We start from the raw sequence: 55,046 nt of genomic DNA, 5'->3' as shown, positions 1-55,046 counted from the left end.
CGGTCTGTACTGCGTCAACAGTCAGAATCGAGCCTTGTCCCTCCTCCTCCCTTCAAGTCCTACCATACAAGCGAGCTCGCTCGCGATGAGGCCGGCGAAGGCACCGACCGAATCCAGGCTGAAACCAGCTATCAGCCCTTGAACACTTCATCCAGCAGGTTATGCATCGACGTGAACGCCCGTGCGGCAATCTTCGCGTCATACATCATCATGCCCGGCACCTTGGCGTGCGGGTCGGTGAACGAGTGGAACGCACCGCCGTAGCTCAGCAATTGCCAGTCCACACCGGCCGCGTTCATTTCATCTTCGAACGCTGGCAACTGCTCCTTCGGCACCAGTGGATCGGAGGCACCGTGCAGCACCAGCACCTTGCCCTTGATGTTTTTCGCATCGGCCGGATCCGGCGTGTCCAGCGTGCCGTGGAACGATATCGCGGCCTTTACCGGCGCGCCGGTACGGGCAAACTCCAGGGCGCAGCAACTGCCGAAGCAGAAGCCGAAAGTGGCCAGTTTTGAAGTATCGACAGCCACTTCACCCTGGCTTTTCAGCTGTTCGAACGCCACCTGCATGCGCTTGCGCAGCAATGGGCGGTCATTCTTCAACGGCATCATGGCCGCGCCAGCCTCGTCATTGTTCGTCGGTCGAACCGATTGGCCGTAAAGGTCTGCAATCAACACCACATAACCCTTGTCAGCTACCGACTTGGCGATCTCCTCGGCACCGGCGCTGACGCCCATCCAGTTCGGCGCCATCAACAAGCCCGGGCGCGGGTCTTTGTGGTCGGCATCGAAGGCCAGACGGCTTTCGTAAGCCTGACCGTCAATCTGATAGGCAACGGAACGTACAGTGATTTGGCTCATTTCTGACTCCTGATGTTTTAGCACCGAAATGAAAAAACCCGCCGAAGCGGGTTTTTCTACAACACCGTCAGGCCGATAGCTCGACCAACAGCTTGTTCAGACGGCGTACATAGGCCGCCGGATCTTTCAAGCTGTCGCCGGCCGCCAGGGCCGCCTGATCGAAGAGGATGTGCGACAGGTCGCCGAAGCGCTCATCGCTCTGCTCGTTGTCGAGCTTCTCGATCAGCGGGTGAGCCGGGTTGAATTCGAAGATCGGCTTCGAATCTGGCACTTTCTGGCCGCTGGCTTCCAGAATCTGGCGCATCTGCAAGCCCAGGTCCTGCTCGCCGATGGCGAGGATCGCCGGAGAGTCGGTCAGGCGGTGGGAAACCCGCACTTCGGCAACGGACTCGCCCAATGCAGTCTTCAAACGCTCGACCAGACCTTCTTTGGACTTGGCGACTTCTTCCGCGGCCTTCTTGTCCTCTTCCGAGTCCAGGTTGCCCAGGTCCAGGTCACCGCGCGCCACGTCGACAAAGCTCTTGCCGTCGAAGTCGCTGAGGTAGCTCATCAGCCACTCGTCGATGCGGTCGGTCAACAGCAGCACTTCGATGCCTTTCTTGCGGAAGACTTCCAGGTGCGGGCTGTTTTTGACCTGCGCGTAGGTTTCGCCGGTCAGGTAGTAGATCTTGTCCTGACCTTCCTTGGCGCGCGCCAGGTACTCGGCCAGGCCGACAACCTGTTCGCCATCGTCGCCACTGGTCGATGCGAAACGCAGCAGACCGGCGATTTTTTCCTTATTGGCGAAATCTTCTGCCGGGCCTTCTTTCATGACCTGACCGAAGTTTTTCCAGAAGCCCTTGTATTGCTCTGGCTCGTTCTTCGCCAGTTTTTCCAGCATGTCCAGAACACGCTTGGTCAGCGCCGACTTCATGGAATCGATGATCGGGTCTTTCTGCAGGATTTCCCTCGACACGTTCAGCGACAGGTCATTGGAGTCGACCACGCCCTTGATGAAGCGCAGGTACAGCGGCAGGAAGGACTCGGCCTGATCCATGACGAATACGCGCTGCACATACAGCTTCAGACCTTTCGGCGCTTCACGCTGGTACAGGTCAAATGGCGCACGGCTCGGCACGTACAGCAATGAGCTGTATTCGAGCTTGCCTTCGACCTTGTTGTGGCTCCAGCTCAGCGGATTTTCGAAATCGTGAGCGATGTGCTTGTAGAACTCCTGGTATTCCTCGTCCTTGATCTCGGTACGCGGACGGGTCCACAGGGCGCTGGCGCGGTTGACGGTTTCCCACTCGACGGCTGGCTTCTCTTCGCCTTCAGCGGCTGCCACTTCTTTCGGCAACTCGATCGGCAAGGCGATATGGTCGGAGTACTTCTTGATGATATTGCGCAGACGCCAGCCATCGGCGAACTCGTCTTCACCGGACTTCAGGTGCAGGACGATGCGGGTACCGCGCTCGGCCTTGTCGATGGTCGCGACTTCGAAATTGCCTTCGCCCCTTGACGACCAGTGCACGCCTTCGCTGGCGGCGCTGCCGGCACGACGGCTGAACACGTCGACTTTGTCGGCGACGATGAAGGCAGAGTAGAAACCGACACCGAACTGGCCGATCAGGTGCGAGTCTTTCTTCTGGTCGCCGGTCAGGTGCTTCATGAAATCGGCGGTACCGGACTTGGCGATGGTGCCCAGGTGGGTGATCGCATCTTCGCGGCTCATGCCGATACCGTTGTCTTCGAGGGTGACGGTTTTAGCGTCCTTGTCGAAGCTCACGCGGATTTTCAGTTCGGCACCACCTTCCAGCAGCTCTGGCTTGGCCAGGGCTTCGAAACGTAACTTGTCGACAGCGTCAGAGGCGTTCGAGATCAATTCGCGAAGGAAAATTTCCTTGTTGGAATACAGCGAATGGATCATGAGATGCAGCAGCTGCTTCACCTCGGTCTGGAAGCCCAGGGTTTCCTTTTGAGTTTCCACACTCATGGTCATCAAACTCCAATCAGATGGCATAAGCCGCGACCTTGAGGGTCGTCGGCGGGTTGTCCTCAGAGTTTGGGGCTGAGTTCAGGATTTCAAGGGCTCTTCGAGTTTGAAATGTGCACGGGCCGTGGCAATGGGCTCGGCTTCGGTGCTTTGCCAGGCGGTAATCGCCACATTGGCGACCCGGCGACCCTGGCGCCAAACCTGACATCGGGCCCAGGTATCGCGAAACTGCCCGGCTCGCAGGTAATCCAGGGAGAAGTCGATGATCTTCGGCACCCCGGGCGTTCCGGTAAACACCAACAGGTGCAGCGCCGCGGCCAATTCCATGAAACCGGCGATCACACCGCCATGAATCGCCGGCAACAAGGGGTTACCGATGTTGTCCTTGTTCGCTGGCAGCTTGAACAGCAACTCATCTCCCACCCGGGAACATTCGACGCCGATCAGCCGGGCATAGGGAATCAAATCCAGCAACGAGGCGTAATCGCCCTGTTCATGGGCCTTTTGCAATTGTTCTTTCAGCGACTCACTCATTGCGCCCCCCGGCAACCACGCCACCAAAGCCCTTGGTGCCTTTGATGCCCTTGCCCATGCGCATGAAAGTGCCCATCACATGGGCAACGGGTTGCCCCGGGTCATCCTGATAGGCGAAGCCACGGGCAAAAATCACGTCGGTGGTGACCCGATAGCACTGGGCAAAGCCGTAGACATCCTTATGTGGTTCGGCGGCGTGCATGTAGTCGATGCGCAGGTCCAGGGTCGGGCAGACTTCAAATTCCGGGAGCACGCAGAGGGTCGCCATGCCACAGGCGGTGTCCATCAGCGAAGTCAGTGCTCCGCCATGAATCACGCCGGTTTCGGGATTGCCGACGATCTGCGGGCTGTACGGCAGCACAATCGTCAGCCCTTCACTGCTGGCGCTGTGAACGCTTAGTCCAAGTACCTGGCAATGTCGCAGCGCCGACAGAAAGCGCTTTGCACGCTCAAAAACGGGATTTTCAGTCATTTGATAAAAGCTCTTGTTTATGTCTGTACAGTCCAGTGGCGACCCGGGTAAAAGTTCCGCACTAGAACAAACTTATATATCTTAAAAAATTAAGGAACTTAACCCTGATGCGTGGGCTCTTAATGCCAGTAGATGCTTTTCATCAGGAGAAACACCCCATGCGTAAGACTTTAGCTATTGCCTTGATGTTGACCGCTTCCCTCGGTCTCGCGGCCTGCGATAAAAAATCCGAGGACAAAGCTCAAGATGCTGCCAAACATGCTGAGCAAGCTCAGCAAGACATGAGCAAAGCTCAGGATAAAGTGAACGACGCGGCGAAAGAAAACGCCGAAGCCGCCAAAGATCAGGCTGAATCGAACGCAGAAGCGGCAAAAGAGGCTGCTCCAGCCGCTCCGGCTGCTCCGGAAGCGCCTAAGAACTAATACGGTTTTTAGCGTGACAAAAGAAAACCCGCCAAGTGCGGGTTTTCTTTTGCCTTGATAAAAGTGGTTAGAGCAAAATCGTTCGAAAAGTCGGACTAATCATCAGCAACAGCGAACAGATAAATCCCACCAGCCAAACCAGACTGCGTTGCCAGGCCAGGTCCTTCCAGTAGCACACCAGGTAGATAACCCGCGTGATCACGAAGATGATCGCCAGGCAGTCGATCAGCCAACCCACCGTCTGCGTGGTATGCGCCATCAACACACCCACCGCGAATAATATGAAGGCTTCGAAACTGTTCTGATGCGCCGCCAGTGCCCGGGCACCCAGGCCTGTGAGTTGCATCTGCTGTTGGCGCGGCAGGTGGTTGTCGTAGCCGCCCTGCTCTTTCATGGCCCTGGTCACTGGCATGCGCGCCAGGAAAACCAACACAGCACTGATAAACACGCACCAGAATGGAATACTCATCAAGCAGCCTCTTTGATTACCTCCGGCAACGGCGCCTCTGTAGGGGTATAGACCATCACGTCGAGTACGTCGGAATGAAACTCGCGACGGTACAAGACAAATACAACGCCGGCACTCATCAACATGAACAGCCACGGGCTGACAAACCAGGCCAGCATGGTCATGCCGAAATAGTAGGAACGCAGTCCGAAGTTGAACTGGTTGGCGGCCATGGAGATGACGCGGGCGGCGCGTGAAGCGAACGCCTTGCGCTCCTGCTCCGACACATGACGCTCGCCAACCATCGGCGCCGAGCCCACCAGTACCGCCGCAAAGTTGTATTGGCGCATGCACCAGCTGAACGTGAAAAACGCATAGACAAACACCAGTGCCAGGCACAGCAACTTGATTTCCGACATGCCCTGGGATGCCTGCTGCACCATCGGAATATCCGCCAGCAAGGATACCGCCCGTTCCGAAGCCCCCAATACCGTGAGAATACCGGCCAGGATAATCAATGTACTGGAGGCGAAGAACGACGCATTGCGCTCCAGATTGCCGATCACGCTGGCATCGGCGATGCGGTTGTCGCGCAGCAACATGCGGCGCATCCAGTCTTCACGATACAGATGCAGCACACTGGCCAGGCACGCTGTGTCACGGCCTTTCCATGTGGCATAGCGGGTGTACCCCCCCCAGCAGATAACGAACCAGACGGCGGCAAGAATGTGGATCAGGTTGGCTTGGATGAACGACATGCAGATCCTTGTGATGTGTTTGCGGTGTACATAAACCCTGTAGGAGCGAGCTTGCTCGCGAAGAACCTGAGAGCAACGCGTTTATCCAGAAATCACGCGCTATAGTTCACGACCTTCGCGAGCAAGCTCGCTCCTACAAGGGCCATGGCAGTATTTCGACGTTAGCGCAGAAGAAAAGACACCGCATCACCCCATAAAAAAATGCCCCGTATCGATTGATACGGGGCATTTCTGTTTTGTTCACAGGCCCGCTTGTGACGGGCCGGTAAAGCTTAAGCCAGCGCTTCTTCGCGCTTGCCCAGCATGCGGTCGCAGACCACGGCGACCACTAGCGTCATCACCGACGGCACCAACCACGCCAGGCCCTGCTCGCTTAGCGGCAGGTGGGCCATTTGTGTCGGCATCCAATCCGCCAGGCCGGCCCCTTTCAGGGCATCGATCAGGCCGAAGATGAACGACACCAGCATCACCGGGCCGAGGATACGACCCTGCTCATGCCAGAAGTCCTTGCAGAAGCTCAACGCCACCAGAACGATACACGGCGGATAGATCGCGGTCAGTACCGGGATCGAGAATGCAATCAGCTTGGTCAGGCCCAGGTTGGACACCAGCAGCGAAAACGCAGCCAGGATGATCACCAGCGTCTTGTAAGACAACGGCACCACACGGCTGAAGTACTCGGCGCAGGCACAGGTCAGGCCGACCGCCGTCACCAGGCACGCCAGGGAAATCAGCACGGCAAGGAAACCACTGCCCAGCGAACCGAAGGTGTGCTGCACGTAAGCGTGCAATACCGCCGCGCCATTGGTAGCGCCAGCGGCCACTTCATGGCTGCCCGAACCGAGACGGAACAGGCTGACATACACCAGCGCCAGACCTACGCCAGCGATGAGCCCGGCGATGATCGCATAACGGGTGATCAGTGCTGGTGACTCGACGCCGCGGGAACGGATGGCGTTGACGATGACGATGCCGAACACCAGGGCGCCCAGGGTATCCATGGTCAGGTAACCATTGATGAAGCCTTGGGAAAACGGCGCTGCAACGTATTCAGGGGTTGCATGGCCAATGTCACCGGCCGGCAAAGCGAATGCTGCAATGCCCAGCACGGCCAGGGCGATGATCTTCAGCGGCGCGAGGAAGCGCCCTACGGTATCCAGCAAACGGCCCGGATACAGCGAGATGAAGAACACCAGCAGGAAGTAAACCGAGCTGTAGAGGAACAGTGCCAGCGGGCTCTCGCCGGTCAGGGGGGCCAGGCCCACCTCGAAGGACACCGTCGCGGTACGTGGCGTCGCGAACAGCGGGCCAACAGCGAGGTAGCAAGCCGCTGCCAGCAAGCCACCAGCCACTTTACCGATCGGGCTGCTCAAGGCATCCATTGCTCCGCCGACCTTGGCCAGCGCCACAACAGTGATCACCGGCAGACCAACTGCCGTGACCAGGAAACCCAGCGCCGCCATCCAGACATTGGGCCCGGACTGTAAACCGACGATAGGTGGGAAGATGATGTTGCCAGCCCCGACGAACAGGGCAAACGTCATAAAACCAAGTGCCAGGATGTCCTGGCCTTTCAACACTTTCATTAAGGAAATACCACACTACTGAATCGGAATTTAGAGAGGGATTTCCCTATGGGTGAGGGAAATGCTGTCAGTCCGTATAAGACCGACCCTTTTAGCGCGTTGCCGCCTTGTGGGCCGCAAACGCAAAAATGGCGCATAGACTAACGAATTTGACCGATAAACGCACTGTTAGAGGGCGAGCTATCCGATATACGACATCTTTGTGTCGCGTTTTTGCATGTTGATAGATGTCGCCTGTAAGTCCGCCATCGCGAGCAAGCTCGTTCCCACAGTTGACCGCGTTCCAATGTGGGAGCGAGCTTGCTCGCGATGGCGTCCGCACCGACAACGCAAATCCCGGAAACGACAAAGGCCACCCGAAGGTGGCCTTTGTTTGGTAAAGCGTCAGCTAAGCGCGAGGCTTACTTGACAGCCCAACCGGTCAGCTCGGCCAGGGCCTTGCCGATGTCTGCCAGCGAACGCACGGTTTTAACGCCTGCGTCTTGCAGAGCAGCGAATTTCTCGTCTGCAGTGCCTTTGCCGCCAGAGATGATTGCGCCAGCATGGCCCATGCGCTTGCCCGGAGGAGCAGTCACACCAGCGATGTAGGAAACAACCGGCTTGGTCACGTGTGCCTTGATGTAGGCAGCCGCTTCTTCTTCAGCCGAACCGCCGATCTCACCGATCATCACGATCGCTTCGGTCTTCGGGTCTTCCTGGAACAGCTTCAGGATGTCGATGAAGTTCGAACCCGGGATCGGGTCACCACCGATGCCGACGCAAGTCGACTGACCGAAACCGGCGTCAGTAGTCTGCTTCACAGCTTCGTAGGTCAGGGTGCCGGAACGGGAAACGATACCGACCTTGCCTGGCAAGTGAATGTGACCTGGCATGATGCCGATCTTGCATTCGCCTGGGGTGATCACGCCTGGGCAGTTAGGGCCGATCAGGACTACGCCCAGCTCGTCGCACTTAACTTTAGCGTCCAGCATGTCCAGGGTAGGAATGCCTTCGGTGATGCACACGATCAGCTTGATGCCGCCGAAAGCAGCTTCCAGGATCGAATCTTTGCAGAAAGGAGCCGGAACGTAGATCACGCTGGCGGTGGCGCCAGTGGCAGCTACAGCGTCTTTGACGGTGTTGAACACTGGCAGACCCAGGTGCTCGGTGCCGCCTTTGCCTGGAGTTACACCACCAACCATCTTGGTGCCGTACTCGATGGCTTGCTGGGTGTGGAAACTACCTTGCGAACCGGTAATACCCTGGCAGATAACTTTGGTGTCTTTATTGATCAGGACGCTCATTATTTGCCCTCCGCAGCTTTGACAACTTGTTGAGCAGCGTCGGTCAGGCTGGTAGCAGCGATGATGTTCAAACCGCTTTCTGCCAGTACTTTAGCGCCCAGCTCAGCGTTGTTGCCTTCAAGGCGAACAACAACCGGGATTTTCACGCCGACTTCTTTCACTGCACCGATGATGCCTTCGGCAATCATGTCGCAACGAACGATGCCGCCGAAGATGTTGACCAGTACTGCAGCGACGTTGGTGTCGGACAGGATGATCTTGAACGCTTCGGTAACGCGTTCCTTGGTAGCACCGCCGCCCACGTCGAGGAAGTTGGCTGGTTTGCCGCCATGCAGGTTGACGATGTCCATGGTACCCATGGCCAGGCCAGCACCGTTGACCATGCAACCGATGTTGCCTTCCAGCGCTACGTAGTTCAGTTCGAACTTGGCAGCGTGCGCTTCGCGCGGATCGTCTTGCGACGGATCGTGGAAAGTTTTCAGCTTAGGCTGACGGTACATGGCGTTGGCGTCGATGTTGATCTTGGCGTCCAGGCAGTGCAGATCGCCGTCAGCCTTGATCACCAGCGGGTTCACTTCCAGCAGGGCCAGGTCGTGATCCTTGAACAGCTTGGCCAGACCAACGAAGATCTTGGCGAACTGGGCAACTTGCTTGCCTTCCAGACCCAACTGGAATGCCAGCTCGCGACCCTGGAATGGCTGAGCGCCAACCAGTGGATCGATAGTGGCTTTCAGAATTTTTTCTGGAGTGTCGTGAGCGATTTTCTCGATGTCCACGCCACCTTCGGTGGAAGCCATGAACACGATACGACGGCTCGAACGGTCAACGACAGCGCCCAGGTACAGCTCTTTAGCGATATCAGTGCACGATTCAACCAGGATCTTGGTGACTGGCTGACCATTGGCGTCAGTCTGGTAAGTCACCAGACGCTTGCCCAGCCACTGCTGTGCGAAGGCTTTGGCGTCTTCTTTGCTGCGAACCAGCTTTACGCCGCCCGCTTTACCGCGACCACCGGCGTGGACCTGGGCTTTGACAACCCACTCGCTGCCGCCGATTTTGTCGCAAGCTTCTGCTGCTGCTTCCGGGGTGTCTACCGCGTAACCGGTGGAAACTGGCAGGCCGTACTCAGCGAACAGCTGCTTACCCTGATACTCGTGAAGATTCATGCTTATTACCGTCTTCGTTAGGTACTGCGCATTCGGTGCTGCACTCATTCAAGTGCCGCACCACCTGTGACTGCTGCTTGCATAGCCTTTCCGGATACCCGGTGCAGCTATGCAAGACTGCGTCCAGCGGATATTCCGCGGTGAGTCTTGCATGCAAGGCTCACGACGGGCCATTCCGCCGTGGTTTCTTATTGTCTTAACGCTTCTTGCGGTTGGCGATGTGGATGGCGCCGCCATTCACAGCCAAAGCAGCTTCGTGCAAGGCTTCAGACAGGGTCGGATGGGAGAAAACCATCATGCCCAGGTCTTCAGCGCTGGTGCCGAATTCCATACCGATCGCGCCCTGCTGAACCAGTTCCGCAGCGCTTGGGCCAATCACGTGGACGCCCAATACGCGGTCTGTCTTGGCATCTGCGATGACCTTGACGAAACCACCGGTGTCGTTGGCAGCCATGGCACGGCCGGAGGCTGCGAACGGGAAGGTGCCGACGTTAACTTCAACGCCTTCAGCTTTCAAGGCCTGCTCGGTTTTACCGACCCACGCGATTTCCGGGTGAGTATAAATAACCGAAGGGATCAGATCATAGTTCATCTGGGCCTTGTGGCCCTTGATGCGCTCGACAACCATGATGCCCTCTTCCGAGGCCTTGTGCGCCAGCATCATGCCGCGAACCACGTCGCCGATGGCGTAAACGCCCGGTACGGTGGTGGCGCAGTGATCGTCAACGTGCACGAAACCGCGCTCGTCCAGGGTCACGCCGCAGTCGGCAGCCAGCAGATCAGTGGTCACCGGACGGCGACCAACGGCTACGATCAGCTTGTCGAAAGTGATGTTCTGTTCGCCCTTGGCATCGGTGTAGTTCACTACGACTTCGTCGCCGTTTACTTTGGAACCGGTGACGCGAGCGCCCAGCTTGATGTCCAGACCCTGTTTGGTCAGGGTTTTCAGCGCTTCCTTGGAAACAGCGGTGTCCGCTGCCATCAGGAAGGTATCCAGGGCTTCCAGGACGGTCACTTCTGCACCCAGACGCGACCAGACCGAACCCAGTTCCAGACCGATCACGCCAGCGCCGATCACGCCCAGACGCTTGGGTACGGATTGGAATTCCAGAGCGCCAGTCGAATCGACGATCACATTCTGGTCAACCGGAGCTGGCGGAATGTCGATCGGACGCGAACCTGGAGCCAGGATGACGTTTTCGGCTTCGATGACTTCTACCGAGCCATCAGGCTTGGTGACTTCAACTTTCTTGCCGGCCAGCAGCTTGCCGTGACCCTGGATCGAGGTCACACCGTTGGCTTTGAACAGGGTCGCAACGCCAGAGGTCAGGCCTTTGACGATGTTGGCCTTACGGCCGACCATCGCAGGCACGTCCATGGTCACGCCAGCGTGATTGATACCGTGGATCGCGAAACCGTCCTGGGCTTCGTGGAATTTCCACGAACTGTCCAGCAGGGCCTTGGATGGAATGCAGCCGACGTTCAGGCAGGTACCGCCCAGAGCCAGTTTGCCTTCCTTGTCGGTGTACTTCTCGATGCAGGCCGTCGAAAGACCAAGCTGAGCGGCCTTGATGGCAGCCACATAGCCGCCAGGGCCAGCGCCGATCACTACTACGTCAAATTTCTGCGACATTCAAAAAATCCTCTTTAGCGAAAAGCTTCAAGCCGCGAGCGGCAAGCCAGGCTGCGGGTTTTCCGACAGCCCGGGCTTGCAGCTCATGGCTGCTTCTATCAGATATCCAGCAACAGACGAGCCGGATCTTCCAGCAGGTTCTTGATGGTCACCAGGAAGGTCACAGCTTCTTTGCCATCGATCAGACGGTGATCGTAGGACAGTGCCAGGTACATCATCGGACGGATAACGACCTGGCCGTTGATGGCCATCGGACGCTGGATGATGTTGTGCATGCCCAGGATGGCTGCTTGTGGCGGGTTGACGATCGGGGTCGACATCATCGAACCGAAAGTACCACCGTTGGTGATGGTGAAAGTACCACCGGTCATTTCGTCCATCGACAGTTTGCCGTCACGGGCTTTCTTGCCGAAGGTGGCGATGCCGCCTTCGATTTCAGCCAGGCTCATCAGTTCGGCGTTACGCAGAACCGGTACAACCAGGCCGCGATCGCTGGAAACTGCAACGCCGACGTCAGCGTAGCCGTGGTAAACGATGTCGCCGCCGTCGATCGACGCGTTGACAGCCGGGAAGCGTTTCAGCGCTTCGGTAGCTGCTTTTACGAAGAACGACATGAAGCCCAGGCGTACGCCGTTGTGGGACTTCTCGAACAGGTCCTTGTACTTCGAACGCAGCGCCATGACTTCGGTCATGTCGACTTCGTTGAAAGTGGTCAGCATCGCCATGTTCGATTGAGCTTCAACCAGACGCTTGGCCACGGTGGCACGTACGCGGGTCATCGGTACGCGCTTCTCGACGCGATCGCCCGCAGCGAATACCGGAGCAGCAGCGGCAGGTGCAGCAGCCTTGGCAGGCGCGGCAGCCGGAGCGGCTTTCTTGGCTTCGACAGCGGCAACCACGTCTTCCTTGGTTACACGACCATCTTTGCCGGTGCCTTTGACGGAAGCCAGGTTGATGCCGTTTTCTTCGGCCAGCTTGCGAGCAGCTGGAGCCGCGATAGCGTCTTCGTCAGCGCCGGCAGCTGGAGCAGCGGCCGGAGCAGCAGCGGCAGCCGGAGCGGCGGTAGCAGCGCCGCCTTCAACGATGGAGCCCAGAACTTCGTCAGACAGAACGGTTTCGCCTTCGTTCTTGACGATTGCGCCCAGCACGCCGTCAGCGGTAGCCAGCACTTCCAGTACGACTTTGTCGGTTTCGATGTCGACGATCAGTTCGTCGCGCTTGACCGCGTCGCCCGGTTGTTTGTGCCAGGTGGCAACGGTGCCATCGGCAACCGATTCCGGGAAAGTGGGGGCTTTGATCTCGATAGCCATTGTCTGTGGTTCCTTAAATTCGGTTTCAGGTGCGCGAAGGCGTTAAACAGTAAAGGCGTCTTGCAGCAGTTGTTCCTGCTGTTCGGCGTGCATCGATGCGTAACCGCATGCAGGTGCAGCAGAAGCCTCACGGCCCGCGTACTCGAGTACGAGAGACTTGTTGAGGTTGCTGATGCTACGACGCATGTGGTGTTGGCTGCAGTACCACGCACCCTGGTTCATCGGCTCTTCCTGACACCAGACGGCATGCTTGACGTTGGTATAAGGAGCCAGGACTTCTTTCAAGTCGTCCTCAGGGAATGGGTACAGCTGCTCGATACGCACGACAGCGATGTCGTCACGACCTTCGGCACGGCGTTTTTCCAGCAGGTCGTAGTAGACCTTGCCGCTACACAGAACAACGCGCTCGACCTTTTTCGGGTCTTGGGCATCGATTTCCGGGATAACGGTCTGGAACGAACCTTCGGCCAGATCTTCCAGCGTCGAGATGGCCAGCTTGTGGCGCAACAGCGACTTCGGAGTCAGGACTACCAGTGGCTTGCGCAGCGGGCGGATCACCTGACGGCGCAGCAAGTGGTAGATCTGAGCCGGCGTCGTCGGCATGCACACCTGAATGTTGTGCTCGGCGCACAACTGCAGGTAACGCTCCAGACGAGCCGAGGAGTGCTCCGGACCCTGACCTTCATAACCGTGCGGCAGCAGCATGGTCAGACCGCACAAGCGGCCCCACTTGTGCTCGCCACTGGTGATGAACTGGTCGATAACTACCTGGGCGCCGTTGGCGAAGTCGCCGAACTGGGCTTCCCAGATAACCAGGGCATTCGGCGTGGTGGTCGAGTAACCATACTCGAACGCCAATACCGCTTCTTCGGACAGGAACGAGTCGTACAGGTCGAAGCGTGGCTGACCGTCGTACAGGTTCTGCAGCGGGATGTAGGTGCCCGCATCCTTCTGGTTGTGCAGGACAGCATGGCGGTGCGAGAACGTGCCACGGCCGATGTCCTGGCCAGTCATGCGAATCGGGTGACCTTCGAACGCCAGGGTCGCGTACGCCATGGTTTCGGCGTAACCCCAGTTGATCGGCAGGCCGCCGGCTTGCATCTTCTGGCGGTCTTCGTAGATCTTGGCAACCTGGCGCTGAACCACGAAGCCTTCCGGGATTTCCAGCAGCTTGGCGGACAGTTCCTGCAAGGTCTTGAGGTCGAAGCGAGTGTCGTGACGCGCGGTCCAGGCGTGGCCCAGATACGGACGCCAGTCCACGAACAACTCTTTGTTCGGCTCTTTGACCAGGCTTTTGACCACGTGCAGACCGTTGTCCAGCGCGTTGCGGTACTCGTCTACTTTCGCCTTGACACGCTCAGCATCCAGCACACCGGCCTGAGTCAGACGATCGGCATACAGCTCACGGGTGGTGCGCTGCTTGGTGATCTGCTGATACATCAGAGGCTGGGTGCCACTTGGCTCGTCGGCCTCGTTGTGGCCGCGACGACGGTAGCAGACCAGGTCGATCACCACGTCACGCTTGAACTGCATGCGGTAGTCGATGGCCAGCTGGGTCACGAACAATACGGCTTCAGGATCATCACCATTCACATGGAGGATCGGCGCCTGGATCATTTTCGCAACGTCGGTCGCGTACTCGGTGGAACGCGAGTCCAGCGGGTTGCTGATGGTGAAACCGACCTGGTTGTTGATCACGATGTGCACGGTACCGCCGGTCTTGAAACCGCGGGTCTGCGACATCTGGAAGGTTTCCATGACCACGCCTTGACCGGCGAATGCAGCGTCACCGTGGATGGAGATCGGCAGAACCTTCTCACCGGTCGGGTCGTTGCGACGATCCTGACGGGCGCGAACCGAACCCTCGACCACCGGGGAAACGATTTCCAGGTGGGACGGGTTGAACGCCATGGCCAGGTGAACTTCACCGCCGGTGGTCATCACGTTGGACGAGAAGCCCTGGTGGTATTTCACGTCACCGGAACCCAGCTCGACCTTCTTTTTGCCTTCGAACTCGTCGAACAGCTCGCGCGGGTTCTTGCCGAAGGTGTTGACCAGCACGTTCAGACGGCCACGGTGGGCCATGCCGATGACGATTTCCTTGGTGCCGTAGGAACCGGAACGCTGGATCAACTCGTCGAGCATCGGAATCAGGCTTTCGCCGCCTTCCAGACCGAAACGCTTGGTACCCGGGTACTTGGTGCCCAGGTATTTTTCCAGGCCTTCGCCGGCGGTCACGCGCTCAAGCAGGTGGCTCTTGATGTCGGCGGAGTACGTCGGACGACCGCGCACGCTTTCCAGACGCTGCTGGAACCACTGGCGCTGCTCGGAATCGGTGATGTGCGTGAATTCAGCGCCGATGGTGCGGCAATATGTCTGCTGCAACGCTTCGTGAATTTCGCGTAGGCTCGCTTCCTCTTTGCCGATGAACAGGTCGCCGGCACGGAAGGTCGTATCAAGATCGGCATTGGTCAAGCCGTAATGATTGATCGACAGGTCTGCAGGTGCAGGACGCTGCCACAGCCCCAGCGGGTCAAGCTGGGCTGCCTGGTGGCCACGCATACGGTAGGCCTGGATCAATCGCAGCACTTCAACTTGCTTCTTCTCGTGCTCACTGCTCACGCTGCCGGCGGAAACCGGTTGGGCGCGGCGCTGGTTCTTTGCCAGCAAGACGAAATGATCGCGAATTGTGGAGTGCGAAACATCGGTGGCAGGGTTGCCGTCAGCAGGCAACTTCTGGAAGTAGGTGCGCCACTCTTCTGGCACAGCGTTAGGGTCGTGCAGGTAGAGCTCGTAAAGCTCTTCCACATAGGCAGCGTTACTACCGGATAGGTAGGCGCTGTTCCACATGCGCTGCATCACGCTTTCTTGCATGCTTGGTCACCCTCGGTTAGGGGAACACCATCGGTGTCGACACCGAGCAAACTTGCAGAAGTCCGAATGCAGCGACCAAAACAAGCCACTAGGATCACACTGATAGTCCGGGTACCAGCCCGGATGCCCCTGCTTGTCTCATTTCTTCAAAATAAGAGCTGCAGCCTTTTAAGCTGCTGCCCAGGTTAAAACTACGGCGCCGGTTGAAGCCTGCGCCGTAGCATCTACGGGTACAGCGGGTACAGCAGCTGAATCACACGCCGCTTGAGAGCAACATGTTACGGATGTGACCGATGGCCTTAGTCGGGTTCAGGCCTTTCGGACATACGTTGACGCAGTTCATGATCCCGCGGCAGCGGAATACGCTGAACGGGTCATCCAGCGAAGCCAGACGCTCGGACGTCTTGGTGTCACGGCTGTCTGCCAGGAAGCGGTACGCTTGCAGCAGGGCAGCTGGACCCAGGAACTTGTCCGGGTTCCACCAGAAGGACGGACAGGAAGTCGAGCAGCAAGCGCACAGGATGCACTCGTACAGACCGTCCAGCTTTTCACGCTCTTCAGGGGACTGCAGGCGCTCGATGGCCGGAGCCGGCGTGTCGTTCTGCAGGTATGGCTTAACCTTTTCGTATTGCTTGTAGAAGATGCTCATATCGACGACCAGGTCACGGATAACCGGCAAACCTGGCAGAGGACGAACGATCAACTTGTTACCCTTTACGACAGCAGACAGCGGCGTGACGCACGCCAGGCCGTTTTTGCCGTTGATGTTCATGCCGTCGGAACCGCAAACACCTTCACGGCAAGAGCGACGATAGGAGAAACCCTCGTCCTGCTCTTTGATCAGGGCCAGCACGTCCAGCACCATCAGGTCTTTACCACCGGTATCAACCTGGAATTCCTGCATGAACGGCGCGGCGTCCTGATCAGGGTTGTAACGATAAACGCTGACTTGCAACATGGCGGCCACCCTTAATAAGTCCGAATCTTAGGTTCAAAAGTCGGAACAGTCTTCGGCGAGAAGTTCACGGCACGCTTGGCCACGCGCTTGTCACCCGGGAAGTAAAGGGTGTGGCACAGCCAGTTTTCGTCGTCACGATCTTCGAAGTCTTCACGGGCGTGAGCACCACGGGACTCTTTACGTACTTCTGCAGCGATGGCGGTGGCTTCGGCCACTTCCAGCAGGTTCTGCAGTTCCAGGGCTTCGATACGTGCAGTGTTGAACGCCTGCGACTTATCGTTGATCTTCACGTTGGCGATGCGCTTGCGCAGGTCAGCCAGCTGGGCAATACCCTTCTGCATGTATTCGCCGGTACGGAATACACCGAAGTAGTTCTGCATGCAGTTTTGCAGCTCGCGACGCAGGGTTGCCACGTCTTCGCCTTCGGTACGCTCGTTCAGGGCGGACAGGCGCGCCAGGGCAGCCTGGATGTCGGCGTCGGTGGCTTCGTCGTATTCGATACCGTCGGTCAGCGCCTTTTCCAGGTGCAGGCCGGCAGCACGGCCGAATACCACCAGGTCGAGCAGCGAGTTGCCGCCCAGACGGTTGGCACCGTGAACCGATACGCAAGCCACTTCACCTACAGCGAACAGACCAGGAATGATCTCGTCCACGCCTTCGGCGTTCTGGGTGATTGCCTGGCCATGAATGTTGGTGGCAACGCCGCCCATCATATAGTGGCAGGTCGGAACAACCGGAACCGGAGCAACAACCGGGTCAACGTGCGCGAAAGTCTTCGACAGTTCGCAGATGCCTGGCAGACGGCTGTGCAGCACTTCTTCGCCCAGGTGGTCGAGCTTGAGCATCACGTGGTCGCCGTTCGGACCGCAACCGTTGCCGGCGATGATCTCTTTAACCATCGAACGGGCAACAACGTCACGACCGGCAAGGTCTTTGGCGTTCGGAGCATAACGCTCCATGAAACGCTCGCCGTGCTTGTTGATCAGGTATCCACCCTCACCACGGCAACCTTCTGTAACCAGTACACCAGCGCCGGCGATACCGGTCGGGTGGAACTGCCACATTTCGATGTCTTGTACCGGTACGCCAGCACGCAGCGCCATGCCAACGCCGTCACCGGTGTTGATCAGGGCGTTGGTGGTCGAAGCGTAGATACGACCTGCACCACCGGTAGCCAGTACGGTGGCCTTGGCGCGGATGTAGGTGGTTTCGCCGGTTTCGATGCAGATGGCGATCACGCCGACGAACTCGCCTTCGCCGTTCTTCACCAGATCGACAGCGTAGTACTCGTTCAGGAACACGGTACCGGCTTTCAGGTTGCCCTGATAAAGGGTGTGCAGCAGAGCGTGACCGGTACGGTCGGACGCAGCGCAAGTACGCGCAGCCTGGCCGCCTTTACCGTAGTCCTTGGACTGACCGCCGAATGGACGCTGGTAGATACGACCTTGCTCGGTACGCGAGAATGGCATACCCATGTGGTCCAGCTCGTAAACGGCAGCCGGACCTTCCTGACACATGTATTCGATAGCGTCCTGGTCACCGATGTAGTCGGAACCCTTGACGGTATCGTACATGTGCCAGCGCCAGTCATCGTTCGGGTCAGCGGACGCGATCGCGCAGGTGATGCCGCCCTGTGCGGATACAGTGTGCGAACGGGTCGGAAAAACCTTGGTGATCACGGCAGTCTTGTGACCGCCCTGTGCCAATTGCAGCGCTGCGCGCATGCCGGCACCGCCACCACCAATAATGATGGCGTCGAAAGAAATCGTTGGAATGTTAGCCATGAATCAGATACCCCAGAGAATCTGCACGCCCCAGACGAAGTAAGCGAACATCGCAACGCCGCAGACTGCCTGGAAAAGGAAACGTATAGCGGTCGCGGACTTGCCGAACGCCATTGGCGTCAGGTAGTCGGTCGCGATGGTCCACATGCCGACCCAGGCGTGAGCGCCGAGGGCAACGAGGGCCAGGAGGCTGAAAATACGCATTCCGTTATGGGCGAACAGTTCATGCCACTGGGCGTACTCGAGGCCAGGGTTGGCCACAATGTATCCGATCAGGAAGATGAAGTAAGCCGCGAGAACGACCGCAGACACACGTTGCGCCATCCAGTCATAGAGGCCCGAACGCGACAGGTTCGTGACGTTAGTTACCATATCCAAACTCCTGCCAGAACGATTACCACCACGGAAACGGCGATAACGATTTTCGAGCCCAGCTTGCCGCCTTCCAGCGTCTCACCGATGCCCATGTCCATGATCAAATGGCGCACACCGGCTACCAAGTGATAAAGCAGAGCGGACAGGATGCCCCATGTCACTAGCTTGGCTAGCGGACTGGTCAGACACGCTTTCACCTGACCGAAGCCTTCCTCGGAGCTCAGCGACTTGTCCAATGCGTAAAGCATGATGGCAAGGCACACGAAGAGGATGACACCGGAGATTCGGTGAAGGATGGACGTGTAAGCAGTGACTGGGAGTTTGATGGTCCTTAGGTCTAGGTTTACAGGTCGTTGGCTTTTCACGGCTTTTTTTTCACACTGAAGAGCCCCTAACAATCAGGGCAAAGTTGTTGGGGAGTGCACTGGTCAGGTAACCACCACCCAGGGATGCGACCCCCAATGAAAGCAAGCCCAAAAGCCCTTGGCGGTCGGTGGCCGAGTATAGACAGTTAGGCTACTAATGACAACGCAAACACCTAACCCAAACAGCTGATTGCGCAACTGACATAAAAGGCGTAAATGGCAGCCAATTTCGAGAAAAAAGTCCGGTTAAAGCCTTCTGGAGCAAGACTTTAGGCAAATTGACATTAGAATTTATCTCACTATAGTGGTGCGGGCCCTGCGTGGGGGGTCTGTCTGATGATTTCAAGCATAAATAGGAGGCCACATGGCTGACAAAAAAGCGCAGTTGATCATCGAGGGCGCAGCCCCCGTCGAGCTGCCCATTTTAACCGGCACCGTTGGTCCCGATGTTATCGATGTTCGGGGCCTGACGGCCACGGGCCGTTTCACCTTTGACCCAGGCTTCATGTCGACCGCTTCGTGCGAGTCGAAGATCACCTATATCGACGGCGACAACGGCATTCTGCTGCACCGCGGCTACCCGATCGAACAGCTGGCTGAAAAGTCGGACTACCTGGAAACCTGCTATCTGCTGCTTAACGGCGAACTGCCGACCGCAGAACAGAAGGCCCAGTTCGTCAGCACCGTGAAGAACCACACCATGGTTCACGAGCAGCTGAAGACCTTCTTCAACGGCTTCCGTCGCGACGCCCACCCGATGGCCGTCATGTGCGGCGTAGTCGGCGCCCTCTCGGCGTTCTACCACGACTCCCTGGACATCAATAACCCGCAGCATCGCGAAATCTCCGCGATCCGCCTGGTTGCCAAGATGCCGACCCTGGCCGCGATGGTTTACAAGTACTCCATGGGCCAACCCATGATGTACCCGCGCAACGATCTGTCGTACGCGGAAAACTTCCTGCACATGATGTTCAACACCCCGTGCGAGATCAAACCGATCAGCCCGGTACTTGCCAAGGCCATGGACCGGATCTTCATCCTCCATGCCGACCACGAGCAGAACGCCTCGACGTCCACCGTGCGCCTGGCGGGTTCTTCGGGCGCCAACCCGTTCGCCTGTATCGCCGCCGGTATCGCTGCACTGTGGGGCCCTGCCCACGGAGGTGCGAACGAAGCCGTACTGACCATGCTCGATGAAATCGGCGATGTCTCGAACATCGACAAGTACATCGCCAAGGCCAAGGACAAGAACGATCCGTTCAAACTGATGGGCTTCGGTCACCGCGTTTACAAAAACCGCGACCCGCGCGCCACGGTCATGAAGCAGACCTGCGACGAAGTATTGAAGGAACTGGGCATCCAGAACGATCCGCAACTCGAACTGGCCATGCGCCTGGAAGAGATCGCCCTGACCGACCCGTACTTCATCGAACGCTCGCTGTACCCGAACGTCGATTTCTACTCGGGGATCATCCTCAAGGCGATTGGCATTCCAACCAGCATGTTCACCGTGATCTTCGCCCTGGCGCGGACCGTCGGCTGGATCTCCCACTGGAAAGAGATGCTCTCCAGCCCGTACAAGATCGGCCGTCCGCGCCAGTTGTACACCGGCTACGAGTCGCGTGACATCACCAAGCTGGAAGACCGCAAGTAAGATCCGTCTTGCTTTAGCGTGTTGAGTTGTACCGGGAACGGCCTCTGCTTTTTATATAAAGAGCAGGAGGCCGTTTTTGTTTGTGCGCTTTTTTGATGGTGTACATATCCGTTTCTGCGGTTACGGCCGCTATTGGGTCCGCCCTTACGGCGGGCCACTTGGAAAAGCGCCAAGTAACCAAACGCTCTTGCCCCTGACATTCGGCGCCTCGCCTAGGCTCGGCATGCCCTCGCTCCGATCCTGCTCGGTGGGCCCGCCGCCATCGGCCATCCATGGTCGGGTTGCCCACTGCGCAGAACCTCCACTCGGCCTCACGAGGGGGCGTACACCGCAACAGCGTCCGAGGCGGCCTACCGGCCTGTTTGTTGGGTGCACTTGAAAGAAATTGGTCGGCTGGCCGACCTATTCGCAATTGAACGCGTTCCCTGTAGGAGCGAGCTCGCGATGGACGTCAACAATAACGCGTGCTGTCTGATTGATCGTGTTGTCCACACGTTTTTCGCGAGCAAGCTCGCTCCTACAGGGCCGAGCGTTAGCTCGCCTGCAGCTCTTGATCTTGATCCACCCGCCCCCTCGGCAGGCTGAGTGGAGGTGTTTATCCGGGGATTGGCGCGCAGCGCCGTTCGACGCAGTCGAACTCATTACATGTAGGTCGAAGCGAAGCCGACCGGAGGGCAATGCCCCCGGATGAATGCCGGAGCGAAGGAATGGATATGTACACCCTCAAAAAACACTCCAACTAACACAAAGTCTTCGCGAGCAGGCTCGCTCCTACAGTAAAACGGGCAAATCCAAAAAACCGGGTCGATTACCGCCCAATAAAAAATGCCCCGGTCTCTCGACCGGGGCATTTCCATTCAACACAACTTAAACAGTCAAACCCAAACGCTTAGTGCGAAACAGCACCACTTGCACCCAGGCCAGTCTGCGAACGAACAAACTGCGGGAAGAACAACGCCCGCTCATTATCCGCAGCAGCCGACTTGTCAGTGATCGAGAAGAACCAGATCCCGACAAAGGCAATCATCATTGAGAACAGCGCCGGGTACTCATACGGGAAGATGGCTTTCTCGTGATGCAGGATCTGCACCCAGATGGTCGGACCAAGCACCATCAGGCCCACGGCACTGACCAGCCCCATCCAGCCACCGATCATCGCACCGCGAGTGGTCAGCTTTTTCCAGTACATGGAAAGCAACAGTACCGGGAAGTTGCAGCTTGCCGCGATAGAGAACGCCAGGCCCACCATGAACGCAATGTTCTGGCTCTCGAACAGGATACCAAGACCAATTGCCAGCACCGCCAAGGCGATTGTGGTGATTTTCGAGACGCGAATCTCGTCCTTCTCGTTGGCCTTGCCCTTCTTGATCACGCTGGCATAAAGGTCGTGGGATACCGCCGAAGCACCGGCCAGAGTCAGGCCGGCAACCACTGCCAGAATGGTCGCAAACGCTACTGCCGAGATGAAACCCAGGAAGATACTGCCGCCAACCGCGTTGGCCAGGTGTACCGCCGCCATGTTGTTACCGCCCAGCAAGGCGCCAGCAGCGTCTTTGAAAGCCGGGTTGGTGCTGACCAGCAGAATCGCGCCAAAGCCGATGATGAAGGTCAGGATGTAGAAGTAGCCAATGAAACCGGTTGCGTACAGCACGCTCTTGCGAGCTTCCTTGGCGTCACTCACGGTGAAGAAGCGCATCAGGATGTGTGGCAGGCCAGCGGTACCGAACATCAGCGCCAGACCGAGGGAGAACGCCGAGATCGGATCTTTCACCAGGCCGCCTGGGCTCATGATCGCATCAGCTTTCGGATGGACCTTGATCGCCTCGGAGAACAGCATGTTGAAGTCGAAGTTGACGTGCTTCATCACCATCAGCGCCATGAAGGAAGCGCCGGACAGCAGCAGAACAGCCTTGATGATTTGCACCCAGGTGGTCGCCAGCATGCCGCCGAACAACACGTAAAGGCACATCAGAATACCGACCAGGATCACCGCAACGTGGTAATCGAGACCGAACAGCAGTTGGATCAGCTTGCCGGCACCGACCATTTGCGCGATCAGATAGAACGCCACCACCACCAGCGAACCGCAAGCGGACAGCGAGCGGATCTGGGTTTGCCCCAGGCGATAGGACGCCACGTCGGCAAAGGTGTATTTGCCCAGGTTACGCAGACGCTCGGCGATCAGGAACAGAATGATCGGCCAGCCCACCAGGAAGCCGATCGAGTAGATCAGGCCGTCGTAGCCAGAGGTGAACACCAGCGCGGAAATACCCAGGAAGGACGCAGCCGACATGTAGTCACCGGCAATCGCCAGACCGTTCTGGAAACCGGTGATCTTGCCGCCAGCGGCGTAGTAGTCGGCTGCCGAATTATTACGCTTGGAAGCCCAGTAGGTGATGCACAAGGTGGCACCGACAAAGGCGACAAACATCACGATCGCGGACACGTTAAGCGGTTGCTTCTGCACGGCACCGGTCAGGGCGTCAGCCGCCCAGGCGCCAGGTGCGAAAGCTGCGATGCTCAAAAGAGCCATTAGACGGCGGATCATTGCTGAGCCTCCTTGAGAATCGCATTGTTCAGGTCGTCGAACTCGCCGTTGGCGCGTCGCACGTAGATACCGGTCAGGATGAAAGCCGAAACAATCAGCCCGATACCGATCGGTATGCCCCAGGTAATCGAGGACTCAGGGCTGATTTTCGCCCCCAGCACCTGCGGCCCGTAGGCAATCAGAAGGATGAATCCGGAGTAAAGCCCTAGCATGATCGCCGAAAGAATCCAGGCGAATCGTTCCCTCTTGCTAACCAGCTCCTTGAAGCGCGGGCTGTTTTGAATCGAGAGGTAAATGCTGTCGTTCATTGTTTTTATCCTCGCAGCACAGATTTAGTTGGAACGGTATCCACTCTATGCGGCTGCGGGGCAGGTTCCAGACGACCTTAGTCTTAGAACCCCATGGGGGTTTTCGCCAAATTTCAGTACGCCATACACAAGTGTGGGAGCGGGCTTGCTCGCGAAGAGGCCATAACATTCAACATTATTGTTGACTGTTACACCGCTTTCGCGAGCAAGCCCGCTCCCACAATTTAAAGCGAGGTGCCTGTTATTTGGTCCAGTCAGCCACACGCTCAGGGTGTTTGGCGATCCAATCCTTCGCCGCGGCTTCAGGTTTGGCACCATCCTGAATCGCCAACATCACCTGACCGATTTCATCCTTGGATTCCCACTGGAAATTCTTCAGGAACTTGGCCACTTCCGGCGCCTTGGCTTCCAGGCCCTTGCTGCCGATGCTGTTCACGGTTTCAGCCGCGCCGTATACGCCTTTCGGGTCTTCGAGGAAGCGCAGTTTCCACTTGGCGAACATCCAGTGCGGTACCCAGCCGGTGACCGCGATGGATTCGTTCTTCTTCTCGGCACGGGTCAGCTCGGCGATCATGCCGGCGCCAGAACTGGCTTTGAGTTGATAACCTGTCAGGTCGTAGTCCTTGATCGCCTGATCGGTCTTGAGCATCACGCCTGAACCGGCGTCGATGCCGACAATGCGGTTCTTGAAGGTGTCATCAGTCTTGAGGTCCTCGATGGACTTGGCCTTGACGTACTCCGGCACGATCAGGCCGATTTTCGCGTCCTTGAAGTTCGGGCCGTAGTCGACAACCTGATCCTTGTTCTTCGCCCAGTACTCACCATGAGTCACCGGCAGCCAGGCTGACAGCATGGCGTCGAGTTTACCGGTGGCCACGCCCTGCCACATGATCCCGGTAGCGACGGCTTGCAGCTTCACGTCATAACCGAGTTTCTGCCGGATCACTTCAGCCGCCACGTTGGTCGTGGCGACACTGTCCGACCAGCCATCGACATAACCAAGCGTCACGTCCTTGCCGGCGGCGCTTGCCACGGTCGAACTGATCGCCAGCACCAAAGCCGCACCTGCGCCCAAGAGTCGTCGCATCTTCATCGTTACTTCCCCGAAAGTGCTGCGCTCGACGGATGCCGAGTCGCTTAAACGTATTGTTATGGTGCACAGCGCCCCCATCACGCCCACCGCAAACTCGTTCAAACATCAGCGGAGTACTGACACTTGCGATAATCAACCTGACGCTCATGGCGACCTGCTCTGCCAGCGACCTCAAGGCATCGAGAAACGACATCAGAAAGCCATTAATCTTCAGCGCAACAAACACCCCTGCCAACCCGCTCGAACTTTGCATGTCAAAATCATGCAGGCCACCAAGCACGCGGCAAATGCAGGTAACATGCGCCGCTTTGCTCCCACACGGCCTGACCATGTCCGCGACCTCTCGCTTCCCTTTTGCTGCTTATCTATTCGCTTGCCTGCTCGGGCTGTTTGCCCTTGGCGGCTTCTGGTACGGCCTCGGCAAACCGGTGATCCTGCCGGACGTCGCCAGTGCGACGCACAAGCTGCAATGCGCCTCCTATACCCCGTTCGACAAGGATCAATCGCCGTTTGACGTGCCATTCAACTTGCGCCCCGAGCGCATGGATGCCGACCTCGCGCTGCTGTCCAAAAGCTTCGAATGCATCCGCACCTATTCCATGACCGGCCTGGAAGCCCTGCCAGATCTGGCGCGCAAGCATGGCTTGAAGCTGATGATCGGCGCCTGGGTCAACAGCAACCCGGTGGACACCGAGAAAGAAGTCGACCTGCTGATCGTCTCGGCCAATGCCAACCCGGATGTGGTGAGCGCAGTGATCGTCGGCAACGAAACCCTGCTGCGCAAGGAAGTCACTGGCGCGCAATTGGCGAAACTGATCAACAAGGTCAAGAGCCAGGTCAAACAGCCTGTCACCTACGCCGACGTCTGGGAGTTCTGGCTCAAGCATCCGGAAATTGCCCCCGCCGTGGATTTCCTGACCATTCACTTGCTGCCCTACTGGGAAGATGATCCGTCGAACATCGACGCTGCCCTGCAACATGTGGCCGATGTACGCCAGGTGTTCGGCAACAAGTTCGCGCCCAAGGATGTGCTGATCGGCGAAACTGGCTGGCCAAGCGAAGGTCGCCAGCGCGAAACGGCTTTGCCGAGCCGGGTCAACGAAGCCAAGTTCATTCGCGGCTTTGTCGCCATGGCCGAGCAACAGGGTTGGCACTACAACCTGATCGAAGCCTTCGACCAGCCCTGGAAACGCGCCAGTGAAGGTGCGGTGGGTGGTTACTGGGGGCTGTTCGATGCCGATCGCCAGGACAAGGGCGTGCTGGCGGGCCCCGTGACAAACGTACCGTACTGGTCGCAATGGCTGGCGGTGGGCGGCTTGATTTTCATCGGTACCTTGCTGCTCGGTGGTCGGGTCCGCTCGACGCGGTCGGCATTGGTACTACCCCTGCTCGGTGCCTTGGCTGCGTGTTCGATTGGCGCCTGGGGCGACCTGGCACGGGTGACCACGCGTTTCACCAGTGAATGGCTATGGGTCGGGTTGCTGACTGCCCTGAATATGCTGGTGTTGGCTCATGCCGCGCTGACATTGAGCCCTCGCAGCGGTTGGCGTGGGCAAGCTTTCAACCTGCTTGAGCGCCGGGCTGGTTGGCTGGTTGCAACGACAGGTTTCGCGGCAGCCGTGATGATGCTGGAACTGGTGCTCGATCCGCGTTATCGCAGCTTCCCGAGTGTCGCGTTCATCGTGCCGGCACTGGTCTATCTGTGCCGCCCGGTGAACGTGCCGCGCCGCGAGATTGCGTTGCTGACCTTCATCATCGGTGCCGGCATTGCACCGCAGTTGTACCGTGAAGGTTTGCAGAACCAGCAGGCCTGGGGTTGGGCGCTGGTGAGTGTGTTGATGGTGGCTGCGTTGTGGCGCTGCTTGCGGGTTCGCAAGGTTTAACTCTTTAGCGACCTGACTGACCTCATCGCGAGCAAGCTCGCTCCCACATTTGATCTTTATCGCACGCAAACATTGTGTTCACTGAAGATCTACTGTGGGAGCGAGCTTGCTCGCGAAGACGGACTTTTAAGCGCCGCGAGAAGCCCTGACCAACCGCAACCCCGCAATCACCACCGAAAACACCGCCAGCGTGGTGTTGTACAACGCCAGTGCCGGAAAACCGAACACCAGCGCCAGCACCGCCAGCCACCAGCCTGCCCGCCCCGGCACGACAAAGCCGATGATCGCCGCGCCCAGCGCAGCCCAGCCCAGCACCCCGAAATGAATCATCAGCCCCAGGTTCGAACGTATCAGGCATTCCCAACGACTCGCTTCATCCACGCAAATGCCGACCCACTGCGCATCCTCCATGAAGCCATAGCGCGCGCCATAACTGGCGGCCAGCCATAAAGGCAGCAAAACAAGCAGCAGAATCACGGGCAAGCGGCGAGACATGAAACACTCCAATTGGCGAAAAGCGGCGGCCAGCTTAATCGCCCTTAAGCGTTTCGCAAGCGATAACAACTGTTAACTGGTCTTTCAATCGCTGCAAAGTGTATCGTCCAGCTACTATTACCTCGAAATTAAGCCTGTTTGGTGCCGAGGGTTGGCACTTTGGCGCAAATCCGGTGGTCATAGCCTGCGAAATTCATTCGGCACCTTCCTCTAAGGGATTTAGTCATGCTCCGTTCCTTGCGCTTCGCTGCCCTGTTTGGCGGCCTTATATTGGGTGCGTCCGCACTGGCGGCCGATATTGACGCCGCCAGCTATGGCTACCCCCTGACCAACCCGTTCGAGGCGACCATCGCGACCACACCGCCGGACCTGCGTCCGGAGTTACCCCTGGACGAAGACATCGATCAGACGGTGCGCAGTGTCACCTTGCGTCCGGAACGGGCGTTCGAGTTGCCGAACAACTTCTGGGCGGTCAAGACGCTCGACTACCGCATTGCCACACAGGATCACGCGGCACCGCTGATGTTCCTGATAGCCGGCACCGGCGCGCGCTATGACAGCACCCTGAACGAATACCTGAAGAAGCTCTATTACAAAGCCGGCTACCACGTAGTGCAGTTGTCATCGCCCACCAGCTATGACTTCATGAGCGCCGCATCACGTTTCGCCACGCCGGGTGTTTCCAAGGAAGACGCCGAAGATCTGTACCGGGTGATGCAGGCCGTACGGGCACAGAACCCGAAAATGCCGATCACCGACTACTACCTGACCGGGTATAGCCTAGGTGCACTGGATGCCGCTTTCGTCTCTCACCTGGACGAAACCCGCCGCAGCTTCAACTTCAAGAAAGTCCTGCTGCTCAACCCGCCGGTCAACCTCTACACTTCGATCACCAACCTCGACAAGCTGGTCCAGACCGAGGTCAAGGGCATCAACACCAGCACCACATTCTATGAACTGGTACTGGACAAGCTGACCCGCTACTTCCAGCAGAAGGGCTACATCGACCTCAATGACGCCCTGCTCTACGACTTCCAGCAGTCCAAGCAGCACCTGACCAACGAACAGATGGCCATGCTGATCGGCACTTCGTTCCGCTTTTCGGCGGCCGATATCGCCTTCACTTCGGACCTGGTCAACCGTCGCGGCCTGATCACCCCACCCAAGTTCCCGATCACCGAGGGCACCAGCCTCACGCCATTCCTCAAGCGTGCACTGCAATGCGACTTCGACTGCTACATCACCGAACAAGTGATCCCGATGTGGCGCGCCCGCACCGACGGCGGCAGCCTGCTGCAACTGATTGACCAGGTGAGCCTGTATGCACTGAAGGACTACCTGCACGAAAGCCCGAAAATCGCGGTCATGCACAACGCCGATGACGTAATCCTCGGCCCCGGCGACCTGGGCTTCCTGCGCAAGACCTTTGGTGATCGCCTGACCGTTTACCCGTATGGCGGCCATTGCGGCAACATTAACTACCGCGTCAACAGCGACGCCATGCTGGAGTTTTTCCGTGGCTAAATATCTCCTGCTTTTCGCAGCGTTACTCTGTGCAGGCGTCGCCAATGCCGACAACAGCAAAGCCAATGCCCCCGTGGTCGTCGACAGCGATGGTTTCAAAGAGCCGCTGAGCAAACTCAAATTCAACCCGGGCCTGGATCAGCGCGAGTTCGAGCGTTCGACGCTCAATGCGCTGGCCGTCTACGATCCACTGGAAGAGTGGAACCGGCGCGTCTATCACTTCAACTACCGCTTCGACCAATGGGTGTTCCTGCCGGTGGTCAATGGTTACCGCTACGTTACCCCGAGCTTCCTGCGCACCGGCGTCAGCAACTTCTTCAACAACCTCGGCGACGTGCCGAACCTGATGAACAGCCTGCTGCAACTCAAGGGCCAGCGCTCGCTGGAAACCACCGGGCGACTGCTGCTCAACACCACCATCGGCATCGCCGGCCTGTGGGACCCGGCCACCGCCATGGGCCTGCCGCGTCAGAGCGAAGACTTCGGCCAGACTTTAGGCTTCTACGGCGTGCCGGGCGGCGCTTATTTCGTCCTGCCGATCCTCGGTCCGTCAAACCTGCGTGACACCGGCGGCCTGCTGGTGGATTACTCGGCCGAGAACGCGATCAACTTCCTCAACGTGGCCGAAGTCAGCTCCAACCATCCGGAAGTCGTGATCCTGCGCGGCATCGACAAGCGCCACCAGACCAGCTTCCGCTATGGTCAGATGAACTCGCCATTCGAGTACGAGAAAGTGCGTTACGTGTACACCGAAGCACGCAAGTTGCAGGTTGCCGAGTAAGCCCGGCAACCGAAAAACACTGTGGGAGCGGGCTTGCTCGCGAAGAGGTCGTGTCAGTCACCCAATAGGTTATCTGACACACCGCTTTCGCGAGCAAGCCCGCTCCCACATTTGCTTTGTGTTGCTTTCAGCCTTTCAGCGCCTTCCAGATTTTGCTGACAGCCATCACGCCAACCAATACCACCGCCCCCGCCACGATCCCCGCCACGCCATTGAGCAACACAGGCACGATAAATCCGCCGGAACCCGCCGCAGCACCGACACTTTCGATCCAGTGATGCACCACCGGCACACCGTGCGTGAGAATTCCGCCGCCCACCAGAAACATCGCCGCCGTGCCGATCACCGACAGGCTCTTCATCATGTACGGTGCCGCACGCAGAATCGCACCGCCGATGCTTTTCGCCATCTGCCCGGGTTTTTGGGTCAACCACAGGCCAAGGTCGTCGAGCTTGACGATACCCGCCACCAAACCGTAAACGCCGACCGTCATGACAATGGCAATGCCCGAAAGCACGATGATTTGCTGGGTCAATGGAGCGCCAGCCACGGTGCCGAGGGTGATGGCGATGATTTCCGCCGAAAGAATGAAATCGGTGCGGATCGCGCCTTTGATCTTGTCCTTCTCGAACGCCACCAGGTCGATGGCAGGGTCAGCCACGGCCTCGACTAACTGCGCATGTTCGGCGGCGTCTTCAGCCTTGCTGTGCAGGAACTTGTGGGCGAGCTTCTCAAACCCTTCAAAGCACAGATAGGCACCGCCGACCATCAACAGCGGCGTGACCAGCCACGGAATGAACGCACTGATCGCCAGCGCCGACGGCACCAGGATCAGTTTATTGACAAACGAACCCTTGGCGACCGCCCAGACCACCGGGATTTCCCGTTCGGCACGCACGCCACTGACTTGCTGAGCGTTGAGCGCCAGATCGTCACCGAGTACGCCGGCCGTTTTCTTGGCGGCCATTTGGGTCATCAGGGACACGTCATCCAGCACGGTCGCGATGTCGTCGATCAGCACCAACAAACTGCTTCCTGCCATGAGTCAGGTTTCCTTCTGCAATGAATGCGCAGCAGCATAGCGCGACATAAGAGCCTACGGTGCATTCTTGAGCGCCGCGCGAGGCCGGTGATACCATGCGCAACCGCCAGAACAGGCAAGGAATCACCCGGTTTATGAGCACTATCCGCGAGCGCAACAAACAACTGATCCTGCGTGCCGCCAGTGAGGAATTCGCCGATAAAGGCTTCGCTGCGACCAAAACCAGCGACATCGCAGCCAAGGCGGGATTGCCAAAGCCCAACGTCTACTACTACTTCAAGTCCAAGGAAAACCTCTACCGCGAGGTTCTGGAAAGCATCATCGAGCCCATCCTGCAGGCCTCGACACCGTTCAATCCGGACGGCGAGCCCGGTGAAGTGCTCAGCGGCTACATTCGCTCGAAAATCCGCATCTCCCGCGACCTGCCTTTCGCCTCCAAGGTGTTCGCCAGCGAAATCATGCACGGCGCCCCCCACCTGAGCACCGATCTGGTCGAACAGCTCAATGGCCAGGCCAAACACAACATCGAGTGCATCCAGACCTGGATCGACCGCGGGCAAATCGCCCCCATCGATCCCAACCACCTGATGTTCAGCATCTGGGCCGCGACCCAGACCTACGCCGACTTCGACTGGCAAATCACCGCCATCACCGGCAAGGCGAAGCTGGATGAAGTGGACTATGAAGCGGCGGCGCAGACGATTATCCGGTTGGTGCTCAAAGGGTGTGAGCCCGAGCGGTAGACTGCGGCGCGGCCGATGCGTAGGCGGTGTGATGCTGACAGCTCAGGTATTCCTTGCCCTCTCTCATGTTGAAGTCATGAAAGGCTATAGACCTTTAGCTGGATATGTCTGGGAGATCGCCTTCGCGAGCAAGCCCGCTCCCACACTTGATCGCTGACGTTCACAAAATTTGCGTACGCAAAAAATCCAATGTGGGAGCGGGCTTGCTCGCGAAAGCGGTAGTTCAGTCAGCGCAGATCAAGCCGCCACCCCCGCATCCGCCACCAACCCCAACGCCTCGATGGCATTGATCGCGCACTGCTCGTCGACATCCGACAGATCGCCGCTGATCCCCACCGCCCCCAGCATGTTCCCATCCTGATCGCGAACCAGCACACCACCCGGTGCCGGCACGACGCTGCCCTGCCCCAGGCTGTTCAACGCGGCGATAAACGCCGGGCGTTGCTGGGCGTCCAGTGCCAGCAGGCGCGACCCCTTGCCCAGCGCGATGGCGCCCCAGGCTTTGCCGATGGCGACGTGCGGGCGCAGCAGGCTGGCGCCGTCTTCGCGTTGCAGGGTGATCAGATGCCCGCCGGCATCCAGTACCGCAATGGTCAAGGGTGCCGCAGAGATTGCACGCCCGGCGGTGATGGCCTCGTTGACCAGGTTGACTGCGACTTTCAAGGTTAAAGCGCTCATGGTGCCGTCCTCATTTTGTTTTTCGGAAAGTCGGTGGACTGCGCCGTTGTGCCGCAGCCCGATGCAACAAATAGAACACAATGAATTATTTTTTTGTATACAATAATCATCGAAAGGCGCCACATGCGACGAAAAGCCACAGCAGAACGGGCTTCCGACGAATGAAACAAGCGCTTGAGAAAATGGATTGACCTGCGCCGTCCGCCGTGAATACACTCTGCGCAAAGCCACTTGTATACAATTACAAAACGTAAAGAGGCACAAAACCATGAGCAAAATGAGAGCAATCGAAGCCGCCGTTCTGGTGATGCGCCGTGAAGGGGTCGATACCGCTTTTGGCATCCCGGGTGCCGCCATCAACCCGCTGTACTCCGCCCTGCAAAAGGTCGGCGGCATCGATCACGTACTCGCTCGCCACGTTGAAGGCGCCTCGCACATGGCCGAGGGCTACACCCGCACCAAGGCCGGCAACATCGGCGTGTGCATCGGCACTTCCGGCCCTGCCGGCACCGACATGGTCACCGGGCTCTACAGCGCCTCGGCCGACTCGATTCCAATCCTCTGCATTACCGGCCAGGCACCCCGCGCCCGTATGCACAAGGAAGACTTCCAGGCCGTCGATATCACCACCATCGTCAAGCCAGTCACCAAGTGGTCGACCACCGTCATGGAACCGGGCCAGGTGCCCTATGCATTCCAAAAAGCTTTCTATGAAATGCGCTCCGGCCGTCCAGGCCCGGTGCTGATCGACCTGCCGTTTGACGTGCAGATGGCCGAAATCGAATTCGACATCGACGCCTACCAGCCATTGCCATTGGCCAAACCGAGCGCTACCCGCGTCCAGGTTGAAAAGGCCCTGGCCATGCTGGATCAGGCCGAACGTCCATTGTTGGTGGCCGGTGGCGGCATCATCAATGCCGACGCCGCCGACCTTCTGGTGGAGTTCGCCGAGCTGACCGGTATTCCGGTGATCCCGACCCTGATGGGCTGGGGCGCCATCCCGGACGATCACCCGCTGATGGTGGGCATGGTTGGTTTGCAGACTTCGCACCGCTACGGCAACGCCACCATGCTCAAGTCCGACGTGGTTCTGGGCGTAGGCAACCGCTGGGCCAACCGTCACACCGGTTCCGTTGACGTGTACACCGAAGGCCGCAAGTTCATTCACGTTGATATCGAACCGACCCAGATCGGCCGCGTGTTCACCCCGGACCTGGGCATCGTTTCCGACGCTGCCGCCGCGCTGACCGTGTTCATCGAAGTCGCTCGCGAATGGCAAGCCGCTGGCAAACTGAAGAACCGCAGCGCCTGGCTGCAAGACTGCCAGCAGCGCAAAGCCAGCCTGCAGCGCAAGACTCACTTCGACAACGTGCCAGTCAAGCCGCAACGCGTTTACGAAGAAATGAACCAGGTGTTCGGCAAAGACACCTGCTACGTCAGCACCATCGGTCTGTCGCAGATTGCCGGCGCGCAGTTCCTGCACGTCTACAAGCCGCGTCACTGGATCAACTGCGGTCAGGCAGGCCCGTTGGGCTGGACCATTCCGGCAGCGCTGGGCGTGGTCAAGGCCGATCCGAACCGTAAAGTCGTAGCCCTTTCGGGGGACTATGACTTCCAGTTCATGATCGAAGAACTGGCGGTCGGCGCTCAGTTCAAACTGCCTTACATCCACGTCGTGGTGAACAACTCGTACCTGGGTCTGATCCGTCAGGCACAGCGCGGTTTCGACATGGACTACTGCGTGCAGCTGTCCTTCGACAACCTCAACGCCCCTGAACTCAACGGCTACGGTGTCGACCACGTCGCGGTGGCCGAAGGCCTCGGCTGCAAGGCGCTGCGTGTGTTCGAACCGGCTCAGATCCAGCCTGCCCTGCGCAAGGCTCAGGAACTGATCGAAGAGTTCAAGGTTCCAGTGATCGTCGAGATTATCCTGGAGCGCGTGACCAACATTTCCATGGGTACCGAGATCAACGCCGTCAACGAATTCGAAGACCTGGCGCTGGTCGGCGACGACGCACCGACTGCGATTTCGTTGCTTGATTGATCACCACCCCTGTGGGAGCGAGCTTGCTCGCGATGAGTCCGGCACATTCAACATCTATGTTGACTGACACACCGCCATCGCGAGCAAGCTCGCTCCTACAAGGGGCCTACACACATTTACAGGAGACCACCATGCCGCGTTTCGCAGCCAACCTGTCCATGCTGTTCACCGAACAGGACTTCCTTGCCCGTTTCGAAGCGGCCGCCAAAGCCGGCTTCAGTGGTGTCGAATACCTGTTCCCGTACGACTTCAGCTCTGCCGAAATCAAGGCCCAGCTCGACGCCAACGGCCTGACCCAAGTGCTGTTCAATCTGCCGGCCGGTGACTGGGCCAAGGGCGAACGTGGTATCGCGTGCCTGCCGGATCGGGTTGAAGAGTTCCGTGCCGGTGTCGACCTGGCCATCGCTTATGCGAAGGTGCTGGGCAACACCCAGGTCAACTGCCTGGCCGGTATTCGTCCGCAGGGCCTCGACGATGCCACCGTGGAGAAAACCTTCGTCGCCAACCTCAAGTACGCGGCCGACAAGCTGCAAGCGGCGGGCATCAAACTGGTGATGGAAGCGATCAACACCCGTGACATTCCAGGTTTCTACCTGAACAACACGGCGCAAGCCCTGTCGATTCGCGAGCAGGTCGGCAGCGCCAACCTGTTCCTGCAATACGACATCTATCACATGCAAATCATGGAAGGCGATCTGGCCCGCACCCTGCAATCGCACCTAGGCGAGATCAACCACGTGCAGCTCGCGGACAACCCGGGGCGCAACGAACCAGGCACCGGTGAAATCAACTACCGCTTCCTGTTCGAACACCTGGACCGCATCGGTTACCAGGGCTGGGTCGGTTGCGAATACAAGCCGTTGACCACCACTGAAGCGGGCCTGGGCTGGTTGAAAACCCATAACGCGATTTAACACATATCCCTGTAGGAGCGAGCCTGCTCGCGAAGAACGATCAGGCGCCGCGATTACTCAGGCAGTACGCGTTTTCGTTGAGTTTTTTCGCGAGCAAGCTCGCTCCTACAAAAGACAAAAACAAGAGGATTTTCTCATGGCTAAAATCGGATTTATCGGCACCGGCATCATGGGCCACCCAATGGCATTGAACCTGCAGAAAGCCGGTCACAGCCTGTTCCTGTCGGCCCACCACGACCCTGCGCCTGCCGACCTGATCGCCGCAGGCGCCGTCGCTCTGGCGAACCCGAAGGAAGTGGCCCAGGAAGCCGAGTTCATCATCGTCATGGTGCCAGATACCCCGCAGGTCGACGACGTGCTGTTCCGCGCCGACGGCGTTGCCGCTGGTGTTGGCAAAGGCAAAGTGGTGATCGACATGAGCTCGATCTCGCCGACCGCCACCAAGGCTTTCGCAGCAAAGATCAACGAAAAAGGCGCGCAATACCTCGACGCCCCGGTCTCCGGCGGTGAAGTCGGCGCCAAGGCTGCGACCCTGAGCATCATGGTCGGCGGCGATGCCGACGCCTTCGAGCGCGCCCTGCCACTGTTCCAGGCCATGGGCAAAAACATCACCCTGGTCGGTGGCAATGGCGACGGTCAAACCGCCAAGGTGGCCAACCAGATCATCGTGGCCCTGAACATCCAGGCCGTGGCCGAAGCCCTGCTGTTCGCTTCGAAAAACGGTGCCGATCCGGCCAAGGTGCGTGAAGCACTGATGGGCGGTTTCGCGTCCTCCAAAATCCTCGAAGTGCATGGCGAGCGCATGATCAAGGGCACCTTCGATCCAGGCTTCCGCATCAGCCTGCACCAGAAGGACCTGAACCTGGCCCTGCAAGGCGCCAAGGAGCTGAACATCAACCTGCCGAACACCGCCAACACCCAGCAAGTGTTCAGCACCTGCGCGGCCATCGGTGGCAGCAACTGGGATCACTCGGCGCTGATCAAGGGCCTGGAACACATGGCTAACTTCTCGATTCGCGACAAGAAGTAAGCCCCCTGCCCGAAACTGCATCAAACCTGTGGGAGCGAGCTTGCTCGCGATGAGGCCCTGACTATCAACATCCATGTTGACTGACACACCGCTATCGCGAGCAAGCTCGCTCCCACAGGAACCCGAGTTGCCCTTCAAATAACAAGAATTCCGGGAGCCCGCCATGTCGGTCGATCCGCAACAATTGCTGCGCGAGCTGTTTGCCACAGCCATCGATGCGGCGCATCCGCAACAAGTCCTCGAAGCCCATTTGCCAACCGACCGCAGCGGCCGCGTGATCGTCATTGGCGCCGGCAAAGCCGCAGCCGCCATGGCCCAGGTGGTCGAGCGCTGCTGGCAGGGTGAAGTGTCCGGCCTGGTGGTGACCCGCTACGGTCACGGCGCACCTTGCGAAAAAATCGAAGTGGTCGAAGCCGCACATCCGGTACCGGACGCTGCTGGTCTGGCGGTGGCCAAGCGTGTGCTGGAACTGGTCAGCAACCTGAACGAATCCGACCGCGTGATCTTCCTGCTTTCCGGTGGCGGCTCTGCACTGCTGGCACTGCCGGCCGAAGGCATCACCCTGGCCGACAAGCAGTCAATCAACAAAGCCCTGCTCAAGTCCGGCGCCACCATCGGCGAGATGAACTGCGTGCGCAAGCACCTCTCGGCGATCAAGGGCGGGCGTCTGGGCAAAGCCTGCTGGCCTGCCACGGTTTATACCTATGCGATTTCCGATGTGCCGGGCGACCTCGCCACGGTCATCGCCTCCGGCCCTACCGTGGCCGACCCGAGCACGTCGGCCGAAGCGCTGGCGATCCTCAAACGCTACGCCATCGAGGTTCCGGCTTCGGTGCGCACCTGGCTGCAAAGCCCCGAATCGGAAACCGTCAAACCCGGCGACCCGAGCCTGGCACGCAGTCATTTCCAGTTGATCGCCCGCCCGCAGCAATCCCTTGAAGCGGCGGCGGTGAAATGCCGTCAGGCCGGGTTCAGTCCGCTGATCCTCGGCGACCTTGAAGGCGAATCCCGCGAGGTGGCGAAAGTCCACGCTGGCATCGCACGGCAGATCGTCCTGCACGGTCAGCCACTGGCGGCGCCCTGCGTGATTCTCTCGGGCGGTGAAACCACCGTGACCGTGCGCGGCAATGGCCGTGGCGGTCGCAATGCCGAGTTCCTGCTCAGCCTGACCGACAGCCTCAAGGGCCTGCCCGGTGTCTACGCACTGGCCGGTGACACCGACGGCATCGACGGTTCCGAAGACAACGCCGGCGCGATCATGACTCCGGACAGCTACGCCCGCGCCGCGGCAAAGGGCCTGAGCGCCAGTGACGAGTTGGACAACAACAACGGTTACGGCTACTTCGAGGCGCTGGACGCCCTGATCGTCACCGAGCCAACCCGTACCAACGTCAACGACTTCCGCGCCATTCTGATCCTTGAGAGCACTAAACATGACGCCTGATAAAAAGGTCAAAATCCTCGCCACGCTCGGCCCGGCCATCGACGGCATCGATGCCATCCGTGAACTGGTGCTGGCCGGGGTCAACATCTTCCGCCTGAACTTCAGCCATGGCGATCATGCTGACCACGCCCAGCGTTTCCAGTGGATTCGTGAAGTCGAGCGTCAACTCAATTATCCATTGGGCATCCTGATGGACCTGCAAGGCCCGAAACTGCGGGTCGGCAAGTTCGCCGAAGGTAAGGTGCAGCTGGTTCGCGGCCAGGCCTTGCGCCTGGACCTCGATGCCACGCCGGGCGATGAGCGCCGGGTCAACCTGCCCCACCCGGAAATTATCGCCGCGCTGGAGCCGGGCATGGACCTGCTGCTGGACGATGGCAAGTTGCGTCTGCGAGTGGTGACCAAGTACGCCGACGCCATCGACACCACCGTGCTCAATGGCGGCGAACTGTCGGACCGCAAAGGCGTGAACGTGCCACAAGCGGTGCTCGACCTGAGCCCGCTGACCGCCAAGGATCGCCGCGACTTGGCCTTCGGTCTGGAGTTGGGTGTGGACTGGGTGGCGCTGTCGTTCGTGCAACGTCCCGATGACATCCGCGAAGCCCGTACCCTGATCGGCGACAAGGCGTTCCTGATGGCCAAGATCGAGAAGCCCTCGGCCGTCGAGCAACTGCGCGAGATAGCCGAATTGAGCGACGCGATCATGGTCGCCCGGGGTGACCTGGGTGTGGAAGTGCCGGCTGAAAGCGTGCCGCAGATCCAGAAGAACATTATCAGCACCTGCCGCCAGCTCGGCAAACCGGTGGTAGTCGCCACTCAGATGTTGGAGTCGATGCGCTTCTCACCCGCGCCAACCCGCGCCGAAGTCACCGATGTGGCCAACGCCGTGGCCGAAGGTGCGGACGCGGTGATGCTGTCGGCGGAAACCGCATCCGGCGAATACCCGCTCGAAGCCGTGCAGATGATGAGCAAGATCATCCGCCAGGTGGAAAACGGGCCGGACTATCAGACTCAACTCGACGTCAGCCGGCCGAAAGCCGAGGCGACTGTTTCCGATGCAATCAGCTGCGCCATTCGCCGTATCAGCAACGTGCTGCCGGTGGCGGTGCTGGTCAACTACAGCGAGTCCGGTGCGTCGAGCCTGCGTGCGGCGCGGGAGCGGCCGACGGTGCCAATCCTCAACCTGACACCGAACCTGCAGACCGCCCGTCGCCTGAGCGTGGCGTGGGGTGTGCACTCAGTGGTCAACGACCGCCTGCGTCAGGTCGATGAAGTCTGCTCGACGGCACTGGAGATTGCCCAGGCCCAAGGCATGGCGCAGCGTGGCGACACGTTATTGATCACCGCCGGTGTGCCCTTTGGGCAGCCTGGGTCGACTAACTCTCTGCGTATCGAGACATTGATCTAGCGCCCATACCGGCCTCATCGCGAGCAAGCTCGCTCCCACAGTTGATTTGTGTACGGCACAAATACAATGACTGAGCAAAGACTCAATGGGGGAGCGAACCTGCTCGCGATGCAGGCAACCCGGTCCCACTGACTTTCAGACCTGCCATGCCTGCCAACCATTTCAACACCCACTGCCCCGACTGGGCCGAAGCGTTGCTCAACGGCTTCAGCCAGATCTTTCTCCAGCGCAATCCGCTGTGCGGCCTGCTGTGCCTGCTGGCCATTGTGTTCACGGCGCCCGCCTTGCTCGGCGGCGCTTTGCTCGGCGGTGTCGCCGGGCTGCTGACCGCGCAACGTCGCAACTATGCCAAGGCTGATCGTCAGGCCGGGCTGTTCAGCTACAACGGCGTTCTGCTCGGTCTGTTGCTGAGCCTGTATTTCCCCTGGTCGGCGATGATGCCGCTGCTGATTCTGGCCGCCGGAGGCCTGAGCGCGATGGTCACCCAACAGTGGCTCAAGCGCGTCCGGTTCAGCCAATATCTGCCGGCTTACACCGCGCCCTTCGTTGGGCTGGGCTGGTTGCTGCTGTGCTTCGCCACGCCCTCGACAGAGCCGCACTTGATCGAAGTCAGCACCCTGAACATGCTCGCAGCGCCACTCAAAGGCCTCGGCCAGGTGATGTTCCTCGGTCATCCGCTGGCCGGAGCGATGATTGCCGCCGGTTTGCTGATCGCTGATCGCCGCGCGTTCTGCTGGGCGTTGCTGGCCTCAGTCGCGGGCATGGGCTGGAGCCTGCTGCACCACGACTTCTATACCGCACTGCTCGGCCTCGGTGGCTATAACGCCGTGCTGGCCGCCCTCGCCTTCAGCTCCCAGCGTCGCCAACAGTGGCTGCCGCTGGTTGGCATCGGCCTGGCGCTGTTGCTGACGCCGCTGTTTGCCGCCATCGGTCTGCCCACGCTGACCGCGCCGTTCATTCTTGCCGGCTGGCTGATTCGCAGTGTTATTCAAATGCTCGGCAAAGCCACAGTCGACAGCGCGCCTTGCGCTCCTGGGGAGAATCAACCTAGGCTGCGCTGATTTGCGGCCAAGGCGATGTGCATGATCAGCAACGACACGTGGCGTAATCGCCTGTACGTGATTATTTTCCAGACCGACACCGTCGCCGGGCGACGCTTCGACACAAGCCTGCTGCTGATCATCTTCGCCAGCCTGGTAGTCGTGATTCTGGACAGCATCGATGACGTCCACCAAAACTACGCCAGCCTGCTGGCGTACATCGAGTGGGGCTTCACGGTGATCTTCCTCGGCGAGTACATCCTGCGCCTGTACTGCTCGCCCAAGCCCCTGCGCTACGCCTTCAGTTTCTATGGGCTGGTGGACTTGCTGGCCATCGTGCCCGGCATCCTCGCGCTCTACTACAGCGATGCCCAGTACCTGCTGATCATCCGGGTGATCCGGATGCTGCGGATCTTCCGCGTGCTCAAGCTCGGCCCATACCTCAAGCAAGCTCATTACCTGCTCGATGCCCTGCGTGGCAGCAAGCAGAAGATCCTTGTGTTCCTGCTCAGCGTCTGCACCCTGGTGACGGTGTTCGGCACCCTGATGTATGTGGTCGAAGGCCCGCAACATGGCTTCACCAGCATTCCCAAGGGTATTTACTGGGCTATCGTGACGTTGACCACCGTCGGTTACGGCGACATCGTGCCCAAGACCGCACTGGGCCAGGTCATCTCGTCGATGGTGATGATCACCGGTTACTCGATCATCGCCGTGCCTACCGGGATCTTCACCGCCGAACTGGCCACGGCCATGCGTGGCGGCCAGTTGCAGCACCACTGCCCGGTGTGCGCCAAGGACAGTCATGAGCCGGAGGCGTCGTTCTGCTCCCGTTGCGGTAATGCGTTGTTCAGGAAACGGGAATAAGCAAAGAGCTTTTTAATCTTTAAAGGACTATACGAGCCCAGTTATAGTCGCTGGCAAATTGCCCCACTTTTAATAGAACAAGGAATGCGCAGTGAAAAAACTCTTTGGCGCCTCGCTTATCGCCGCTGGCCTGGCCCTGGGCAACATCGCCCAGGCTGCACCGACCCTACTCAACGTTTCCTACGACGTGATGCGCGATTTCTACAAGGACTACAACACTGCGTTCCAGAAACACTGGCAAGCCGAGCACAACGAAAACATCACCCTGCAAATGTCCTTCGGCGGCTCCAGCAAACAGGCGCGTTCGGTCATCGACGGCTTGCCGGCCGACGTCATCACCATGAACATGGCCACCGACATCAACGCCCTGGCGGACAATGGCAAACTGGTCCCGGACAACTGGGTCACGCGCCTGCCGAACAACAGCGCGCCGTTCACCTCGGCCACCGTGTTCATCGTGCGCAAGGGCAACCCGAAAGCCCTGAAAGACTGGCCTGACCTGCTCAAGGACGGCGTTCAGGTCATCGTCCCGAACCCGAAAACCTCCGGCAACGGTCGCTACACCTACCTGTCGGCCTGGGGCTACGTGCTGAAAAACGGCGGAGACGAGAACAAGGCCAAAGATTTCGTCGGCAAGCTGTTCAAACAAGCGCCGGTGCTGGATACCGGTGGCCGCGCCGCGACGACTACTTTCATGACCAACCAGATCGGCGACGTATTGGTGACGTTCGAGAATGAAGCGGAAATGATCGCCCGCGAGTTCGGCCGTGATCAGTTCGAAGTCATCTACCCAAGCGTTTCCGCCGAAGCCGAGCCACCGGTGTCGGTGGTCGACAAGACCGTCGACAAAAAAGGCACCCGTGCAGCGGCCGAGGAATACCTGAAGTACTTGTGGTCGCCGGAAGGTCAGGAAATTGCCGCGGCAAACTACCTGCGCCCGCGTGATCCAGCCGTGCTGGCCAAGTACACCGACCGTTTCCCGAAAGTAGACTTCCTGTCGGTCGAGAAGACCTTTGGTGACTGGCGCACCGTGCAGAAGACCCACTTCAATGATGGCGGGGTTTTCGACCAGATCTACAGTGGCAAGTAATCGACTGAAACACTGCAACTTCTATGGGAGCGAGCTTGCTCGCGATGACAATTGAACAGTCAGCATCGTCGTTGACTGCCATTACGTTATCGCGAGCAAGCTCGCTCCCACAGGTTCTTCGACATCCCGCTACATCGGCGGCGTCACGCTATCCTTGCCCGCCGAAATGGATTGGGCGGTGAGCGTGCCGTCAGCGTCCTGCGTCACAAAGGTCACGATCTTCACGAACAAGATGTAGGTGAATGTATCATTCACCCTCGATGTTCTGACGCAAGACACACGCGTTCGTCAGTCATTCCGCAATGGAATGATTGCTATCACTCCAATCACGCTTCCGCCGATTCAGTCAGCCCATTAGCCTGCGCGCATTCCTTTCCGTACAGCGAGACCCGTTATGAACCCAGCGACCCAGGTGTCCCACGGCACCGCGACAATGACCCGAGGCATGGTGCTGCTGTTCGCCTTCTGCTGCGGCGCCATTGTCGCCAATATCTACTACGCCCAGCCGATCATCGGCCTGATCGCGCCGGACATTGGCCTGACCAACACCATGGCCAGCCTGATCGTTTCCTTGACTCAGATTGGCTATGCGCTGGGACTGTTTTTCCTGGTGCCGCTGGGGGATCTGCTGGAGAACCGCCGGTTGATGATCATCACCACGCTGGTGGCAATTGTCAGCCTGCTAGGTGCGGCGTTTACCGACCAGCCGAACGTGTTTTTGCTGATTTCACTGTTGGTGGGGTTCAGTTCGGTTTCGGTGCAAATCCTGATTCCGTTGGCCGCGCACCTGGCACCGGAAGCAACCCGTGGCCGTGTGGTGGGCGGGATCATGGGTGGATTGTTGCTCGGCATTCTGCTCGCCCGACCGGTGTCCAGCGTGGTGGCCGACCACTTCGGCTGGCGGGCGATGTTTGTGATTGCCGCGGTGTTGATGGCGGCCATCAGCATCGTGCTGGCCGTGACCATTCCCAAGCGTGAGCCTGATCACAGCGCGTCCTATGGCCAGTTGCTGGGCTCTCTGTGGACGCTTTTGCGCAAGCAACCGGTCCTGCGCCAGCGTGCGTTTTACCAAGGCTGCATGTTTGCCACCTTCAGCCTGTTCTGGACCGCCGTGCCGCTGGAACTGGCGCGCAATCACGGTTTGTCGCAAAGCGAGATCGCGATCTTCGCCCTGGTCGGGGCCATCGGCGCCATTGCTGCCCCGATCGCCGGTCGCCTGGCCGATTCCGGTCACACCCGCATCGCATCGTTGCTGGCCCTGCTGTTCGCCAGCCTGAGTTTCATGCCGGCGTTTATCCATCCGATCTACAGCGTCATCGGCCTGGCGGTGACCGGCGTGGTGCTCGACTTCTGTGTGCAGATGAACATGGTCCTCGGCCAGCGTGCGGTCTACGCCCTCGACGGTAAAAGCCGCAGCCGCCTGAATGCGCTGTACATGACCAGCATCTTCATCGGCGGCGCCTTCGGCTCTTCGGTGGCCAGCGCGGTGTACGAACACGGCGGCTGGTTGTGGATCGTGATCGTCGGCAGCGCGTTTCCGCTGCTGGCGTTGTTGCGGTTCCTGAGTGTTTCGCAGAAGGTTTCGCTGGCGACGGCATAGGCCTCAAAACCCAGTAGGATCGCCGCCCGGAGCAGACTCGCTCCCACAGTGGATCCGCAGTGATTTTCAGAACAGTACAAGGACTCTGGATGGACCGCCTCGGCGCAATGGAAACCTTCGTCTACGTGGTGGAAACCGGCTCGTTTTCCGCCGCCGCACGGCGCCTGAATATCGGCCAGCCGGCCGTGTCGAAAACCATCGCGCAACTCGAATCGCGGTTGGCGGTGCGGCTATTGCTGCGTTCGACCCGGGGGCTGACGCCCACCGAGGCCGGGCTGGCCTTTTTCGAACGGGCCAAGCGTGCCATCGAAGAGGCCGACGAAGCCGACAACGCCGCTCGCGGTTCCGCCAGCGGGCTGAGTGGCAACCTGCGTATCTGCGCGGCTGTCACCTTCGGGCGGCTGCATATCGTTCCGTACCTGGGTCCCTTCCTGGAGCAAAACCCGGAGTTGAACATCGATCTGATGCTCGATGATCGCAACGTCAACCTGGTGGAAGAAGGCGTCGATATCGCCCTGCGCATGGGCACCCTGAACGACTCGGGCCTGACTGCGCGCAAGATCGCCGAATGCCGGCGCATGGTACTGGGCACACCGGCGTACTTCGAAAAACACGGCGAACCTACCTGCCCTGCCGACCTGCGCAAGCACCAGGCAGTCATCTACACCCTTGGTGACGGCGCCAGTTGGCCGTTCAACAAGGCCGGCGAGGAGCAATCGGTCATCGTCAACGGCCGGATCCGCGTCAATGCCGCCGAAGGCCTGCGAGAAGCCGTGCTGGCCCACCAAGGGCTGACCATGGCCTCGCAATGGATGTTCGCGCCTGAACTGGCCGACGGTTCGGTTCGGGAAGTGATGAAGGACTGGGTACTGCCGGACCTGGATTTGTGGGCGGTTTTCCCTACGGGGAGAATGGCCAGCGCCAAGGCTCGGGCGTTCGTCGAGTATGTGCAGGGGTTGTTGGCCAGGAAGGCCTGACAGGTAGCCGGGAGTTACTCGTCAATGCAGACCAGCAACCGGTCGACCGTTTGCTCAAGCGGCCCTGAATTGTCGAGCAAGTGCACGGCCGGGTCCTCCGCCAGCAATTGCTCACTGAATCGGGCATTGCGTGCCAACCGCTGATCGATCTCGATCGGTGATTCCCGCCCACGTTCCAGCAAGCGCTGGCGCAGTACTGCCTGATCCACAGTCAACAACAGCACCAACGCGTTCGGATAGCGCAGGCGCGCGTTCTGCAAATGCCCGCGAGAGCCATTGATCAGCACGTCCTGCCCGGCGGCCAGCCAATCGTCGATTTCCCGTGGGATACCATAGGACAATCCGTTGGCGTGCCAGCTCAGCGCAAACGCGCCCCGGGCCTCCATTTCGGCGAATTGCTGTTCACTGACGCCCAGCGCCGCTTCGCCCACGGCCTCCGCCGAGCGCGTGATGACCCGCCGCACGATGCGGCAGCCGCGTTCGGCCAACCGTGTTCGCGCGGCATCCAGCAGGCTGTCCTTGCCCGAACCTGAAGGCCCGATGAGATAGATCAACCTGCCCGCCATCAAACCACCCTCTTCATTTGTCGCCCTGTTCGCCGGATCCACGGCAGACGGTCCTGATTACGCTTGCGCCAGATCAGCCCGCAGGCCCGGCGTATGATCCATCACCAACACCGGTTGCACCAGCGGGTTTTCCAGCGGGTCTCTATACGCCAAGGGTGTCCTCGCAGCGCATTGACGCCTCGGCGCGGGCGAGTCCATCCAATTACGGCGGGTTACTTGGAAAATCCCCAAGTAACCAAGGGCTCTTGCCCCTGACGTTCGGCCTCTCGAGAGGGCAAGAAAATCAAAGCCTACTGACCGGCCTGATCGCAATTGAACGCGTTGCCCCTGTAGGAGCGAGCTTGCTCGTGAAAAACGCCGGGACACCGCGGGGATTCAGACAGCCCGCGTTATCGTTGACGTCCATAGCGAGCAAGCTCGCTCCCACAGAATTCAGCAGTGACCCACCCACCACATTCCAGCAGGCACAAAAAAGGCGACCCGAAGGTCGCCTTTTTTGCGTTACTGCCCGAATTTCCGCCCCAAGCCACCCGGTACACCCTGGATGTCAGTATCTTCCCACGGTCCTTGCGGACTAATCGACCGACTCCAACCATTATCCCAGCGGTAATAGGTACGTTGGCGATAAAAGGTATTGGGCTGGTCATCCAACACATACACCCCAAGCTTCGGATCCCAGTGGCTATTGCCCCCCGGTGGTGGCGCGAAGCTGGCAGACGTGCGTGGCAACGGCTTGGAGGGTTTGGCCGGGATGGTCGGCTTGCTCGGTACAGGCGACGTCGATGGCGTGGGGCTTGGCTGCGACGGCGGGAACGGTGGTGGTGCCTGATGTTCCGTTGGTTGCTGGACCGCACAAGCGCTTAACCCCAAAACAGCGCTGAGCAGGGCAATACGAGCAATGGCGGTCATGGTGGCGTTTCCTGTTATTTATCCGGGCTGTCGATGGTCAGTGTCTGCGGCGCAGTGGTGCTGCTTGCCAGGGGCTGGCTGCGACCAATCCATTCGCCGGCGGTCGGTTTGCCGGCACGGGAAATGCGCGCAACCAGTTGGACTTCAGGGAAGTTCGACAGTTTCAATTGCGGCATCATTGCGTCGGCATCGCCCAGTTCGACGGTTACCGGCAGGTCGGCCACGGTCATGCGCTTGACCGCCAGCGGGGCTGGAGGACCGGATATCGCACGGGCGAAGATGAACACGCTGTCGCCAGGCTGGACCTTTGATTTGAGATCCGCGGCCAGATCGACACTGACCTTGAGCAACGCCGAGGCCTTGGCCGCCGGTGCTTGTGCAACCTTGCCGCCACTGGCCACCAGCTTCTCCGTGGCCCGGGTAATTCCGCCTTCCAGCGCCTCGCGGGACTTGTCCTCCGGCAGCAGCTGCGCCAACAGGCGATTCCAGTAATCGATGGCGTCCTGATAACGCTCGCTTTCAAATGCGGCAATGCCAAGCAGGCCAAGGCTGGTGACTTCTTTTGGATCGGCCTTGAGCGCTTCGTCGGTCAGGGCCTGGACCTTGTCCGACCACTTCTTGCCATCGGCGAAGTACTGGGCCTGGGCCCATTGACCGAGCAACTCGGGCTGGCGACCGGCCAGGCTCACGGTGCGTTCGAACATCTTCGCCGCATCCGCCGGGCGATCCTGAGCCATGTAGGTGCGACCGAGGAAGTACGTGCCTTCGGCGGAATCCGGTTGAGCGGCGACCGCACGTTCCAGGCGCCGCGTCATCTCTTCCATCGACTGGGGTGCCTGGGAGAATTCGCGGGTCAGTTCGACCTTGTCACTGGCACCGAAATGCAAATACAGGCCCAAGCCCAGCACCGGCACCAGAATGGCCGCCAGCAACGGCAAAGGTTTGCCCAGACGCGACACCCGTGGCGCTTCAGCGCCTTCGGTGTCCGCCAGCAACTCACGGGCAGCTTCGGCGCGACCGGCGTCCATTTGCGCGGCATCGAGCACGCCCTCTTCCTGCTGAGCCTGCAACTCAGTCACGCGTTCCTGATACAGCGCGACGTTCAGGGCGGTACGATCCTCTTCGAGCTGGGCACGACGACTGCGCAGCACCGGGATCAACAGAAAACTCAGGGCAACCAGAAGCAGTAGACCTGCAGCGAGCCAGAAATCAATCATTCTTGGTTTTATCCAACAGGTGGTCGAGGCGCGAGCGCTCCTCGGCAGAAAGCGAGTCCGGGGTGCCGGCGCGTTGCACGCGACGACGGCGGACGATCACCGCGATGATCACGACACCGCCCAGCAGCAGGCCGGCGGGGCCGAACCAGAGCAAGGCGGTCTTGGCGTTCAGTGCAGGCTTGTAGCGGACGAAATCACCGTAGCGATCGACCATGAAGTCGATGATCTGCTGGTTGTCCTTGCCCTCGCCGAGCATGCGGAAAATCTCTTTGCGCAGGTCGGCGGCAATCGGTGCGTTGGAATCGGCGATGTCCTGATTCTGACACTTGGGGCAACGCAGCTCCTTGGTCAACTCGCGGAAACGCTCGCGATCTTCTTCCTTGGCGAACTCGTAGGTGTCGATGGCCGCGTGGGCCACGCCCGCCAGGCTCAAGCCCAGGACAACGGCAGCGATCCAGCGCTTCATGGCTTGGCCTCATCGACCAGTGCCTGGTACTTGCCCGCCAGTTTTTCACGCCAGACCTGCTCGTCGATCACGCCGACGAACTTGTCACGGATGATGCCCCTGGCGTCGATGAAGAAGGTTTCCGGTGCGCCGTATACACCGAGGTTCAGGCCCAGCGAGCCTTCGTCGTCACGGATATCCAGCGCATACGGGTTATGAAAATCCGTCAACCACTTCAAGGCATCGGCGTTGACGTCCTTGTAGTTGATGCCGTAGATCACCACGCCCTGCTGGGCCAGTTTGTTCAACACCGGGTGCTCGACCCGGCAGGAAATGCACCAGGTGCCCCAGACGTTGACCAGCGCCGGTTTGCCCAGAATGTCAGCACGGGTCAGGGTCTTGTCGCCCTGCACCGACGGCAGGGAAAACTCCGGGAACGGCTTGTTGATCATGGCCGAAGGCAGCTCGGCCGGATCCAGGTACAACCCACGGTAAAGGAATACCGCGACCACCAGAAAAATCGCCAGTGGCAACAACATCAACCAACGCTTCATGCAGTGGCTCCCGACATGCCCAGTGCTTCGCGCACGCGGCTTTTGACCTTGACCCGATAACGCCGATCCAGCGCCGCCAGCAACCCGCCAGCGCCTGTCAGCAAGCCGCCGAACCAGATCCAGCGCACGAACGGCTTGACGTGCACGCGCACGGCCCAGGCGCCATTACCCAGTGGTTCACCGAGGGCGACATAGAGGTCGCGGGTGAAACCGGCGTCGATACCCGCTTCGGTCATCACCGAGTTCTGCACGGTATACAGGCGTTTTTCCGGGTGCAGCACGCTGATTTCCTTGCCGTTGCGGATCACTCGCACGGTGCCCTTGTCGGAGGTGAAGTTCGGGCCTTCGAAGTGTTTGGCGCCTTCGAAGACGAACTGATAGCCGCCCAGGTCCATGGATTCGCCGGGCGCCAGGCGCAGATCGCGCTCGGCACTGTTCTGGCTCGACAGCACGACACCCAGCGCACACACGGCGATGCCCAGGTGCGCGATCTGCATGCCCCAGTAGCTGCGGGTCAGGGTTGGCAGTCCTTTGATCAGGCCCTTGTGGCGAGTCTTGTCGAAGATGTCACGCACGCCGGCCAGCAACACCCAGGCAGCGAGCATGAAGGTCGCGAGCACGGCCCAGTTGAAATCGCCGTAGGCGATGCCGGCCACTACGGCCAGCGCGGCGCTGCCGAGCAGGACCGGGGTGAGCATGCTTACCAGCCATTTCACCGGAGTGTCTTTCCAGCGCACGATCACGCCGACCGCCATCACCACCATCAGCAATGCCATCAACGGAATGAACAGCGCGTTGAAGTATGGCGGGCCGACGGACAGCTTGGCGCCGGTCATGGCGTCCAGAATCAGCGGATACAAGGTGCCGAGCAGGATCATCGACGCGGCCACCACCAGCACCAGATTGTTACCCAACAGCAGGGTTTCCCGGGACCAGAGGTTGAAGCCCACCTGGCTCTTGACCACCGGAGCGCGCAGGGCAAACAACGTCAGCGAACCACCCACCACGAACAGCAGGAAAATCAGGATGAACACCCCGCGCTCCGGGTCGGACGCAAAGGCGTGCACCGAGGTCAGCACGCCGGAACGCACAAGGAAAGTACCCAACAGGCTCAGCGAAAACGCAGCGATGGCCAGCAACACGGTCCAGCTTTTGAACACGCCACGTTTTTCCGTGACCGCCAACGAGTGAATCAGTGCGGTGCCCACCAGCCATGGCATGAACGAGGCGTTTTCCACCGGGTCCCAGAACCACCAGCCGCCCCAGCCGAGTTCGTAGTACGCCCACCACGAACCGAGGGTGATGCCGATGCCGAGGAACGCCCAAGCCACGATGGTCCACGGACGAGACCAGCGCGCCCAGGCGGCGTCCAGGCGACCGCCCATCAACGCGGCGATAGCGAAGGCGAAGGCCACGGAGAAACCGACGTAACCCATGTACAGCATCGGCGGGTGAACAATCAGGCCGATGTCTTGCAGCAGCGGATTGAGGTCGGCACCGTCGGTGGGCATTTGCGGCAGGATGCGCTTGAACGGGTTGGAGGTCATGATCAGGAACAGCAGGAAACCGGTGCTGATCATGCCCATCACCGCCAGCACGCGGGCCAGCATGACCTGCGGCAATTGCCGGGAAAACACCGATACCGCAAAGGTCCAGCCGCCGAGAATCAAGGCCCACAACAGCAGGGAACCTTCGTGGGCACCCCACACGGCGCTGAACTTGTAGTACCACGGCAAGGCACTGTTGGAGTTGTTGGCCACATAGGCCACGGAGAAATCGTCGACCATGAAAGCGTAGGTCAGGCAACCGAAGGCGAACAGCAAGAACGCGAACTGCCCCCACGCGGCCGGCTGGGCCAGGCTCATCCAGAAGCGGTCACCGCGCCAGGCACCGACCAATGGCACCACGGCCTGAACCAGCGCGAAACACAACGCCAGGATCATGGCCAAGTGGCCCAATTCGGGAATGAAGATTCCAGCTGTCATCAGTTAGCCCTCTTTCGCGGGAGTGGGTGCCGACTGGCCGCTGTCTTTCAACGCCTTGGTCACTTCCGGCGGCATGTACTTTTCATCGTGCTTGGCCAGCACTTCATCGGCCACCACCACACCATCGGCATTGAGCTTGCCCAAGGCGACGATGCCCTGCCCTTCGCGGAACAGGTCCGGCAGGATGCCGCGATAAGTGATGGTCACGGATTTGTTGAAGTCGGTGACGACAAACTTCACGTCCAGCGAGTCGCCGGAGCGCTGCAAGGAACCGGCCTCGACCATGCCGCCGGCGCGGATACGAGTGTCTTGCGGGGCTTCGCCGTTGGCGATCTGGGTCGGTGTGTAAAACAGGTTGATGTTCTGCTGCAGGGCACTCAAGGCCAGGCCAACGGCAGCGCCGACCCCGACCAGGATCGCGAGAATGATGATAAGACGCTTTTTACGCAGCGGATTCACTTGCCGTTCTCCCGGCGCAGACGACGCGCCTCTTGTTGCAGATACCGCTTGCGGGCCAGGATCGGCGCCGCCACGTTGAGGGCCAATACCGCCAGGCAGATGCCATAGGCTGACCAGACATACAGGCCATGATGACCCATGGCGACGAAGTCGCCGAATGAAGCAAAACTCATCGAGCGACCTCCAGGCTGTTTTCGACTTCGGTTTTGACCCAACTGGCCCGGGCTTCGCGCTTGAGCACTTCAAGACGCATGCGCAGCAGCAGCACCGCGCCGAAGAAACAGTAGAAACCCAGCGCCGTCAACAGCAGTGGCAGCCACATCTCGGCTGGCATCGCCGGTTTTTCGGTGAGGGTGAAGGTCGCGCCCTGATGCAGGGTGTTCCACCACTCCACCGAGTACTTGATGATCGGGATGTTGATCACACCAACGATCGCCAGCACTGCACAGGCCTTGGCCGCGCTGTCACGATTGCTGATGGCGTTGCCCAATGCAATGAGACCGAAGTACAGGAACAGCAGGATAAGCATGGACGTAAGGCGTGCATCCCAGACCCACCATGAGCCCCAGGTCGGCTTGCCCCAGATCGCCCCGGTGACCAGCGCCACGGCGGTCATCCAGGCGCCGATGGGCGCCGCGCATTGCAGGGCGACGTCGGCCAGTTTCATCTTCCACACAAGGCCGACGATGCCGCACACGGCCAGCATCACGTAGATGGACTGCGCCAGCATGGCGGCCGGAACGTGGATATAGATGATGCGAAAGCTGTTGCCCTGCTGGTAGTCCGGCGGCGCGAAGGCCAGGCCCCAGACCACGCCAACGCCGATCAGCAGCAACGCCGCAACGCTCAGCCAGGGCAGCATTTTGCCGCTGATGCCGTAAAACCATTTGGGCGAGCCAAGCTTGTGAAACCACGTCCAGTTCATACTGTTTCCATCACGGTTGCTCTTTACTGTGAAGAGCCAGGGCCTTTACTGATCAAATTTTGACCAGACCTCATTATTCGCCGACGCTGATCTTCAAGCCAGCGGCTATTGCAAAAGGTGTCAGGGTTATCGCCAAGGCGGTCAGGCTGCCAAGCCATAGGAGATAACCGGTCGCCGGCATTCCCTGCAAGGCAGCCTGCAAGGCGCCACTGCCAAGGATCAATACCGGGATGTACAACGGCAGAATCAGCAGTGCCAGCAACAGGCCGCCGCGCTTCAAACCTACTGTCAGCGCCGCACCCACCGCACCGAGCAGGCTCAGTACCGGTGTACCGAGCAGCAACGAAAGCAGCAACACCGGCAGACAGGCGGCAGGCAAACCGAGCATCAATGCCAGCAAGGGTGCGAGCAAAACCAGTGCCAGACCGGAAAAAGCCCAGTGTGCCAGCACTTTGGCCAAAACCAGAAGAGGCAGGGGGTGCGGCGAAAGGACCCACTGTTCAAGGGATCCGTCTTCGAAATCACTGCGGAAAAGCCCGTCCAGCGAGAGCAGAACCGATAAAAGTGCCGCGACCCAGACCAACCCAGGAGACAAGGTTTGCAACAATTGAGACTCGGGTCCGACCGCCAACGGGAACAAGGAAACGACGATGGCAAAAAATACCAGCGGATTGGCCAGCTCCGCGGGACGGCGAAACAGCAGACGGGCCTCACGGGCGACCAACAGGCCAAAAACACTCATACGGCCCAATTCCCCAGATCGATGTCGCGATAAGCGGCCGGCATCCGGCTCAGCGTGTGGTGGGTGGTCAACACCACCATGCCGCCGCGTTCGCAGTGGCCGGCCAGGTGTTCTTCGAGTTGCGCCACGCCCTGTTTGTCGAGAGCGGTGAACGGTTCATCGAGAATCCACAACGGCGGGCTGTCCAGATACAAACGCGCCAGTGCGACGCGACGCCGCTGGCCAGCGGACAGGGTGTGGCAGGGAACATCTTCGAAACCACGCAATCCGACCGCCGCCAGCGCCTGCCAGATCGCGTCATGGGAAGCCGGTTGATGCAGGGCGCAGAGCCAGCTCAGGTTCTCTTCCGGTGTCAGCAAATCCTTGATTCCCGCCGCATGGCCGATCCACAGCAGATTGCGCGCCAGCTCAGCGCGCTGCTCATCAAGGGGCTTGCCGTTGAGCAGCACTTGACCGGCGGTCGGATGCATCAGCCCGGAGAGCAGGCGCAACAGGCTGGTCTTGCCGCTGCCGTTGGGGCCACTGATTTGCATCATTTCGCCACTGGCCAGTCTCAAATCGAGATTTTCGAAGAGCAGCCGAAGGTCTCGCTCACAGGCAAGGGCAACGGTTTGCAGGACAGGACTGGTCAAGGGATCACGGGCCTTATACGGTTCAAGTCGGCTCTGGCGCGGCCGTTAAAGAGATGCAGCATAGATGCAATGGCGTCTTGTTCTAGAGAGCTGCGTCAAACAATTGCAAAGTTTTCGCCATTTTTGGATACAACGGCGCGGCATTATACATGCCAGACCTTACTCTAAAGAGTGCATTTTCCTCAGGTTGTGACCGCGTATGACAGGCGAAATGAACATCCTCCCGCTGGCGCAAACCGTCCCGGTGACTTCACGTGCGCAGGTGATCAGCGGTGAGTTGCTCAAGTTGCTGACGCCGGTGGAAGGGCTGATCAGCGTCGGTCAAACCGCCCAGGCCGAAGTGTTGTCGCTCAAGCAGGCGGACCAGACTTTCCAGATGCTGCTCAAGGTCACCCTCGACAGCGGCCGCGAGACCACAGTCCAGACCACAGGCAATCAACCGCTGGCCCAAGGCACCACACTGGTGGTCAGCCAACCCTCGGCCGGCAATCTGGCGGTGACGGTGCAACAGGCCATTGCCTCCAGCATCGCCACCCTCACCCGCCTCGACACCGCGCAATTGCCCGTTGGCACCCTGCTGCAGGGCAAGGTATTGACCTCGCAAATGCTGCCGCAGGTGCCCGGGCAGCCCATGGTGTTTCGCTCGATGGTGGGCCTGCTCAATACCGCACTGAGCGGCAGCACCCTGAGCATCGACAGTCCGCAGCCCTTGCGCATCGGCACCTTGTTGAGCGCACAGGTGCAGGACGCCCAGACCGTGAAGTTCGTGCCCCTGAGCAGCCGACAGGAACAACTGGCGGTGACCCAGCAACTGGTCGACCAGCAAAGCCGCCAGGGCTCGCTGGATAGCTTGCTCAAGCGCCTGCAGAACCTTCCGCCCTCGGACCAGACATCCGTTGAATTGCGCAGCGCTGCTGCCCGTTTGCTCGCCGGCTTGCCGGATGTTCAACAGTTGAGCACCCCCAAGGGCCTGGCCCAGGCCCTGGCCAGTAGCGGCATGTTTCTCGAAAGCAAACTGCTGACCGGGCAAAACCTGACGCTCGCGCCGGACATGAAAGGCGATTTGCTCAAACTGGTTGCGCAGTTGAGTCAGGGCTTGCCGGCCAACACCAACCTCGGAGCGATCATCGCCGCCAATACCCTGGCTCAGGCCATGCCGAATTTTGTCCGCAATGCCCTGGGCATGCTCGGTCAGGTCAGTGCCAAGCCGTCGCCGACCGGTTTCCCGCTGCCCGAACGTCTGTTAAAAGGTGCCGACGGTGAAAACGACCTCGAACACCTGCTTCGCCTGGCCGCCGCCGCGGTTTCACGCCTGCAAAGCCATCAACTGTCGAGCCTGGAACAGACCGGCGTAACCGCCGACGGACGACTGATGAGCACCTGGCAGCTGGAAATCCCGATGCGCAATATGCAGGACATCGTGCCCTTGCAGGTCAAGTTCCAGCGCGAAGACGCCCCCGAAAAACAACAGCCAAAGGAACGTCGCGAAGAACACGAACCCAAGCAACAACGGTGGCGTGTGGAGCTGGCCTTCTCCATGGAGCCTTTGGGGCCGCTGCAAATCCAGGCGCAACTGGTCAAGGGCAGCCTCTGCGGCCAGCTCTGGGCCGAGCGGCCATACACCGCCAGCCTGATCGAAAGCAATTTGGCCGGGCTGCGTGATCGCCTGCTGTCCGCCGGCCTGAACGTCGGCGACCTGGACTGCCACCTCGGCACACCGCCCCAAGGCCCACAAACCCGCCTCGAACAACGCTGGGTCGACGAAACCGCATGAAAAACCCCAACGCCCCACGCCAGGCCATCGCTCTCCAATACGACGGCACCCACGCCCCCACCCTCACCGCCAAGGGCGACGAAGAGCTGGCGGAAGAAATCCTGCGGATCGCCCGTGATTGCGAAGTACCGATCTACGAAAACGCCGAACTGGTAAGACTGCTGGCGCGTATGGAGCTGGGAGACAGTATTCCGCAGGAGCTCTATCTGACGGTTGCCGAGATCATTGCGTTTGCGTGGAATCTGAAGGGGAAATTTCCGGCGGAGATGGTTCAGGAAGCGCTGCTGGTCGAGCAGGACATTACTGAACGCGGGGATGATTATTGAGCTTACGCCCCTCTTATGCAGGAGCCGGCTTGCCGGCGAACAAGGCCTTGAATATTGCACCGATCATTTAGCCGCCTTCGCTGGCAAGCCAGCTCCTACAAAGCGCAAAAGCTTGAGACTGCGACCAATAATCAATCCATTGATAAGGCCAGCCCCCAGTGCCGACCATGCCGTCATCGGCAATTCATTGGCCATTTCCGGATACATCGCTGCCTGATAGCCAAGGTAGTAACGCCATGCAAAGAAGCCCCAATACACCATCAGTACCTTGACTGTACCGCCCAACTCCAACGTTTCTCCCACGCACTTCACATTCGTGTACGAGTAAAAACGCAATGCGAGTAACCATCCTGCCAATAGCCCGAGTACGTAGGCCGAGAGGGGAATGACTACACCTTGGGAGAGATTCAGCGAAGCCAGGGATAGGGTCACGAATATCACCGGTGTGATCTGCAATGACCTTTTCGACACGTGATTCTTGAAGCAGGCAATGACACCGTAATAAGTCAGGATCAGAAAAACCGCATAAACCCACAGCGGTGTACCGCGCAA

General features: G+C 59.3%; 52 protein-coding genes (1 of these 52 running past the window's edge). 18 read left to right on the top strand and 34 right to left on the bottom strand.

Going from position 1 to position 55,046, the window contains the following annotated elements:
- Positions 1-131 precede the first annotated feature (131 nt).
- The 4 genes from AC3WTM_RS12135 to AC3WTM_RS12120 form a co-directional block, all read right to left on the bottom strand.
- On the bottom strand, positions 132-860 hold the full coding sequence (locus AC3WTM_RS12135) for a dienelactone hydrolase family protein (RefSeq protein WP_102669680.1): 729 nt from the start codon (positions 858-860) through the stop codon (positions 132-134).
- Between the two features lie 67 nt (positions 861-927).
- A complete protein-coding gene (htpG, locus tag AC3WTM_RS12130) occupies positions 928-2,832 on the bottom strand; it encodes a molecular chaperone HtpG (protein WP_102669790.1) in 1,905 nt (634 codons plus the stop codon).
- A gap of 81 nt (positions 2,833-2,913) precedes the next feature.
- Entirely contained in the window at positions 2,914-3,366 is a 453-nt protein-coding gene (locus AC3WTM_RS12125) for a PaaI family thioesterase (protein ID WP_102669681.1), read from the bottom strand.
- The gene (locus AC3WTM_RS12120) at positions 3,359-3,838 is read right to left on the bottom strand and encodes a PaaI family thioesterase (RefSeq protein WP_102669682.1); all 480 of its coding nucleotides are present in this window, start codon (positions 3,836-3,838) and stop codon (positions 3,359-3,361) included. The genes AC3WTM_RS12125 and AC3WTM_RS12120 overlap by 8 nt, the downstream gene beginning before the upstream one ends.
- 158 nt (positions 3,839-3,996) lie before the next feature.
- Between AC3WTM_RS12120 and AC3WTM_RS12115 the strand changes: the two genes are divergently transcribed.
- On the top strand, positions 3,997-4,260 hold the full coding sequence (locus AC3WTM_RS12115; RefSeq protein ID WP_102669791.1) for a hypothetical protein: 264 nt from the start codon (positions 3,997-3,999) through the stop codon (positions 4,258-4,260).
- A 67-nt stretch (positions 4,261-4,327) separates the two neighbouring features.
- Here AC3WTM_RS12115 and AC3WTM_RS12110 read toward each other — a convergent pair whose 3' ends face one another.
- The 12 genes from AC3WTM_RS12110 to sdhC form a co-directional block, all read right to left on the bottom strand.
- Positions 4,328-4,729: an MAPEG family protein gene (locus AC3WTM_RS12110; protein WP_102669683.1), complete on the bottom strand. Its 402-nt coding sequence runs from the start codon at positions 4,727-4,729 to the stop codon at positions 4,328-4,330.
- Positions 4,729-5,466: a DUF599 domain-containing protein gene (locus AC3WTM_RS12105; protein ID WP_102669684.1), complete on the bottom strand. Its 738-nt coding sequence runs from the start codon at positions 5,464-5,466 to the stop codon at positions 4,729-4,731. The genes AC3WTM_RS12110 and AC3WTM_RS12105 overlap by 1 nt, the downstream gene beginning before the upstream one ends.
- A 272-nt stretch (positions 5,467-5,738) precedes the next feature.
- On the bottom strand, positions 5,739-7,052 hold the full coding sequence (gene brnQ / locus AC3WTM_RS12100; protein WP_057715825.1) for a branched-chain amino acid transport system II carrier protein: 1,314 nt from the start codon (positions 7,050-7,052) through the stop codon (positions 5,739-5,741).
- A 401-nt stretch (positions 7,053-7,453) separates the two neighbouring features.
- The gene (gene sucD / locus AC3WTM_RS12095) at positions 7,454-8,335 is read right to left on the bottom strand and encodes a succinate--CoA ligase subunit alpha (protein WP_007919877.1); all 882 of its coding nucleotides are present in this window, start codon (positions 8,333-8,335) and stop codon (positions 7,454-7,456) included.
- On the bottom strand, positions 8,335-9,501 hold the full coding sequence (gene sucC / locus AC3WTM_RS12090) for an ADP-forming succinate--CoA ligase subunit beta (RefSeq protein WP_007919879.1): 1,167 nt from the start codon (positions 9,499-9,501) through the stop codon (positions 8,335-8,337). Before sucC ends, sucD begins: the two co-directional genes overlap by 1 nt.
- Positions 9,502-9,697: 196 nt before the next feature.
- A complete protein-coding gene (gene lpdA / locus AC3WTM_RS12085; protein ID WP_102669686.1) occupies positions 9,698-11,134 on the bottom strand; it encodes a dihydrolipoyl dehydrogenase in 1,437 nt (478 codons plus the stop codon).
- 98 nt (positions 11,135-11,232) lie between these two features.
- Positions 11,233-12,444: a 2-oxoglutarate dehydrogenase complex dihydrolipoyllysine-residue succinyltransferase gene (gene odhB / locus AC3WTM_RS12080; RefSeq protein ID WP_102669687.1), complete on the bottom strand. Its 1,212-nt coding sequence runs from the start codon at positions 12,442-12,444 to the stop codon at positions 11,233-11,235.
- Between the two features lie 42 nt (positions 12,445-12,486).
- Positions 12,487-15,318, bottom strand: coding sequence for a 2-oxoglutarate dehydrogenase E1 component (locus tag AC3WTM_RS12075; protein WP_102669688.1), 2,832 nt, complete (start codon positions 15,316-15,318; stop codon positions 12,487-12,489).
- Between the two features lie 253 nt (positions 15,319-15,571).
- Positions 15,572-16,276, bottom strand: coding sequence for a succinate dehydrogenase iron-sulfur subunit (locus tag AC3WTM_RS12070; protein ID WP_008063297.1), 705 nt, complete (start codon positions 16,274-16,276; stop codon positions 15,572-15,574).
- An 11-nt stretch (positions 16,277-16,287) separates the two neighbouring features.
- A complete protein-coding gene (sdhA, locus tag AC3WTM_RS12065) occupies positions 16,288-18,060 on the bottom strand; it encodes a succinate dehydrogenase flavoprotein subunit (protein ID WP_102669689.1) in 1,773 nt (590 codons plus the stop codon).
- Positions 18,061-18,063: 3 nt separating this feature from the next.
- Positions 18,064-18,432 carry a succinate dehydrogenase, hydrophobic membrane anchor protein gene (gene sdhD, locus AC3WTM_RS12060; RefSeq protein ID WP_008049683.1) on the bottom strand — a complete coding sequence of 123 codons (369 nt, stop codon included), beginning with the start codon at positions 18,430-18,432 and terminating at the stop codon, positions 18,064-18,066.
- The gene (gene sdhC / locus AC3WTM_RS12055; RefSeq protein ID WP_032829628.1) at positions 18,426-18,800 is read right to left on the bottom strand and encodes a succinate dehydrogenase, cytochrome b556 subunit; all 375 of its coding nucleotides are present in this window, start codon (positions 18,798-18,800) and stop codon (positions 18,426-18,428) included. Before sdhC ends, sdhD begins: the two co-directional genes overlap by 7 nt.
- Before the next feature lie 364 nt (positions 18,801-19,164).
- Between sdhC and gltA the strand changes: the two genes are divergently transcribed.
- On the top strand, positions 19,165-20,454 hold the full coding sequence (gene gltA, locus AC3WTM_RS12050; protein WP_056721677.1) for a citrate synthase: 1,290 nt from the start codon (positions 19,165-19,167) through the stop codon (positions 20,452-20,454).
- Between the two features lie 889 nt (positions 20,455-21,343).
- On the opposite strand, the gene AC3WTM_RS12045 is transcribed toward gltA, so the two are convergent.
- From AC3WTM_RS12045 to AC3WTM_RS12035, 3 genes are all read right to left on the bottom strand, one after another.
- On the bottom strand, positions 21,344-23,002 hold the full coding sequence (locus tag AC3WTM_RS12045; RefSeq protein WP_102669690.1) for a cation acetate symporter: 1,659 nt from the start codon (positions 23,000-23,002) through the stop codon (positions 21,344-21,346).
- A complete protein-coding gene (locus tag AC3WTM_RS12040) occupies positions 22,999-23,310 on the bottom strand; it encodes a DUF485 domain-containing protein (RefSeq protein ID WP_102669691.1) in 312 nt (103 codons plus the stop codon). Before AC3WTM_RS12040 ends, AC3WTM_RS12045 begins: the two co-directional genes overlap by 4 nt.
- Before the next feature lie 241 nt (positions 23,311-23,551).
- Positions 23,552-24,403 carry a glycine betaine ABC transporter substrate-binding protein gene (locus tag AC3WTM_RS12035; RefSeq protein WP_102669693.1) on the bottom strand — a complete coding sequence of 284 codons (852 nt, stop codon included), beginning with the start codon at positions 24,401-24,403 and terminating at the stop codon, positions 23,552-23,554.
- A gap of 287 nt (positions 24,404-24,690) precedes the next feature.
- Between AC3WTM_RS12035 and AC3WTM_RS12030 the strand changes: the two genes are divergently transcribed.
- Complete coding sequence (locus tag AC3WTM_RS12030) at positions 24,691-26,286, top strand: glycoside hydrolase family 17 protein (RefSeq protein WP_102669694.1); 1,596 nt, start codon at positions 24,691-24,693, stop codon at positions 26,284-26,286.
- 126 nt (positions 26,287-26,412) lie between these two features.
- Here AC3WTM_RS12030 and AC3WTM_RS12025 read toward each other — a convergent pair whose 3' ends face one another.
- A complete protein-coding gene (locus tag AC3WTM_RS12025; RefSeq protein WP_102669695.1) occupies positions 26,413-26,781 on the bottom strand; it encodes a hypothetical protein in 369 nt (122 codons plus the stop codon).
- Between the two features lie 225 nt (positions 26,782-27,006).
- Here AC3WTM_RS12025 and AC3WTM_RS12020 point away from each other — a divergent pair, with 225 nt between their 5' ends.
- Together AC3WTM_RS12020 and AC3WTM_RS12015 are read left to right on the top strand one after the other, a co-directional pair.
- Complete coding sequence (locus tag AC3WTM_RS12020) at positions 27,007-28,305, top strand: serine/threonine protein kinase (protein ID WP_102669696.1); 1,299 nt, start codon at positions 27,007-27,009, stop codon at positions 28,303-28,305.
- On the top strand, positions 28,298-29,086 hold the full coding sequence (locus AC3WTM_RS12015; RefSeq protein WP_102669697.1) for an MlaA family lipoprotein: 789 nt from the start codon (positions 28,298-28,300) through the stop codon (positions 29,084-29,086). Before AC3WTM_RS12020 ends, AC3WTM_RS12015 begins: the two co-directional genes overlap by 8 nt.
- 127 nt (positions 29,087-29,213) lie before the next feature.
- Here AC3WTM_RS12015 and AC3WTM_RS12010 read toward each other — a convergent pair whose 3' ends face one another.
- The gene (locus tag AC3WTM_RS12010) at positions 29,214-30,128 is read right to left on the bottom strand and encodes a DUF808 domain-containing protein (RefSeq protein WP_102669698.1); all 915 of its coding nucleotides are present in this window, start codon (positions 30,126-30,128) and stop codon (positions 29,214-29,216) included.
- A 134-nt stretch (positions 30,129-30,262) separates the two neighbouring features.
- On the opposite strand from AC3WTM_RS12010, the gene AC3WTM_RS12005 reads away from it, so the two are divergent.
- Complete coding sequence (locus tag AC3WTM_RS12005; protein WP_102669699.1) at positions 30,263-30,871, top strand: TetR/AcrR family transcriptional regulator; 609 nt, start codon at positions 30,263-30,265, stop codon at positions 30,869-30,871.
- 237 nt (positions 30,872-31,108) lie between these two features.
- On the opposite strand, the gene AC3WTM_RS12000 is transcribed toward AC3WTM_RS12005, so the two are convergent.
- A complete protein-coding gene (locus AC3WTM_RS12000; protein WP_102669700.1) occupies positions 31,109-31,549 on the bottom strand; it encodes a GlcG/HbpS family heme-binding protein in 441 nt (146 codons plus the stop codon).
- 268 nt (positions 31,550-31,817) lie between these two features.
- On the opposite strand from AC3WTM_RS12000, the gene gcl reads away from it, so the two are divergent.
- From gcl to AC3WTM_RS11950, 10 genes are all read left to right on the top strand, one after another.
- Complete coding sequence (gene gcl, locus AC3WTM_RS11995) at positions 31,818-33,593, top strand: glyoxylate carboligase (protein WP_057715848.1); 1,776 nt, start codon at positions 31,818-31,820, stop codon at positions 33,591-33,593.
- 131 nt (positions 33,594-33,724) lie between these two features.
- Positions 33,725-34,507, top strand: coding sequence for a hydroxypyruvate isomerase (gene hyi, locus AC3WTM_RS11990; RefSeq protein ID WP_102669701.1), 783 nt, complete (start codon positions 33,725-33,727; stop codon positions 34,505-34,507).
- 136 nt (positions 34,508-34,643) lie between these two features.
- Positions 34,644-35,537 carry a 2-hydroxy-3-oxopropionate reductase gene (locus AC3WTM_RS11985; protein WP_102669702.1) on the top strand — a complete coding sequence of 298 codons (894 nt, stop codon included), beginning with the start codon at positions 34,644-34,646 and terminating at the stop codon, positions 35,535-35,537.
- Positions 35,538-35,700: 163 nt separating this feature from the next.
- Positions 35,701-36,981 (top strand): glycerate kinase type-2 family protein, encoded by a 1,281-nt coding sequence (locus AC3WTM_RS11980; RefSeq protein WP_102669703.1) that lies wholly within the window; start codon positions 35,701-35,703, stop codon positions 36,979-36,981.
- Complete coding sequence (pyk, locus tag AC3WTM_RS11975) at positions 36,971-38,386, top strand: pyruvate kinase (RefSeq protein ID WP_090453871.1); 1,416 nt, start codon at positions 36,971-36,973, stop codon at positions 38,384-38,386. Before AC3WTM_RS11980 ends, pyk begins: the two co-directional genes overlap by 11 nt.
- Before the next feature lie 146 nt (positions 38,387-38,532).
- Positions 38,533-39,447 carry an urea transporter gene (locus tag AC3WTM_RS11970; RefSeq protein WP_102669704.1) on the top strand — a complete coding sequence of 305 codons (915 nt, stop codon included), beginning with the start codon at positions 38,533-38,535 and terminating at the stop codon, positions 39,445-39,447.
- Between the two features lie 21 nt (positions 39,448-39,468).
- Entirely contained in the window at positions 39,469-40,293 is an 825-nt protein-coding gene (locus tag AC3WTM_RS11965; RefSeq protein ID WP_102669705.1) for an ion transporter, read from the top strand.
- A 91-nt stretch (positions 40,294-40,384) separates the two neighbouring features.
- On the top strand, positions 40,385-41,383 hold the full coding sequence (locus AC3WTM_RS11960; RefSeq protein WP_102669706.1) for a sulfate ABC transporter substrate-binding protein: 999 nt from the start codon (positions 40,385-40,387) through the stop codon (positions 41,381-41,383).
- A gap of 394 nt (positions 41,384-41,777) precedes the next feature.
- Positions 41,778-42,983 (top strand): MFS transporter, encoded by a 1,206-nt coding sequence (locus AC3WTM_RS11955; RefSeq protein ID WP_102669707.1) that lies wholly within the window; start codon positions 41,778-41,780, stop codon positions 42,981-42,983.
- An 89-nt stretch (positions 42,984-43,072) separates the two neighbouring features.
- On the top strand, positions 43,073-43,960 hold the full coding sequence (locus AC3WTM_RS11950) for a LysR family transcriptional regulator (protein WP_102669708.1): 888 nt from the start codon (positions 43,073-43,075) through the stop codon (positions 43,958-43,960).
- 14 nt (positions 43,961-43,974) lie between these two features.
- On the opposite strand, the gene phnN is transcribed toward AC3WTM_RS11950, so the two are convergent.
- The 11 genes from phnN to ccmA form a co-directional block, all read right to left on the bottom strand.
- On the bottom strand, positions 43,975-44,526 hold the full coding sequence (gene phnN / locus AC3WTM_RS11945; RefSeq protein WP_102669709.1) for a phosphonate metabolism protein/1,5-bisphosphokinase (PRPP-forming) PhnN: 552 nt from the start codon (positions 44,524-44,526) through the stop codon (positions 43,975-43,977).
- Positions 44,527-45,027: 501 nt separating this feature from the next.
- Positions 45,028-45,435: a hypothetical protein gene (locus AC3WTM_RS11940; RefSeq protein ID WP_079246789.1), complete on the bottom strand. Its 408-nt coding sequence runs from the start codon at positions 45,433-45,435 to the stop codon at positions 45,028-45,030.
- 14 nt (positions 45,436-45,449) lie between these two features.
- Positions 45,450-46,652: a c-type cytochrome biogenesis protein CcmI gene (ccmI, locus tag AC3WTM_RS11935; RefSeq protein WP_102669710.1), complete on the bottom strand. Its 1,203-nt coding sequence runs from the start codon at positions 46,650-46,652 to the stop codon at positions 45,450-45,452.
- A complete protein-coding gene (locus AC3WTM_RS11930; protein ID WP_102669711.1) occupies positions 46,645-47,118 on the bottom strand; it encodes a cytochrome c-type biogenesis protein in 474 nt (157 codons plus the stop codon). Before AC3WTM_RS11930 ends, ccmI begins: the two co-directional genes overlap by 8 nt.
- Positions 47,115-47,651: a DsbE family thiol:disulfide interchange protein gene (locus AC3WTM_RS11925; RefSeq protein WP_102669712.1), complete on the bottom strand. Its 537-nt coding sequence runs from the start codon at positions 47,649-47,651 to the stop codon at positions 47,115-47,117. The genes AC3WTM_RS11930 and AC3WTM_RS11925 overlap by 4 nt, the downstream gene beginning before the upstream one ends.
- Complete coding sequence (locus AC3WTM_RS11920) at positions 47,648-49,636, bottom strand: heme lyase CcmF/NrfE family subunit (protein WP_057715862.1); 1,989 nt, start codon at positions 49,634-49,636, stop codon at positions 47,648-47,650. Before AC3WTM_RS11920 ends, AC3WTM_RS11925 begins: the two co-directional genes overlap by 4 nt.
- 3 nt (positions 49,637-49,639) lie before the next feature.
- A complete protein-coding gene (ccmE, locus tag AC3WTM_RS11915) occupies positions 49,640-50,095 on the bottom strand; it encodes a cytochrome c maturation protein CcmE (RefSeq protein WP_008052305.1) in 456 nt (151 codons plus the stop codon).
- The gene (gene ccmD / locus AC3WTM_RS11910; RefSeq protein WP_057715863.1) at positions 50,092-50,268 is read right to left on the bottom strand and encodes a heme exporter protein CcmD; all 177 of its coding nucleotides are present in this window, start codon (positions 50,266-50,268) and stop codon (positions 50,092-50,094) included. The genes ccmE and ccmD overlap by 4 nt, the downstream gene beginning before the upstream one ends.
- Entirely contained in the window at positions 50,265-51,020 is a 756-nt protein-coding gene (locus AC3WTM_RS11905; RefSeq protein WP_102669713.1) for a heme ABC transporter permease, read from the bottom strand. The genes ccmD and AC3WTM_RS11905 overlap by 4 nt, the downstream gene beginning before the upstream one ends.
- A gap of 73 nt (positions 51,021-51,093) precedes the next feature.
- Positions 51,094-51,762, bottom strand: a complete 669-nt coding sequence (gene ccmB, locus AC3WTM_RS11900; RefSeq protein ID WP_007983326.1) for a heme exporter protein CcmB — start codon at positions 51,760-51,762, stop codon at positions 51,094-51,096.
- Positions 51,759-52,394 carry a cytochrome c biogenesis heme-transporting ATPase CcmA gene (gene ccmA, locus AC3WTM_RS11895; RefSeq protein ID WP_102669714.1) on the bottom strand — a complete coding sequence of 212 codons (636 nt, stop codon included), beginning with the start codon at positions 52,392-52,394 and terminating at the stop codon, positions 51,759-51,761. Before ccmA ends, ccmB begins: the two co-directional genes overlap by 4 nt.
- A 199-nt stretch (positions 52,395-52,593) precedes the next feature.
- Between ccmA and fliK the strand changes: the two genes are divergently transcribed.
- The gene (fliK, locus tag AC3WTM_RS11890) at positions 52,594-54,168 is read left to right on the top strand and encodes a flagellar hook-length control protein FliK (RefSeq protein ID WP_102669715.1); all 1,575 of its coding nucleotides are present in this window, start codon (positions 52,594-52,596) and stop codon (positions 54,166-54,168) included.
- Positions 54,165-54,494 (top strand): EscU/YscU/HrcU family type III secretion system export apparatus switch protein, encoded by a 330-nt coding sequence (locus tag AC3WTM_RS11885; RefSeq protein WP_102669716.1) that lies wholly within the window; start codon positions 54,165-54,167, stop codon positions 54,492-54,494. The genes fliK and AC3WTM_RS11885 overlap by 4 nt, the downstream gene beginning before the upstream one ends.
- A gap of 63 nt (positions 54,495-54,557) precedes the next feature.
- Here the strand turns inward: AC3WTM_RS11885 and AC3WTM_RS11880 are convergent, their stop codons facing one another.
- Positions 54,558-55,046 carry the 3' portion of a hypothetical protein gene (locus AC3WTM_RS11880; protein WP_057398386.1) on the bottom strand. 12 nt of this gene lie beyond the right edge of the window, so only the last 489 of its 501 coding nucleotides appear in the window; its start codon lies off the right edge, out of view — the gene reads right to left on this strand; its stop codon occupies positions 54,558-54,560.

This window comes from Pseudomonas sp. EU05-FHT14B02, assembly GCF_058791055.1.
This window is presented reverse-complemented; position numbering and strand designations above follow the sequence as displayed.

Excerpts from the sequence above, each read along its gene's own strand:
- AC3WTM_RS12125 (WP_102669681.1), bottom strand. The coding sequence starts at position 3,366 with ATGAGTGAGTCGCTGAAAGAACAATTGCAAAAGGCCCATGAACAGGGC.
- AC3WTM_RS12030 (WP_102669694.1), top strand. The coding sequence starts at position 24,691 with ATGCAGGTAACATGCGCCGCTTTGCTCCCACACGGCCTGACCATGTCC.
- AC3WTM_RS12025 (WP_102669695.1), bottom strand. The coding sequence starts at position 26,781 with ATGTCTCGCCGCTTGCCCGTGATTCTGCTGCTTGTTTTGCTGCCTTTA.
- fliK (WP_102669715.1), top strand. The coding sequence starts at position 52,594 with ATGACAGGCGAAATGAACATCCTCCCGCTGGCGCAAACCGTCCCGGTG.
- hyi (WP_102669701.1), top strand. The coding sequence starts at position 33,725 with ATGCCGCGTTTCGCAGCCAACCTGTCCATGCTGTTCACCGAACAGGAC.
- AC3WTM_RS12135 (WP_102669680.1), bottom strand. The coding sequence starts at position 860 with ATGAGCCAAATCACTGTACGTTCCGTTGCCTATCAGATTGACGGTCAG.
- ccmD (WP_057715863.1), bottom strand. The coding sequence starts at position 50,268 with ATGAGTTTTGCTTCATTCGGCGACTTCGTCGCCATGGGTCATCATGGC.
- gcl (WP_057715848.1), top strand. The coding sequence starts at position 31,818 with ATGAGCAAAATGAGAGCAATCGAAGCCGCCGTTCTGGTGATGCGCCGT.
- AC3WTM_RS11950 (WP_102669708.1), top strand. The coding sequence starts at position 43,073 with ATGGACCGCCTCGGCGCAATGGAAACCTTCGTCTACGTGGTGGAAACC.
- AC3WTM_RS12105 (WP_102669684.1), bottom strand. The coding sequence starts at position 5,466 with ATGTCGTTCATCCAAGCCAACCTGATCCACATTCTTGCCGCCGTCTGG.
- AC3WTM_RS11985 (WP_102669702.1), top strand. The coding sequence starts at position 34,644 with ATGGCTAAAATCGGATTTATCGGCACCGGCATCATGGGCCACCCAATG.
- AC3WTM_RS11965 (WP_102669705.1), top strand. The coding sequence starts at position 39,469 with ATGATCAGCAACGACACGTGGCGTAATCGCCTGTACGTGATTATTTTC.
- AC3WTM_RS11930 (WP_102669711.1), bottom strand. The coding sequence starts at position 47,118 with ATGAAGCGCTGGATCGCTGCCGTTGTCCTGGGCTTGAGCCTGGCGGGC.
- AC3WTM_RS12040 (WP_102669691.1), bottom strand. The coding sequence starts at position 23,310 with ATGAACGACAGCATTTACCTCTCGATTCAAAACAGCCCGCGCTTCAAG.
- AC3WTM_RS12005 (WP_102669699.1), top strand. The coding sequence starts at position 30,263 with ATGAGCACTATCCGCGAGCGCAACAAACAACTGATCCTGCGTGCCGCC.
- AC3WTM_RS11925 (WP_102669712.1), bottom strand. The coding sequence starts at position 47,651 with ATGAAGCGTTGGTTGATGTTGTTGCCACTGGCGATTTTTCTGGTGGTC.
- AC3WTM_RS11920 (WP_057715862.1), bottom strand. The coding sequence starts at position 49,636 with ATGACAGCTGGAATCTTCATTCCCGAATTGGGCCACTTGGCCATGATC.
- AC3WTM_RS12115 (WP_102669791.1), top strand. The coding sequence starts at position 3,997 with ATGCGTAAGACTTTAGCTATTGCCTTGATGTTGACCGCTTCCCTCGGT.
- sdhD (WP_008049683.1), bottom strand. The coding sequence starts at position 18,432 with ATGGTAACTAACGTCACGAACCTGTCGCGTTCGGGCCTCTATGACTGG.
- sucC (WP_007919879.1), bottom strand. The coding sequence starts at position 9,501 with ATGAATCTTCACGAGTATCAGGGTAAGCAGCTGTTCGCTGAGTACGGC.
- AC3WTM_RS11970 (WP_102669704.1), top strand. The coding sequence starts at position 38,533 with ATGCCTGCCAACCATTTCAACACCCACTGCCCCGACTGGGCCGAAGCG.
- AC3WTM_RS11905 (WP_102669713.1), bottom strand. The coding sequence starts at position 51,020 with ATGAACTGGACGTGGTTTCACAAGCTTGGCTCGCCCAAATGGTTTTAC.
- AC3WTM_RS12120 (WP_102669682.1), bottom strand. The coding sequence starts at position 3,838 with ATGACTGAAAATCCCGTTTTTGAGCGTGCAAAGCGCTTTCTGTCGGCG.
- odhB (WP_102669687.1), bottom strand. The coding sequence starts at position 12,444 with ATGGCTATCGAGATCAAAGCCCCCACTTTCCCGGAATCGGTTGCCGAT.
- AC3WTM_RS12045 (WP_102669690.1), bottom strand. The coding sequence starts at position 23,002 with ATGATCCGCCGTCTAATGGCTCTTTTGAGCATCGCAGCTTTCGCACCT.
- brnQ (WP_057715825.1), bottom strand. The coding sequence starts at position 7,052 with ATGAAAGTGTTGAAAGGCCAGGACATCCTGGCACTTGGTTTTATGACG.
- ccmB (WP_007983326.1), bottom strand. The coding sequence starts at position 51,762 with ATGAGTGTTTTTGGCCTGTTGGTCGCCCGTGAGGCCCGTCTGCTGTTT.
- lpdA (WP_102669686.1), bottom strand. The coding sequence starts at position 11,134 with ATGTCGCAGAAATTTGACGTAGTAGTGATCGGCGCTGGCCCTGGCGGC.
- AC3WTM_RS12035 (WP_102669693.1), bottom strand. The coding sequence starts at position 24,403 with ATGAAGATGCGACGACTCTTGGGCGCAGGTGCGGCTTTGGTGCTGGCG.
- AC3WTM_RS12000 (WP_102669700.1), bottom strand. The coding sequence starts at position 31,549 with ATGAGCGCTTTAACCTTGAAAGTCGCAGTCAACCTGGTCAACGAGGCC.
- AC3WTM_RS11940 (WP_079246789.1), bottom strand. The coding sequence starts at position 45,435 with ATGACCGCCATTGCTCGTATTGCCCTGCTCAGCGCTGTTTTGGGGTTA.
- AC3WTM_RS12010 (WP_102669698.1), bottom strand. The coding sequence starts at position 30,128 with ATGGCAGGAAGCAGTTTGTTGGTGCTGATCGACGACATCGCGACCGTG.
- AC3WTM_RS12070 (WP_008063297.1), bottom strand. The coding sequence starts at position 16,276 with ATGTTGCAAGTCAGCGTTTATCGTTACAACCCTGATCAGGACGCCGCG.
- sdhA (WP_102669689.1), bottom strand. The coding sequence starts at position 18,060 with ATGGCTAACATTCCAACGATTTCTTTCGACGCCATCATTATTGGTGGT.
- phnN (WP_102669709.1), bottom strand. The coding sequence starts at position 44,526 with ATGGCGGGCAGGTTGATCTATCTCATCGGGCCTTCAGGTTCGGGCAAG.
- AC3WTM_RS11955 (WP_102669707.1), top strand. The coding sequence starts at position 41,778 with ATGAACCCAGCGACCCAGGTGTCCCACGGCACCGCGACAATGACCCGA.
- gltA (WP_056721677.1), top strand. The coding sequence starts at position 19,165 with ATGGCTGACAAAAAAGCGCAGTTGATCATCGAGGGCGCAGCCCCCGTC.
- AC3WTM_RS11885 (WP_102669716.1), top strand. The coding sequence starts at position 54,165 with ATGAAAAACCCCAACGCCCCACGCCAGGCCATCGCTCTCCAATACGAC.
- AC3WTM_RS12110 (WP_102669683.1), bottom strand. The coding sequence starts at position 4,729 with ATGAGTATTCCATTCTGGTGCGTGTTTATCAGTGCTGTGTTGGTTTTC.
- AC3WTM_RS11980 (WP_102669703.1), top strand. The coding sequence starts at position 35,701 with ATGTCGGTCGATCCGCAACAATTGCTGCGCGAGCTGTTTGCCACAGCC.
- pyk (WP_090453871.1), top strand. The coding sequence starts at position 36,971 with ATGACGCCTGATAAAAAGGTCAAAATCCTCGCCACGCTCGGCCCGGCC.
- ccmI (WP_102669710.1), bottom strand. The coding sequence starts at position 46,652 with ATGATTGATTTCTGGCTCGCTGCAGGTCTACTGCTTCTGGTTGCCCTG.
- AC3WTM_RS12075 (WP_102669688.1), bottom strand. The coding sequence starts at position 15,318 with ATGCAAGAAAGCGTGATGCAGCGCATGTGGAACAGCGCCTACCTATCC.
- htpG (WP_102669790.1), bottom strand. The coding sequence starts at position 2,832 with ATGAGTGTGGAAACTCAAAAGGAAACCCTGGGCTTCCAGACCGAGGTG.
- AC3WTM_RS12020 (WP_102669696.1), top strand. The coding sequence starts at position 27,007 with ATGCTCCGTTCCTTGCGCTTCGCTGCCCTGTTTGGCGGCCTTATATTG.
- sucD (WP_007919877.1), bottom strand. The coding sequence starts at position 8,335 with ATGAGCGTCCTGATCAATAAAGACACCAAAGTTATCTGCCAGGGTATT.